General features: G+C 66.0%; 58 protein-coding genes, 1 tRNA gene and 1 other annotated feature (1 of these 60 only partly in view). Of the genes, 32 read left to right on the top strand and 27 right to left on the bottom strand.

Features of this window, described 5'->3' with window-relative positions; genetic code table 11:
* Window positions 1-61: 61 nt before the first annotated feature.
* From AC3IPP_RS10985 to AC3IPP_RS10965, 5 genes are all read right to left on the bottom strand, one after another.
* Window positions 62-1,290, bottom strand: a protein-coding gene (locus tag AC3IPP_RS10985) for an IS3 family transposase (protein WP_128114971.1) whose coding sequence is annotated in 2 segments (ribosomal slippage) — window positions 62-1,002 and window positions 1,002-1,290 — 1,230 coding nt in all. Because the reading frame shifts where the segments join, the coding sequence is not laid out codon by codon here.
* Window positions 893-1,009: a sequence feature (AL1L pseudoknot), on the bottom strand. (Overlaps the previous gene by 117 nt.)
* Before the next feature lie 376 nt (window positions 1,291-1,666).
* Window positions 1,667-2,062: a hypothetical protein gene (locus tag AC3IPP_RS10980; protein WP_489149026.1), complete on the bottom strand. Its 396-nt coding sequence runs from the start codon at window positions 2,060-2,062 to the stop codon at window positions 1,667-1,669.
* On the bottom strand, window positions 2,043-2,468 hold the full coding sequence (locus AC3IPP_RS10975; RefSeq protein ID WP_489177463.1) for a helix-turn-helix domain-containing protein: 426 nt from the start codon (window positions 2,466-2,468) through the stop codon (window positions 2,043-2,045). The genes AC3IPP_RS10980 and AC3IPP_RS10975 overlap by 20 nt, the downstream gene beginning before the upstream one ends.
* A gap of 285 nt (window positions 2,469-2,753) precedes the next feature.
* The gene (locus AC3IPP_RS10970) at window positions 2,754-2,984 is read right to left on the bottom strand and encodes a hypothetical protein (protein ID WP_489149024.1); all 231 of its coding nucleotides are present in this window, start codon (window positions 2,982-2,984) and stop codon (window positions 2,754-2,756) included.
* A gap of 345 nt (window positions 2,985-3,329) precedes the next feature.
* A tRNA-Thr gene (locus AC3IPP_RS10965) sits at window positions 3,330-3,405 on the bottom strand.
* 51 nt (window positions 3,406-3,456) lie between these two features.
* On the opposite strand from AC3IPP_RS10965, the gene AC3IPP_RS10960 reads away from it, so the two are divergent.
* Complete coding sequence (locus AC3IPP_RS10960) at window positions 3,457-3,807, top strand: DMT family protein (protein WP_046653721.1); 351 nt, start codon at window positions 3,457-3,459, stop codon at window positions 3,805-3,807.
* A gap of 4 nt (window positions 3,808-3,811) precedes the next feature.
* On the opposite strand, the gene AC3IPP_RS10955 is transcribed toward AC3IPP_RS10960, so the two are convergent.
* The gene (locus AC3IPP_RS10955; protein WP_489149023.1) at window positions 3,812-4,249 is read right to left on the bottom strand and encodes an HIT family protein; all 438 of its coding nucleotides are present in this window, start codon (window positions 4,247-4,249) and stop codon (window positions 3,812-3,814) included.
* Between the two features lie 113 nt (window positions 4,250-4,362).
* Between AC3IPP_RS10955 and AC3IPP_RS10950 the strand changes: the two genes are divergently transcribed.
* The gene (locus tag AC3IPP_RS10950) at window positions 4,363-4,719 is read left to right on the top strand and encodes a phage holin family protein (RefSeq protein WP_489149022.1); all 357 of its coding nucleotides are present in this window, start codon (window positions 4,363-4,365) and stop codon (window positions 4,717-4,719) included.
* A 72-nt stretch (window positions 4,720-4,791) separates the two neighbouring features.
* On the top strand, window positions 4,792-5,364 hold the full coding sequence (locus AC3IPP_RS10945; protein WP_489151060.1) for a DUF2239 family protein: 573 nt from the start codon (window positions 4,792-4,794) through the stop codon (window positions 5,362-5,364).
* Between the two features lie 19 nt (window positions 5,365-5,383).
* Here AC3IPP_RS10945 and AC3IPP_RS10940 read toward each other — a convergent pair whose 3' ends face one another.
* A complete protein-coding gene (locus tag AC3IPP_RS10940; RefSeq protein WP_489149021.1) occupies window positions 5,384-6,787 on the bottom strand; it encodes a D-alanyl-D-alanine carboxypeptidase in 1,404 nt (467 codons plus the stop codon).
* Between the two features lie 268 nt (window positions 6,788-7,055).
* Here AC3IPP_RS10940 and AC3IPP_RS10935 point away from each other — a divergent pair, with 268 nt between their 5' ends.
* Window positions 7,056-7,526 (top strand): phasin family protein, encoded by a 471-nt coding sequence (locus AC3IPP_RS10935; RefSeq protein ID WP_087141342.1) that lies wholly within the window; start codon window positions 7,056-7,058, stop codon window positions 7,524-7,526.
* A gap of 56 nt (window positions 7,527-7,582) precedes the next feature.
* Here AC3IPP_RS10935 and AC3IPP_RS10930 read toward each other — a convergent pair whose 3' ends face one another.
* Window positions 7,583-8,122 carry a nuclear transport factor 2 family protein gene (locus tag AC3IPP_RS10930; RefSeq protein ID WP_489149020.1) on the bottom strand — a complete coding sequence of 180 codons (540 nt, stop codon included), beginning with the start codon at window positions 8,120-8,122 and terminating at the stop codon, window positions 7,583-7,585.
* Window positions 8,123-8,262: 140 nt separating this feature from the next.
* On the opposite strand from AC3IPP_RS10930, the gene clpS reads away from it, so the two are divergent.
* Together clpS and clpA are read left to right on the top strand one after the other, a co-directional pair.
* Window positions 8,263-8,592: an ATP-dependent Clp protease adapter ClpS gene (gene clpS, locus AC3IPP_RS10925; RefSeq protein WP_003164443.1), complete on the top strand. Its 330-nt coding sequence runs from the start codon at window positions 8,263-8,265 to the stop codon at window positions 8,590-8,592.
* Between the two features lie 12 nt (window positions 8,593-8,604).
* Window positions 8,605-10,911: an ATP-dependent Clp protease ATP-binding subunit ClpA gene (gene clpA / locus AC3IPP_RS10920; protein WP_489149019.1), complete on the top strand. Its 2,307-nt coding sequence runs from the start codon at window positions 8,605-8,607 to the stop codon at window positions 10,909-10,911.
* A gap of 71 nt (window positions 10,912-10,982) precedes the next feature.
* Here the strand turns inward: clpA and AC3IPP_RS10915 are convergent, their stop codons facing one another.
* The 4 genes from AC3IPP_RS10915 to AC3IPP_RS10900 form a co-directional block, all read right to left on the bottom strand.
* A complete protein-coding gene (locus tag AC3IPP_RS10915; RefSeq protein ID WP_489149018.1) occupies window positions 10,983-11,288 on the bottom strand; it encodes a CsbD family protein in 306 nt (101 codons plus the stop codon).
* 89 nt (window positions 11,289-11,377) lie between these two features.
* Window positions 11,378-12,622, bottom strand: coding sequence for a GNAT family N-acetyltransferase (locus AC3IPP_RS10910; RefSeq protein WP_489149017.1), 1,245 nt, complete (start codon window positions 12,620-12,622; stop codon window positions 11,378-11,380).
* A gap of 172 nt (window positions 12,623-12,794) precedes the next feature.
* On the bottom strand, window positions 12,795-13,253 hold the full coding sequence (locus AC3IPP_RS10905) for a RidA family protein (RefSeq protein ID WP_200166643.1): 459 nt from the start codon (window positions 13,251-13,253) through the stop codon (window positions 12,795-12,797).
* Window positions 13,254-13,310: 57 nt separating this feature from the next.
* Entirely contained in the window at window positions 13,311-14,585 is a 1,275-nt protein-coding gene (locus AC3IPP_RS10900; protein WP_489149016.1) for a DNA polymerase IV, read from the bottom strand.
* 124 nt (window positions 14,586-14,709) lie between these two features.
* Between AC3IPP_RS10900 and AC3IPP_RS10895 the strand changes: the two genes are divergently transcribed.
* Both AC3IPP_RS10895 and AC3IPP_RS10890 read left to right on the top strand, forming a co-directional pair.
* Complete coding sequence (locus AC3IPP_RS10895) at window positions 14,710-15,087, top strand: response regulator (RefSeq protein WP_003164449.1); 378 nt, start codon at window positions 14,710-14,712, stop codon at window positions 15,085-15,087.
* Window positions 15,084-16,445 (top strand): PleD family two-component system response regulator, encoded by a 1,362-nt coding sequence (locus tag AC3IPP_RS10890; RefSeq protein ID WP_087141349.1) that lies wholly within the window; start codon window positions 15,084-15,086, stop codon window positions 16,443-16,445. The genes AC3IPP_RS10895 and AC3IPP_RS10890 overlap by 4 nt, the downstream gene beginning before the upstream one ends.
* A 91-nt stretch (window positions 16,446-16,536) precedes the next feature.
* On the opposite strand, the gene rpmG is transcribed toward AC3IPP_RS10890, so the two are convergent.
* Complete coding sequence (gene rpmG, locus AC3IPP_RS10885) at window positions 16,537-16,704, bottom strand: 50S ribosomal protein L33 (RefSeq protein ID WP_003164451.1); 168 nt, start codon at window positions 16,702-16,704, stop codon at window positions 16,537-16,539.
* A 126-nt stretch (window positions 16,705-16,830) separates the two neighbouring features.
* On the opposite strand from rpmG, the gene AC3IPP_RS10880 reads away from it, so the two are divergent.
* On the top strand, window positions 16,831-17,445 hold the full coding sequence (locus tag AC3IPP_RS10880; protein WP_489149015.1) for a hypothetical protein: 615 nt from the start codon (window positions 16,831-16,833) through the stop codon (window positions 17,443-17,445).
* A gap of 4 nt (window positions 17,446-17,449) precedes the next feature.
* Here AC3IPP_RS10880 and AC3IPP_RS10875 read toward each other — a convergent pair whose 3' ends face one another.
* The 3 genes from AC3IPP_RS10875 to rnr all read right to left on the bottom strand — a co-directional run bounded on the left by AC3IPP_RS10875 (window position 17,450) and on the right by rnr (window position 21,066).
* Window positions 17,450-17,860 (bottom strand): DUF5990 family protein, encoded by a 411-nt coding sequence (locus AC3IPP_RS10875; protein WP_489149014.1) that lies wholly within the window; start codon window positions 17,858-17,860, stop codon window positions 17,450-17,452.
* Between the two features lie 4 nt (window positions 17,861-17,864).
* A complete protein-coding gene (locus AC3IPP_RS10870; RefSeq protein WP_489149013.1) occupies window positions 17,865-18,572 on the bottom strand; it encodes an NUDIX hydrolase in 708 nt (235 codons plus the stop codon).
* Between the two features lie 178 nt (window positions 18,573-18,750).
* The gene (rnr, locus tag AC3IPP_RS10865) at window positions 18,751-21,066 is read right to left on the bottom strand and encodes a ribonuclease R (RefSeq protein WP_489149012.1); all 2,316 of its coding nucleotides are present in this window, start codon (window positions 21,064-21,066) and stop codon (window positions 18,751-18,753) included.
* 111 nt (window positions 21,067-21,177) lie between these two features.
* Here rnr and AC3IPP_RS10860 point away from each other — a divergent pair, with 111 nt between their 5' ends.
* Genes AC3IPP_RS10860 through AC3IPP_RS10850 form a run of 3 tightly spaced genes read left to right on the top strand, consistent with a single transcriptional unit; the run spans window position 21,178 to window position 25,043 of the window.
* On the top strand, window positions 21,178-22,581 hold the full coding sequence (locus AC3IPP_RS10860; protein WP_087141354.1) for a pyridoxal-phosphate dependent enzyme: 1,404 nt from the start codon (window positions 21,178-21,180) through the stop codon (window positions 22,579-22,581).
* A 4-nt stretch (window positions 22,582-22,585) separates the two neighbouring features.
* Window positions 22,586-23,749, top strand: a complete 1,164-nt coding sequence (locus AC3IPP_RS10855) for a cystathionine gamma-synthase (protein ID WP_489149011.1) — start codon at window positions 22,586-22,588, stop codon at window positions 23,747-23,749.
* Window positions 23,750-23,804: 55 nt separating this feature from the next.
* The gene (locus AC3IPP_RS10850; RefSeq protein ID WP_489149010.1) at window positions 23,805-25,043 is read left to right on the top strand and encodes a mechanosensitive ion channel family protein; all 1,239 of its coding nucleotides are present in this window, start codon (window positions 23,805-23,807) and stop codon (window positions 25,041-25,043) included.
* 98 nt (window positions 25,044-25,141) lie between these two features.
* Here the strand turns inward: AC3IPP_RS10850 and AC3IPP_RS10845 are convergent, their stop codons facing one another.
* The 4 genes from AC3IPP_RS10845 to AC3IPP_RS10830 all read right to left on the bottom strand — a co-directional run bounded on the left by AC3IPP_RS10845 (window position 25,142) and on the right by AC3IPP_RS10830 (window position 27,461).
* Window positions 25,142-25,354 carry a cold-shock protein gene (locus AC3IPP_RS10845; protein ID WP_003164457.1) on the bottom strand — a complete coding sequence of 71 codons (213 nt, stop codon included), beginning with the start codon at window positions 25,352-25,354 and terminating at the stop codon, window positions 25,142-25,144.
* Between the two features lie 169 nt (window positions 25,355-25,523).
* Entirely contained in the window at window positions 25,524-25,730 is a 207-nt protein-coding gene (locus AC3IPP_RS10840) for a hypothetical protein (RefSeq protein ID WP_087141357.1), read from the bottom strand.
* A 64-nt stretch (window positions 25,731-25,794) separates the two neighbouring features.
* Window positions 25,795-26,499, bottom strand: a complete 705-nt coding sequence (locus AC3IPP_RS10835) for a TorF family putative porin (RefSeq protein WP_087141358.1) — start codon at window positions 26,497-26,499, stop codon at window positions 25,795-25,797.
* 35 nt (window positions 26,500-26,534) lie between these two features.
* Window positions 26,535-27,461, bottom strand: coding sequence for an NAD(P)H-dependent flavin oxidoreductase (locus AC3IPP_RS10830; RefSeq protein WP_087141359.1), 927 nt, complete (start codon window positions 27,459-27,461; stop codon window positions 26,535-26,537).
* A gap of 259 nt (window positions 27,462-27,720) precedes the next feature.
* Between AC3IPP_RS10830 and queF the strand changes: the two genes are divergently transcribed.
* From queF to AC3IPP_RS10815, 3 genes are all read left to right on the top strand, one after another.
* Window positions 27,721-28,182 (top strand): preQ(1) synthase, encoded by a 462-nt coding sequence (queF, locus tag AC3IPP_RS10825; RefSeq protein WP_489151059.1) that lies wholly within the window; start codon window positions 27,721-27,723, stop codon window positions 28,180-28,182.
* A gap of 100 nt (window positions 28,183-28,282) precedes the next feature.
* Window positions 28,283-30,040, top strand: coding sequence for an AIPR family protein (locus AC3IPP_RS10820; protein ID WP_489149009.1), 1,758 nt, complete (start codon window positions 28,283-28,285; stop codon window positions 30,038-30,040).
* Window positions 30,041-30,135: 95 nt separating this feature from the next.
* Complete coding sequence (locus AC3IPP_RS10815; protein WP_489149008.1) at window positions 30,136-30,993, top strand: DUF817 domain-containing protein; 858 nt, start codon at window positions 30,136-30,138, stop codon at window positions 30,991-30,993.
* Window positions 30,994-31,129: 136 nt separating this feature from the next.
* On the opposite strand, the gene AC3IPP_RS10810 is transcribed toward AC3IPP_RS10815, so the two are convergent.
* Entirely contained in the window at window positions 31,130-31,732 is a 603-nt protein-coding gene (locus tag AC3IPP_RS10810; protein ID WP_489149007.1) for a nitroreductase family protein, read from the bottom strand.
* A 45-nt stretch (window positions 31,733-31,777) separates the two neighbouring features.
* Here AC3IPP_RS10810 and AC3IPP_RS10805 point away from each other — a divergent pair, with 45 nt between their 5' ends.
* The 3 genes from AC3IPP_RS10805 to AC3IPP_RS10795 all read left to right on the top strand — a co-directional run bounded on the left by AC3IPP_RS10805 (window position 31,778) and on the right by AC3IPP_RS10795 (window position 33,554).
* Entirely contained in the window at window positions 31,778-32,407 is a 630-nt protein-coding gene (locus AC3IPP_RS10805; protein WP_489149006.1) for an NUDIX domain-containing protein, read from the top strand.
* Window positions 32,408-32,436: 29 nt separating this feature from the next.
* Complete coding sequence (cysE, locus tag AC3IPP_RS10800) at window positions 32,437-33,258, top strand: serine O-acetyltransferase (RefSeq protein ID WP_087140084.1); 822 nt, start codon at window positions 32,437-32,439, stop codon at window positions 33,256-33,258.
* An 89-nt stretch (window positions 33,259-33,347) separates the two neighbouring features.
* Window positions 33,348-33,554 carry a DUF3126 family protein gene (locus AC3IPP_RS10795; RefSeq protein ID WP_003164469.1) on the top strand — a complete coding sequence of 69 codons (207 nt, stop codon included), beginning with the start codon at window positions 33,348-33,350 and terminating at the stop codon, window positions 33,552-33,554.
* A gap of 80 nt (window positions 33,555-33,634) precedes the next feature.
* Here the strand turns inward: AC3IPP_RS10795 and AC3IPP_RS10790 are convergent, their stop codons facing one another.
* Complete coding sequence (locus AC3IPP_RS10790) at window positions 33,635-34,231, bottom strand: hypothetical protein (protein WP_489149005.1); 597 nt, start codon at window positions 34,229-34,231, stop codon at window positions 33,635-33,637.
* An 81-nt stretch (window positions 34,232-34,312) separates the two neighbouring features.
* Here AC3IPP_RS10790 and AC3IPP_RS10785 point away from each other — a divergent pair, with 81 nt between their 5' ends.
* The 5 genes from AC3IPP_RS10785 (at window position 34,313) to AC3IPP_RS10765 (ending at window position 39,317) form a co-directional block, all read left to right on the top strand.
* Window positions 34,313-35,179, top strand: a complete 867-nt coding sequence (locus tag AC3IPP_RS10785; protein ID WP_489149004.1) for a 50S ribosomal protein L11 methyltransferase — start codon at window positions 34,313-34,315, stop codon at window positions 35,177-35,179.
* A 164-nt stretch (window positions 35,180-35,343) separates the two neighbouring features.
* Entirely contained in the window at window positions 35,344-37,167 is a 1,824-nt protein-coding gene (locus tag AC3IPP_RS10780) for an aminopeptidase P family protein (protein WP_489149003.1), read from the top strand.
* A 16-nt stretch (window positions 37,168-37,183) separates the two neighbouring features.
* Window positions 37,184-37,552, top strand: coding sequence for a CidA/LrgA family protein (locus AC3IPP_RS10775; RefSeq protein WP_489149002.1), 369 nt, complete (start codon window positions 37,184-37,186; stop codon window positions 37,550-37,552).
* Entirely contained in the window at window positions 37,549-38,241 is a 693-nt protein-coding gene (locus tag AC3IPP_RS10770) for an LrgB family protein (RefSeq protein ID WP_489149001.1), read from the top strand. Before AC3IPP_RS10775 ends, AC3IPP_RS10770 begins: the two co-directional genes overlap by 4 nt.
* 92 nt (window positions 38,242-38,333) lie before the next feature.
* A complete protein-coding gene (locus tag AC3IPP_RS10765) occupies window positions 38,334-39,317 on the top strand; it encodes an aldo/keto reductase (protein WP_489149000.1) in 984 nt (327 codons plus the stop codon).
* A gap of 63 nt (window positions 39,318-39,380) precedes the next feature.
* On the opposite strand, the gene AC3IPP_RS10760 is transcribed toward AC3IPP_RS10765, so the two are convergent.
* From AC3IPP_RS10760 to ligA, 3 genes are all read right to left on the bottom strand, one after another.
* A complete protein-coding gene (locus tag AC3IPP_RS10760) occupies window positions 39,381-39,803 on the bottom strand; it encodes a DUF2147 domain-containing protein (protein WP_489148999.1) in 423 nt (140 codons plus the stop codon).
* A gap of 199 nt (window positions 39,804-40,002) precedes the next feature.
* Window positions 40,003-40,617, bottom strand: a complete 615-nt coding sequence (locus AC3IPP_RS10755) for a 3'-5' exonuclease (RefSeq protein ID WP_489148998.1) — start codon at window positions 40,615-40,617, stop codon at window positions 40,003-40,005.
* Between the two features lie 14 nt (window positions 40,618-40,631).
* On the bottom strand, window positions 40,632-42,956 hold the full coding sequence (ligA, locus tag AC3IPP_RS10750; RefSeq protein WP_489148997.1) for an NAD-dependent DNA ligase LigA: 2,325 nt from the start codon (window positions 42,954-42,956) through the stop codon (window positions 40,632-40,634).
* Between the two features lie 147 nt (window positions 42,957-43,103).
* On the opposite strand from ligA, the gene AC3IPP_RS10745 reads away from it, so the two are divergent.
* Both AC3IPP_RS10745 and AC3IPP_RS10740 read left to right on the top strand, forming a co-directional pair.
* On the top strand, window positions 43,104-44,072 hold the full coding sequence (locus AC3IPP_RS10745; protein ID WP_489148996.1) for a M20/M25/M40 family metallo-hydrolase: 969 nt from the start codon (window positions 43,104-43,106) through the stop codon (window positions 44,070-44,072).
* Window positions 44,073-44,083: 11 nt separating this feature from the next.
* Window positions 44,084-44,602 carry a hypothetical protein gene (locus tag AC3IPP_RS10740; protein ID WP_489148995.1) on the top strand — a complete coding sequence of 173 codons (519 nt, stop codon included), beginning with the start codon at window positions 44,084-44,086 and terminating at the stop codon, window positions 44,600-44,602.
* A 24-nt stretch (window positions 44,603-44,626) separates the two neighbouring features.
* On the opposite strand, the gene AC3IPP_RS10735 is transcribed toward AC3IPP_RS10740, so the two are convergent.
* Window positions 44,627-45,091, bottom strand: a complete 465-nt coding sequence (locus AC3IPP_RS10735) for a peptidylprolyl isomerase (protein WP_087140057.1) — start codon at window positions 45,089-45,091, stop codon at window positions 44,627-44,629.
* A gap of 80 nt (window positions 45,092-45,171) precedes the next feature.
* Here AC3IPP_RS10735 and AC3IPP_RS10730 point away from each other — a divergent pair, with 80 nt between their 5' ends.
* On the top strand, window positions 45,172-45,894 hold the full coding sequence (locus tag AC3IPP_RS10730) for an RlmE family RNA methyltransferase (RefSeq protein WP_087140054.1): 723 nt from the start codon (window positions 45,172-45,174) through the stop codon (window positions 45,892-45,894).
* Here the strand turns inward: AC3IPP_RS10730 and AC3IPP_RS10725 are convergent.
* The gene (locus tag AC3IPP_RS10725) at window positions 45,891-46,460 is read right to left on the bottom strand and encodes a DUF2061 domain-containing protein (protein ID WP_489148994.1); all 570 of its coding nucleotides are present in this window, start codon (window positions 46,458-46,460) and stop codon (window positions 45,891-45,893) included. The genes AC3IPP_RS10730 and AC3IPP_RS10725 overlap by 4 nt on opposite strands.
* Before the next feature lie 128 nt (window positions 46,461-46,588).
* On the opposite strand from AC3IPP_RS10725, the gene guaB reads away from it, so the two are divergent.
* The 6 genes from guaB to AC3IPP_RS10695 all read left to right on the top strand — a co-directional run.
* Window positions 46,589-48,049 (top strand): IMP dehydrogenase, encoded by a 1,461-nt coding sequence (gene guaB / locus AC3IPP_RS10720; RefSeq protein ID WP_489148993.1) that lies wholly within the window; start codon window positions 46,589-46,591, stop codon window positions 48,047-48,049.
* 65 nt (window positions 48,050-48,114) lie between these two features.
* Entirely contained in the window at window positions 48,115-48,513 is a 399-nt protein-coding gene (locus AC3IPP_RS10715) for an MAPEG family protein (RefSeq protein ID WP_489148992.1), read from the top strand.
* A 1-nt stretch (window position 48,514) separates the two neighbouring features.
* The gene (locus AC3IPP_RS10710; RefSeq protein WP_489148991.1) at window positions 48,515-49,810 is read left to right on the top strand and encodes an RsmB/NOP family class I SAM-dependent RNA methyltransferase; all 1,296 of its coding nucleotides are present in this window, start codon (window positions 48,515-48,517) and stop codon (window positions 49,808-49,810) included.
* The gene (locus AC3IPP_RS10705; RefSeq protein ID WP_489148990.1) at window positions 49,807-50,517 is read left to right on the top strand and encodes a 5'-methylthioadenosine/S-adenosylhomocysteine nucleosidase; all 711 of its coding nucleotides are present in this window, start codon (window positions 49,807-49,809) and stop codon (window positions 50,515-50,517) included. Before AC3IPP_RS10710 ends, AC3IPP_RS10705 begins: the two co-directional genes overlap by 4 nt.
* Window positions 50,514-52,076 (top strand): glutamine-hydrolyzing GMP synthase, encoded by a 1,563-nt coding sequence (gene guaA, locus AC3IPP_RS10700; protein ID WP_489177399.1) that lies wholly within the window; start codon window positions 50,514-50,516, stop codon window positions 52,074-52,076. Before AC3IPP_RS10705 ends, guaA begins: the two co-directional genes overlap by 4 nt.
* Before the next feature lie 649 nt (window positions 52,077-52,725).
* On the top strand, window positions 52,726-53,115 hold the 5' portion of the coding sequence (locus tag AC3IPP_RS10695) for a hypothetical protein (RefSeq protein WP_489148988.1). The gene runs 381 nt beyond the window's last position; the window shows 390 of its 771 coding nt (coding positions 1-390); its start codon is at window positions 52,726-52,728; its stop codon lies beyond the right edge, outside the window.

Raw genomic sequence — 53,115 nt, 5'->3', positions numbered from 1 at the left:
GCTGCTAATCTGATGGAGACATTGAACCGCTCCGGGTTTCCCGGAGGCTATTTGGTTTAAGTTATGCGGCGATGGGGACGTGGTCCATCGCCGCGTAGTAACGCTGCTCTGCCTCGGCGGGCGGGATGTTGCCGATGGGTTCGAGCAGGCGTCGGTTGTTGAACCAGTCGACCCATTCGAGCGTGGCGTACTCGACGGCTTCGAAGGTGCGCCACGGCCCGCGTCGATGGATGACCTCGGCTTTGTAGAGACCGTTGATGGTCTCGGCGAGGGCGTTGTCATAGCTGTCGCCTACGCTGCCCACCGAAGGCTCGATGCCGGCCTCCGCCAGGCGCTCGGTGTACTTGATCGAAAGATACTGACTGCCGCGATCGCTGTGATGGATCAGGCCGCCGCCGTGGACGGGGCGACGGTCATGGATCGCCTGCTCCAGGGCGTCGAGGACGAAGGCGGCATGGGCCGTCCGGCTGACGCGCCAGCCCACGATGTAGCGGGCGTAGACGTCGATTACGAAGGCCACATAGACGAAGCCCGCCCAGGTCGCGACGTAGGTGAAGTCGGAGACCCAGAGCCGGTTGGGCGCGGGCGCTTGGAACTGTCGGTTCACCTGATCCAGCGGACACGGCGTCGCCTTGTCGCTGAACGTCGTGCGCACAGGCTTGCCGCGGATCACGCCCTGAAGGCCCAGGTCCCGCATCAGCCGCTGGACCGTGCAACGGGCGACGGGGAGCCTCTCACGCCGCATCTGCCGCCAGACCTTGCGCACGCCGTAAACACCGAAGTTCTCGGTGAAGACGCGCAGCACCTCGGGCCGGAGCGCTTCGTCACGCTGGAGCCGGGCCGGACGCCGGGCCGGATCGCGGCGCCGGGCGAGATGCTCATGGTAGGTCGACGGGGCGATCGGCAGGACCCTGCAGATCGGCTCGACCCCGTGGGCCTGTCGGTGATCGTCGATGAAGGCGATCATCGCTTGAACGGGCGGTCGAGCTCCGCCTGCGCAAAATAGGCCGACGCCTTGCGGAGAATCTCGTTGGCCTGACGGAGTTCGCGGTTCTCCCGCTCCAGCGCCTTGAGCTTCTCGGCCAGGTCGGTCGGGACGCCGGCGCGCCGGCCTGCGTCCACCTCCGCCTTCTTGACCCACTCGTTCAGCGTATGCGCCGAGCAGCCGATCTTGCTCGCCACCGAAACTATCGCCGCCCAGCGCGACGGATGCTCCACGCCATGATCCAGCACCATCCGAACCGCTCGATCGCGGACCTCCGGCGCAAATTTGTTCGTCGTCTTGCTCATCGGGCTCCATCCTACTCAGGAGTTGGAGCCTCCGGGAAACCCGGGGCGGTTCAACATCGGTCCACACATAGAGCCCGCTCACTAAGAGGGGGACGGTGTGAGAGAACGCGACGATGAGCTGGGTTCCTGCGGCTAGAATGAGCCACCAGCGGTCGACTTTTTCAGCGCACCACCACAGGGCACAGAATAGAACGAGCTCTGTTAGGAAGGTGCCGAGCCGAAAAGTTCCGCCGATGGTCCAAGTGTAAACGAGCGGGTTTGCGACGATGTAGGCAGCGACTACCGCCACGGAAAATCTTTCGCTCCACGTGCCGAACCGGAGCAACAGCGCGCCGGCGAGCGCATTGATGAGCAGGAGCGTGGCGGCAAGCATAGATCAGCTTGTCAGCATTTCGGCAGTCTTCACGCCATGTTTGGTGCCGTCATCAGGCTTCGGCTCGAGCGGACCGCCAAGCGACCAGTCTGCGCCGATTTTGTTGCCGGCGACTTCGAGGGAGCGGTGGAGCGAGACGAGTGACGAGCGGTACTCGATGCCGTTCGATATAGCTTCGCCGAGCTTGGCGAGGGCAGCTTGGCCGAACTGGGCGGGCAGGCCCACTTCATTGCGACCGGATGTCATGCTGGTGAGGAGCACGCCCGCTTGAGCCAGGGACATATCGACCCGAAGCTCCGTTTCGCGAAGATCTGCAGCGATCACACCGGCAAACTGGTTCAGTTTCTTAGCATCCATCTTATCCGCGCCCCTTGAGAGGTCAGTGTTGACTTGGGTCAACAGCCCATCGGTTTGCGACTTCGGAAATGAAGCCAAGGAGGCCGAGAAAGGCGGCGCCGAATATGAGGACAAGGAGGCCGGCTAGCAGGATCAGCCAAATCCTTGAACCCCATAATCGTGGCGGCGCCGGCAAGTAGGCTGGCGCCAGAGCCAACGCTGAAAAGCCGCTGGCTCTTTCCCCCTCGCTCAGCTGACCGACGCAATCCGTTGGGCTGCTGATAGGGGGATGAGGGGACGACTCGGGCCCCGAGGGGATACTGAGAGCACCGTATAGCGGTTTTCCCGCTAGCTTCCGGTAGGCTGATTTTCGAGAGGGGGCGTCAAGTCGCGCCATGGCCTGGCGGATGTGCAGGCTGACTGTGTGAGGCGACAAACCCAGCTCTCGCGCGATCTCCTTGTCCGTCATGGTGGCGGACAAGATCAGGCATTCTCTTTGGCGTGGCGTAAGTTCGCTGCCGATCATGGACAACCCCTGATCCACTAGACCCTCGTGGAACTACGAGGGTCTATCGGGGGGCGGTGTCCGTCCAGAAATTGTAACGCGCTGATAAAAAAGGGTGTGGATCGTTAATGCTGGAGACGCAGGTCCAGCCGATGAATCTTCGGTTGAACCCAATGGTGGCGCTTTCTCAACAAGCGCGCAGCCCGCACACACAGCGCCAAGGCTTGCTCGGCATTCCTTTGTGGCTGCTCATGGACGAACTTCCGCTGCTGTGCTCAAGGAGATGCCTCTAGCCTTCATGTCCTCGAAGGCGGCGAGCACCTTTTCAGCGGCGCCTGGGGCGATCTTATTGAGCGTAGCCGCATGGCGAACGAGCATGTTGACCAACACTGGGTCATGCTTGGCGGCCTCGCCCTGGCGCCAGACGGCGACCATCTGCGCCAGCTGAAGCTCGGTAGGGGTTGGGACGAAATCGCTCATTGCGGCCGCCCCACAAGTCGCATTCCCGCGACCAGCCCTGCGATCAGATCGACCGTTGGAGTGGGAATGTCCGCGCAGTCGCGCTGGTCAAGCTCTCGGTCTAGCTGCTCCAGGTCGCGAGCGAAGGCCTCGTCTGGGCCAAGGGGTTTCGTTTCCATCTTCGTTCTCCTCAGGCACCGACCCGAGGCGGATTCCTACACGGGAACGAAATGAGAACAAGGACCGAATCTAGTTCGGGACTATTCCGGGACTGTTCCCGCAATCCCGGGGGTATGGACGCTGTTTGTTCTACTTTTCGACCCGCCCCATGACTGGCACATTGTGTTGTGAAGTCATGGGGTTAGGTGGTGCCGGTTGCAGGAATCGAACCCGCGACCTTCGGTTTACAAAACCGCTGCTCTACCAGCTGAGCTAAACCGGCGTGGCCCGCCTTATGCTGGCGGAATCTGTTTGACGCAAGCACACTGATCGAATGCCTTCGCTGCCCTATCTCGCGCCCATCGTCATGCTGGCGCTGTCCAACGTCTTCATGACCTTCGCCTGGTATGGGCACCTGAAATTCGGGGCCAAGCCGCTGTGGATCGTGGTCCTGATCAGTTGGGGAATCGCCTTCTTTGAATACTGGCTGGCGGTGCCCGCCAACCGCATCGGCCATCAGGTCTATTCGGCGGCCGAGCTGAAGACCATGCAGGAGGTGATCACCCTGCTGGTCTTCGCGATCTTCTCGGTGATGTATCTGGGCGAGAAGCTGACGGTGAACCATCTGATCGGCTTCGCGCTGATCGCCGGCGGCGCCTTTTTCATCTTCAAGGGGCCGCTGTAGGCCGTCAGTCCAGTGCGGCGGCGATCTTTTCCGCTAGCATTTTCAGCTGCTCGGCGTCGGCCATGGGGGCGTGGCCGTGGCCCTTCATCGGGCGGTCGGCCCAACGCGGCACGATGTGGAAATGCAGGTGGAAGACCGTCTGGCCGCCGACGTCGCCGTTGAACTGCATCAGGCTGAGACCTTCGGGCTTCAGCGCCGTTTCGACCGCGCGGGCGGTGCGCTGGACGGCGGCGGTCAGGGTGACCAGGGCCTGCGGCTCGATCTCCAGGATATTGCGGGCGGTCGAGGTCTTGGACACGACCAGGACGTGGCCCTCGGACTGCGGAAACACGTCCATGAAGGCCAGGACGTCGTCGTCCTCCCACACCTTCACGCTGGGCATGTCGCCGCGCAGGATCTTGGCGAAGATGTTGTCCGGATCATAGGCGCCGTGAAGGCTCATGGGGGTCTCCTTCGGGGTAGAGCCCTCAGCCTAGCAGGCGATCTTGCCGGACGCACGGAGCGGAACGCCGCGATATGCGCTTATATGGTCAAGGTTCTACTGTTGGAGGCGTCATGCTGGGTTTCATCGTTCAGGCCGTGGTCACGGCGATCGGCCTGTGGGCCTCGGCCAAGCTGGTGCCGGGAGTGGAGTTCACCTCGACCGGGTCGCTGATCGCGGCGGCGGTCATCCTGGGCGTGGTCAACGCCTTCGTGCGGCCGCTGATGGTGATCCTGACCCTGCCGCTGACCATCGTCACCTTTGGCCTGTTCCTGCTGGTGGTGAACGCCGCCATGATCGGGCTGACGGCCATGTTCCTGGGCGGCTTCGTCGTCGACGGTCTGTGGGCCGGGATCGGCGCGGCCATCGTCACCGGCGTGGTCAGCTGGATCGCGGGCGCCCTGTTCGGCGGGATGGACGAGCGAGGCTAATAAATTACCCGGATAATATTGACGCGATAATATCGTCCGGGTAATTCCTTCCTCTACAAGTGAGGATGGATGATGTCTCTATGCACGGCCTTCAGCGGCCACACGATGATCGCGACCGGGTCTCTGGCCCAGGTAGCTGGTGCGGTGAAGAGCGCGCACGACGCCGGGCAGGCGGTCCTGGTCTTTCGGGACGAGGATGCGCGGCCGGTGGACCTGGATCTGCGCGGCGATCTTGCAGCGGTGCTGGCGCGGCTGCCGCTCGACCCGCCGCAGCCGGAGCCGGAGAAGCGCGGGCCGGGGCGGCCCAAGCTGGGCGTGACGCCGCGTGAAGTCACCTTGCTGCCGCGCCACTGGGGCTGGCTGGCGTCACAGCCGGGCGGGGCGTCGGTGGCCCTGCGCAAGCTGGTCGAGGCCGCCCTGCGCGAGGCGGAGGGGCCGGACCGGATGCGTCGCAGCCGCGAGGCGGCCTATCGCTTCATGACGGCCGTGGCGGGCGACCTGCCGGATTATGAAGAGGCCGTGCGGATGCTGTTCGCGGGCGACTGGACGGCGTTCGACGCGCGGACGAACGCCTGGCCCGCCGATGTGCGCGATTACGCCCGGCGTCTGGCCGAGCCGGGATGGCGCAACGGCCAGGGACGCTGAGAAACCAGGGACGCTGAGGTCAGCTGGGGCGGATCACCATGCAGGTGACGCGGCGCTCCGACAGAGCCTCGCACGCCGCCTCGGCCGATTGCTGGGTCATGCCGGTGAAGCGCGACCGATACCAGCCGTTCGCCGTCTGCACGTCGCGCTGGGCGCTTGAAAACTGGGTGCGGAAGCGGCGGCTGACGTCGTTCAGCCAGTCGCGGGCGACGGTTTCTTCGCGGAAGGCGCCGACCTGGACGGTCCAGCGACCAGCCGGGGCAGGGGCGGCGGCGCGTGCAGGCGGGGTGCGGGTCGCGCGGGCCGGCGCCGCCGGTGCGGCGGCCGAACCGCCGTTCAGGGCGGCGGTCAGATTCTCGGGCGGGCGGTTCTCGGCGCGGCGCGCCGACGGCGGCGGCGTCACCTCAGTCGGCAGGTTGCGCGGCGGCGGACCAGCGACATAGGCCACCTCGGTCGAGGAGCCGACGCCTTCGCCATCTTCGTCGGACAGGGAGGCGTAGGCGATGGGCGGCGAGGGATCGGCGCTGACGCCATAGCCGCGTTGCTCGAAGAAGGCCTGAGCCAGTTGGATGCGCTCGCCCTGACCGCGGCGACGCTGCACCTCGAAGCCGGTGTCCATCAGTTCGGCGACATGGTCGTTGCGGCTCTTGGTCGAGCGGCCGCCCATGACGATGGTGATGATCCGCTTGCCGTCGCGCACCGAAGAAGCCGCCAGATTGTAGCCCGAGGCGTTGGTGAAGCCGGTTTTGATGCCGTCATAACCGCGCCCGGTGGCCAGCAGGCCGTTGGTGTTGCGGTAGTCCCGGCCCTTGTAGAACCAGTCGTGCAGGCCGAGGTAGCGGTAGTATTGCGGATAATCGCGCATGACCGCCCGGCTCAGGACCGACAGGTCGCGCGCCGTGGTCGCCTGGCGCGTGTCGGGCAGGCCGTTGGCGGTGGTGAAGCGGGTCTGCTCCATTCCCAGCTCGCGCGCCTTTTCCGTCATCATCTGGGTGAAGCGGCCTTCGGATCCGCCGATGTGCTCGGCGATGACCACGGCCATGTCGTTGGCGCTGCGGACGGCCGTGGCGCGCATGGCGTCATCCAGGCTGATCGTCTGACCGGCGGCCAGGCCCAGCTTGGACGGCGGCTGCGAGGCCGCGCGCGGCGATACGGTCAGATTGTCGTTCAGGTTGACCTTACCGGACTCCAGCGCCTCGAACGCCAGATACAGGGTCATGACCTTGGTGATGGAGGCCGGATAGCGTCGCGCGTCGGCGAAGCGCGAGAACAGGACTTCGCCCGAGGCGGCGTCCACCACGATGGCGGCGTACCGGCTGTCGGACGACTGCGCCTCTGGCGGCGCGACGCCGATCGTCGGCGTCAGGACGATTCCCCCCAGGACCAGGGCGGCCAGGAAACGACGGCGGAAGATGGCGTTCATGGGCAAGCTACTAGCCTCGTCACTGTGGCGCGAAGACGGCTGCGATCACGCACGTTACAAAGGCTAACATCCGCTCCCTCGGTTTCGAGAGGGTTAACAGCGCGTCAACAGACTTGTGATCACGCCCCGTCGCAGCGGGAAGGTTATCGATGATCATATTGTGCGTCGCACAAATTTCACTTGAAGTCTTTTCGCAGGTGCACCATATCGCCGTTGTCGCGATGGGTTCGCCTGTCGCAAGAACCCTTTTTGCTTCAGGAGACTCCCCATGGCTGACGCCGCTGAGACCGTGAAGAAGACCGTCGAACAAACCACCGCCAAGGCCAAGGCCCAGGCTGAATCCATCCAGGCCGCCGGCGCCAAGGCGTTCCGCGAAGGCGTCGACAAGTCGGTCGCCTCGCTGAGCGAGATCAACGCGCACGGCAAGAAGAACCTGGAAGCCGTGGTCGAATCCGCCGCCGCCGCCCAGAAGGGCGCCGAGGCCCTGTCGCAACAGGCCGTGGCCTACAGCAAGAAGTCCTGGGAAGACGGCGTCGCCGCCGCTCAGTCCTTCTCGCAGGCCCGCTCGGTGCAGGAACTGTTCGAACTGCAGACCAACTGGGCCAAGTCGGCTGCTGAGGCCTATCTGGCCGAGTTCGGCAAGGCGACCGAGACCATGACCGCCTCGGTCAAGGACAGCTTCAAGCCGATCAACGAGCGCGTTTCGGCCGCTGTTGAGCAGTTCCAGGCCGCCCGCTAAGGCGCAACTGCACGCTTAATGCGAACGAGGTCCCGGCGGAGACGCCGGGGCCTTTTTCATGGTTTCTGTTCGGCGCTCATGGGAGCGTGGTCGATGCTGAAGGCGCGGGCCAGCCGCCAGCGCCCGTCCGGCTCCAGCCGCCACAGGACGGAGAAGCGGGCGCGTCCGACCAGGGTTTCAGGCCCGTCGCCCTGCCGTTCGTAGAACAGGTGGCTGCCTTCCTCGACAGCGCCGACGCCGGGGATGGCGTAGACCCGCATCGTGCCAGGCACGAGTTCGCGCCGTGAGCGCCAGGCGTCGGGGGCGGCCCGCGCCGTACAGCCCTTGCGATAGTCGTCGATGAAGCGCGCCCGCGTCGCCGTCAGGCCGCCCCGGTCGTGGTAGAATTCCAGGTCGTCAGTCACAAGATCGGCCAGGGTTCCGGGATCGCACTGGTCGAACATGGTCGAAAACAGGGCCGCGTCCCGTTCGGCGATGATGGGAGCGAGGGCGACGTCATCGGGATGGGCGGCGGGCGCCTGGCCCAGCATCAGGGCGGCGAACAGTCCGGCGATCAGGGGCATGGAGACGATCCGGGGCAGGGAACAGAAGCGCATTGATGCGGTTCCAGAGCTGAGATGTCCCGTGAATCTTTGGTCAGGCGATCGGGGTCACGCAGGCTGTGACTGGACGCATCTACAAATCAGGCCATCATTCCCTATCTGATCTTTTGACACTCCCCGATTACGGACCACGAATGCCTAACAGACGGCCAGGTGAACAAGGCGGAGGCGCAGGCGCCGCCGTCGTCACCGAGACAAAGCCGAAACTTCAGCGGCCCTCGCTTTATCGGGTGCTGATCCTGAATGACGACTACACCCCCATGGAGTTCGTCATCTACGTGCTGGAGCGGTTCTTCCAGAAGAGCCGCGAGGACGCGACCCGCATCATGCTGCACGTGCACCAGCATGGCGTCGGGGTCTGCGGTGTCTTTACCTACGAAGTGGCCGAAACCAAGGTCGCCCAGGTGGTCGAGACGGCGCGACGCCACCAGCATCCCCTGCAATGCACGATGGAAAAGGACTGAGAGGAACCTGCCATGCCTTCGTTTTCCCGTCCTCTCGAAGAGACCCTGCACCGCGCGGTCCACTACGCCAACGAGCGCCGGCATGAATACGCCACGCTCGAACACCTGCTGCTGGCCCTGATCGACGATCCGGACGCCTCGGCCGTGATGACGGCCTGCAACGTCGATCTGGGCGCGCTGAAGGCGGCGCTCGGCTCCTATGTCGACACCGACCTGGCCGCCCTGGCCACGGCCGATGGCGACGACGCCAAGCCCACCGCAGGTTTCCAGCGCGTGATCCAGCGCGCGGTCATCCACGTCCAGTCGTCCGGCCGCGAGGAAGTGACCGGCGCCAACGTCCTGGTCGCCATCTTCTCCGAACGCGAAAGCCACGCCGCCTATTTCCTGCAGGAGCAGGACATGACGCGTTACGACGCGGTCAACTTCATCGCTCACGGCATCGCCAAGAAGGCCGGGGCCAATGAAGCCCGCTCGGTGCGCGGCGGCTCCAGCCCTGAAGAGGCCGAGGACGGCTCGGTCGTCAAGCAAGGCGGCGAGGCGCTGGAAGCCTATTGCATCGACCTGAACGAGAAGGCCCGCAACGGCAAGATCGATCCCCTGATCGGTCGTCAGGCCGAGGTCGAGCGCTCGATCCAGATCCTGTGCCGCCGCACCAAGAACAACCCGCTTCTGGTCGGCGACCCCGGCGTCGGCAAAACCGCCATCGCCGAAGGTCTGGCGCGCAAGATCGTCAACGGCGAGGTGCCGGAGGTTCTCAAGGGCGCAACCATCTACAGCCTCGACATGGGTTCGTTGCTGGCGGGCACCCGCTATCGCGGCGACTTCGAGGAGCGGCTGAAGCAGGTCGTCAAGGAGTTGGAGAACCACGAGAACGCGGTCCTGTTCATCGACGAAATCCACACGGTGATCGGCGCCGGCGCGACGTCGGGCGGAGCCATGGACGCCTCCAACCTGCTGAAGCCGGCCCTGGCGTCCGGCAGCCTGCGCTGCATGGGCTCGACCACCTACAAGGAGTATCGCCAGCACTTCGAGAAGGACCGCGCCCTGGTGCGCCGCTTCCAGAAGATCGACGTCAATGAGCCGACGATTGAGGACACGGTGAAGATCCTCAAGGGTCTGAAGACGACCTATGAGACGCACCACAAGCTGCGCTACACGGACTCGGCCATCCGCACGGCGGTCGATCTGTCGGCGCGCTACATCACTGACCGCAAGCTGCCGGACAAGGCCATCGACGTGATCGACGAGGCGGGAGCGTCGCAGATGCTGCTGCCGGAATCGAAGCGCAAGAAGGTCATCGGCCAGAAGGAGGTCGAGGCCGTCATCGCCAAGATGGCCCGCATCCCGCCGAAGTCGGTCAGCAAGTCGGACACGGAATCCCTGCGCGAGCTGGAATCCGATCTGAAGCGCGTCGTCTATGGTCAGGAGCAGGCCATCGATCAGGTCTCGGCGGCGATGAAGCTGGCGCGGGCGGGTCTGCGTGATCCGAACAAGCCGATCGGCGCCTTCCTGTTCAGCGGTCCCACCGGCGTCGGCAAGACGGAAGTCGCCAAGCAACTCGCGGCCACTCTGGGCATCGAGATGCAGCGCTTCGACATGTCGGAATACATGGAGCGCCACACGGTCAGTCGTCTGATCGGCGCGCCTCCGGGCTATGTCGGCCATGACCAGGGCGGCCTGCTGACCGACGCCGTCGACCAGCATCCGCACTCGGTGGTGCTGCTGGATGAGATCGAGAAGGCGCACCCTGACGTCTACAACATCCTGCTGCAGGTGATGGACAACGGGACGCTGACCGACGCCATCGGCAAGAAGGTCGATTTCAGGAACGTCATCCTGATCATGACCACCAACGCCGGGGCCGCCGACAACGCACGCGCCTCCATCGGCTTCGGCCGGGGCAAGGTCGAGGGCGAGGACGACAAGGCCATCCAGCGCCTGTTCGCGCCGGAGTTCCGGAACCGTCTGGACGCCATCGTGGCCTTCAAGCCGCTGGGCGCCGAGACGATCCGCTCGGTGGTGACCAAGTTCGTGATGCAGTTGGAGGCCCAGCTGGCGGACCGCAACATCACCATCGAACTGACCGACGAGGCGACCGACTGGCTGGCCAAGAACGGCTTCGATGAACTGTATGGCGCACGGCCCCTGGCCCGCGTCATTCAGGAACACATCAAGAAGCCGCTGGCCGACGACATCCTGTTCGGCCGCCTGACCCGCGGCGGTCATGTGAAGGTCGAGCTGAAGGACGGCAAGATCGCCTTCGACATCACCCCGACCAAGGGCGCGGCGGTGAAGGAAGAGGAAGAAGAGACGGCCTGATCTCCCACCAGGCTCAAAGAGAAAGGCCCGGACGTCGCCGTCCGGGCCTTTTTTGTCGACCGAGGCGTCGCTTAGCGCTTGCGGCCCAGGGCGCCGAGCAGAACCGCCGCGCCGGCGATGATGCCGGTCGTCAGAAGGGGCTTGCGGCGGGCGAAATCCAGACCCTTGCGCGCCGGATCGCGCAGATCGGCGGGGGCCTTGTCCACCATGCCGTCCAAGCCGTCGATGACGCGGCCATAGGCGTTCTTGGCGCGGCCCGAGACTTCCTTGATGGCGCCGTCGACCTGAAGCTTGCTGTCGCCGACCATGCGGCCCATGCCGCGCTGGGCCTTGCCTTCAAATTCTTCGATCGCGCCTTCGATGCGTTGATTTGCCATGACTATTTACCTGTTGGGGAGTGAAACTCTCCAAGGAAGCGCGCAGGAACGGTCACGGTTCCGGTGTTCGTCCAAGGTGCGACGGGATGTCAGCCCTGGCGATAGGGCGACAGTTCCGTGGCCATCGCCTGCATCTCCGCCTCCACCGCCGGACGCTCCTGCTCAAGATAGCGGGCGACCGGATCGCGCAGCGCCGGATCGGCGATGAAATGGGCCGAATAGACGGGGGAGGGCAGGTAGCCGCGCGCGATCTTGTGATCCCCCTGGGCGCCCGCCTCGACCCGCGACAGGCCGCGCGAGATGGCGAAGTCGATGGCCTGATAATAGCACAGCTCGAAATGCAGGAAGGGGCGATCGACCAGCGTCCCCCACTGTCGGCCATATAGCGCCTCACGGCCGATGAAGTTCAGCGCCCCGGCGACCGGCGTCTCGTTCTCGAACGCCATGACCAGGGCGATGCGGTCGGCCATGCTTGCGCCGATGCGGGCGAAGAAGTCCCGCGTCAGATAGGGCCGTCCCCATTTGCGGTCGCCGGTGTCCATGTAGAAGGCGAAGAAGGCGTCCCAGTGCGCCGGCGTGATCTCCGCCCCGGTCAGGACGCGGATGTCGAGACCCGCCTGCGCCACGCGCCGCTCGCGCCGGATGGTCTTGCGGCGATTGGACGACAGGGCGGCCAGAAAGTCGTCGAAGGTCCGATAGCCCTCGTTGCGCCAGATGAACTGGATATCGCGGCGCGGCAGCAGGCCTGCCTCGGTCATGGCGCGCCATTCCGCCTCGGTCGGGAAGTTGACGTGCAGGGACGAGACGCCCAGTCGCTGCGTCAACGTCAGCGCGCTTTGCAGCAGGGCTGATCTGATCGCGTCATCCCGGCCGGAGCGCAGCGTAGAGCCGGGACCGCCAAGGGCGTTGTCGTCGACGTCTTGAGCGGCCTCGGATAAGCCCTGCGGGCTTTCCGGGGTGACGACGGAAGAGGGGCGGACCAGGAAGCGCGGCCCCGTCGCGGGGGTGAAGGGCACGGCGCCCAGCAGCTTGGGATAATAACGCCCGCCCGCGCGCTCATAGGCGTCGGCCCAGCTGTGGTCGAAGACATATTCGCCCTGGCTGTGGCCCTTCAGATAGAAGGGCATGACGCCGATCACGGCGCCGTCTTCATCATGCAGGGACAGATGGCGCGCCGCCCAGCCTTCAGCCGGGACGGCGCTGCCGGACGCTTCGCAGGCGTCGAGGAAGTCGTAGGAAACGAAAGGATCGCCGCTCGGGGCCGCACAGGCGTCCCATGCGTCCCGGCCTATGGCGGCGATGTTGTCGTGCACCTGTAGCGTGAAACCCGACACCTCTATCCTTCTCCCCTCGGGGGAGAAGGTGGGCGCTGAAAGCGCTCGGATGAGGGGGCTGTGTCCGCGTGCGAATGGGTCAAGGATGAGGGCGCAACACACCGCCCCCTCATCCGTCTCGCTACGCGAGCCACCTTCTCCCCCGAGGGAAGAAGGCAGGTGTTCACAGGTGTCACTTCACCTCGATGATGGCGTCCACTTCGACGGCGAAGCCGAGCGGCAGCTTGTAGACGCCGACGGCCGAACGCGAGTGCTTGCCCGCGTCGCCGAAGACCTGGACCATCAGGTCCGAGCAGCCGTTGATGACGCCGGGGATGGCTTCGAAATCCGGTCCGGCCTGTACGAAGCCGCCCAGCTTGACGATGCGGACCACGCGATCCAGGTCGCCGTCGACCGCGGCGTTGATCTGGGCCAGCAGGTTGATGCCGCACAGGCGGGCGGCCTCGGCGGCTTGCTCCGGGGTCACGTCCACGCCGACGGTGCCCTTGATGCCGCCGCTGGCGTCGTTCGATAGCTGGCCCGAGATGAAGATCTGCTCGCCCGAGCGGACGTAGGAGACGTAGCTGGCGACCGGCTTGGCGGGTTCCGGCAGGGTGATGCCCAGTTCGGCGATGCGGGCGTGGATGCTCATGTGACGACTCCGTTCAAAGGGGGTTCGGGCGGGGTTTAGCGCGGCGCGGCCGCCGCGTCATCCAGCGCGTTTGCCTGGCCGTTTCAAAGCGCGTCCGGCCACCACGGCGGCGACCCCGAACTTGTCGCGCAGGGCGTCGATGGCGGTCTCGGTTTTCAGGGCGCGGGTCTCGGCCGTGGCGAACAGGCCGGCGGGGGCGTCCTGGGCGTCGGCGATGTCGGCCATGCCGATGCCGATCAGCCGATAGGGCACGCCCAGTTCCGGCTTCAGCAACTCGCGTCCGGCGGCGAACAGGGCGCGCGCCGTCTGCACCGGATCGGCCAGGGTGACGCGGCGGGTCACGATCTTGAAGTCCGTCTTGCGCAGTTTCAGCACCACGACGCGGCTGGCTACGCCGTCGCGCCGCGCCTTGGAGGCCAGCTTCTCGCACAGGGGCCACAGCTCGGCCTCCAGCGCCTCGGCGGTGGTCAGGTCGTCGTTGAAGGTGGTCTCGGCGCTCATTCCGCGCCGGTCGTGGTCGGGGTTCACCGGGCGGCTGTCGCGGGCGTGGCTGAGGTCGTGCAGGCGCAGGCCCGTCTCGCCATAGCGCCGGATCAGATCCTTAACGTCGGCAGAGGCCAGATCGCCGATCACAGCGAAGCCGTCGGAGCGCAGGGTGCGGCCGAACACCGGCCCGACGCCGGGCAGGGTGGTCACGGGACGCGGCGCCAGCAGGCCTTGCGCCTCAGCGACGCCGATCACTGAAAAGCCGCGCGGCTTGTCCAGTTCGGACGCGATCTTGGCCAGGAAGCGGTTGGGCGCCAGGCCGATGGAGACGCTGAGCCCCGTCTCGTCCTCAATCCATTTCTGCAGGCGCGCCAGCTGGAAGGCGGGCGGGCCGCCATTCAGCCGCTCGGTGCCCTTCAGGTCGATCCAGGCTTCGTCCAGCGACAGGGTCTGGACCAGCGGCGTCAGGCGATGGACGGCGCCGAAGATGCGCTCGCTCTCGGCCACATATTTTCGAAAGTCCGGCTTGATCACCACGGCGTCGGGACAGGCCTTCAACGCCTTGAACATCGGCATGGCCGAGCCGACGCCATACAGCCGCGCTACATAGCAGGCGGTGGAGACGACGCCCCGCTTGCCGCCCCCGACGATCACCGGCTTGTCGCGCAGCTCCGGCCGATCGCGCTTCTCGACCGAGGCGTAGAAGGCGTCGCAGTCCATGTGGGCGATGTGCAGATCGCTCAGCTCGTCATGGGCGATCACCCGGCGCGAGGCGCACGACGGACACCGCGCGACCTTGCGGTCGCCGGTCCACAGACAGTCGCGGCAGAGGGCCGTGATGGCCACGCATGAACTCCGTTTGTCTCAGCTTCACGCCAACTTAAGACTGGCGCCGCCACAGTGCACTCAAGAAGGCGTAACAGCCCGCCGCGAAAGCGGATGAACAAGAGGCGCAACAGCCGGGTGGCGGATGTCCAAGAAGGTCCTCATCGTCGAGGATAATGAGCTGAACATGAAGCTTTTTCATGATCTGCTCGATTCTCAGGGGTATGAAGTGCTGCAGACTCGCGAAGGGCTGCAGGCGCTGGCGATTGCGCGCGAGCACCGCCCCGATCTGATCCTGATGGATATCCAATTGCCGGAGATCTCGGGCCTTGAAGTCACCAAATGGCTCAAGGACGACGAAGAGCTGAACCATATCCCCGTCATCGCCGTTACAGCCTTTGCCATGAAGGGTGATGAGGAACGGATACGGCAGGGGGGCTGCGAAGCTTACATCTCCAAGCCCATTTCAGTCATTTCCTTCCTGGAGACGGTGCGCAGGCACCTGGGTCAGGGGGCGGCATGAGCGCGCGAATCCTGGTGGTCGACGACGTCGAGGCGAACGTCCGGCTGCTCGAAGCCAAACTGACCCTCGAATACTACGACGTGCTCACCTGCCATGACGGCGCGACCGCCATCGCCCTGGCCGGCGCCGAGCAGCCGGATCTGATTCTGCTCGACGTGATGATGCCGGGAATGGACGGCTTCGAGACCTGCCGTCGGATCAAGGCGGCGGCGGAGACGCGCCATATCCCGGTGGTGCTGGTGACGGCGCTGGACGGGCGGCACGATCGGATCAAGGGCCTGGAGGCTGGGGCCGACGACTTCCTGTCCAAGCCGCTGGACGACGTGATCCTGATGGCGCGGGTCCGCAGCCTGACCCGGCTGAAAATGGTCATGGACGAACTGCGCGAGCGCGAGGAGAGCGGGCGTCGGGTCGGCGTCGACACCGGCGGCGTGGCGCGGCTCAAGGGCTCGGGCGGACGCGTTCTGATCGTCGATGACAATACGCTTCAGGCTCAGGTGATCGCGCAGGAGCTGTCGCGGGAGCACCGCCCCATGATCGAGCCCTCGGCCGAGGCAGGGCTTGAGACGGCGCGCGGTCCGGTCGATCTGGTGATCGTCAACATCACGTCCGAACGGTTCGACGGCTTGCGCCTGATCGCCCAGCTTCGTTCCAAGGAGCCGACGCGGCGCCTGCCGGTATTGGCCGTGGTGGACACCCAGGATCGGCCGCGCCTGCTCAAGGCGCTGGAACTGGGCGCGCACGACCTGCTGATCCGTCCCATCGATCCCGAGGAACTGGCGGCGCGGGTGCGGACCCAGGTGCGGCGCAAGCGCTATGGCGACTTCCTGCGCGAGAAGCTGGACCACAATCTGGAGATGGCGGTCACGGACCCCCTGACCGGCCTGCATAATCGTCGCTACATGAACGGCCAACTGGACGCCCTGGTGGCGCGCGCCAATCGCGGCGGCGACCCGGTGGCGGTGCTGGTGCTGGACATCGACCACTTCAAGGCGGTTAACGACAGCCTGGGCCACGACGCGGGCGACGAGGTTCTGCGCGAGTTCTCCGTGCGGCTGGCGACCAATGTACGGGCCGTGGACCTGCCGTGTCGGTTCGGCGGCGAAGAGTTCGTGGTGGTCATGCCCGGCACGACGCTGGAGGACGCCCATCGCATCGCCGAGCGAATTCGTCGGGACGTCGGCGCCTCGGCCTTCCGCATCCTGGGCGGCGAGCCGTTGAGCATCACCGTCTCGGTCGGCGTGGCGGCGACGAGGGGAGCGGACGACACGCCGGCCTCCCTGCTGAAGCGCGCCGACGAAGGCGTCTATGAGGCGAAGAAGGCCGGCCGCAATCGGGTGGTGGCGCGCGCCGCCTGACGCATCTGTCGTCGTATCACGGACAACGAAAAACGCCCGGTCCTGCGACCGGGCGTTTCGATTCTTGCAGGTTCAAGCGGGGGTTAAACCCTTACTTGATCTTGCCTTCCTTGAACTCGACGTGCTTGCGGACGACCGGGTCGTACTTCTTGACGACCATTTTCTCGGTCATCGTACGGGCGTTCTTCTTGGTGACGTAGAAGAAGCCGGTGTCGGCGGTGGAGTTCAGGCGGATCTTGATGGAAGCCGGTTTGGCCATCGGAAGTACCTTTGCGACGGCGAAAGCCGCATGAAACGAGAGGCGCGGAACATACTCAGGACGGGCTCAAAGTCAACGGTTTCGATGTCGCGTTGAGCGGGGCCGCAGAAGCGCTAGTGTTTCGCCATGAAAACGCCTGACTTCAAGCCCGCCCACGCCCTGTCCGTCGCCGTCATCGCGGCCGGATTGACCCTGTCCGCCTGCTCGTCCGAGCCTGCGGCGCCCGCCGCTACGCCCGATGCGGCTGCGGCCACGGCGCAGGACGCCTTCTTCGCGAATCTGACCGAACTGTGCGGCCAGCGATTTGAGGGCAAGGTCGTCACGACCGAGGCCGCCGACTCGGACTTCGTCGGCAAGCGCCTGCTGATGCACGTGCGCGACTGCTCGAAGGATGAGATTCGCATTCCCTTCTGGGTCGGCGAAGACCGCTCGCGCACTTGGGTCGTGACCCGCACAGAATCGGGCCTGCGCCTGAAGCACGATCACCGCCAGCCGGACGGCAAGACCGATCCGCTGCACTGGTACGGCGGCGACACCGTGAACGAAGGCACGGCCGAGCGGCAGGAATTCCCGGTCGATCAGGAATCCATCGACCTGTTTAACGCCCAGGACGCCTCGGTCTCGACGACCAACGTCTGGGCGATGGAGGTCCATCCCAAGCAGACCTTCGCCTATGAACTGCGTCGTCCGAACCGCCACTTCCGCGTCGATTTCGACCTGACCAAGCCGGTCGCCGAATAGGCCGTTAGAGCGCAGTCCACGCGGCCAGTGGTCTGACGGTGGCGCAAGCCGGTCCGCCGTCACGCCCTCGGCCGGGAAGGCGGGCCTCCAGCACCTGCCCGGCGCGCGCCAGAGCCAGCAGTTCGGCGGGAATGTCGTGTACGTCGATCTTGGCGCGTCGATCCCAGGCGCTGTCGACGTCGCCAGCGTGTTTGCCGATGCCGATGTAGACGAAGCGCCGTTCGGCGCCTTCGCGACGGACGAACGGACCCGCCAGTCGATCGTCGTCATCGAGCAGGACGGTCACATCCAAAGACAGCGGCGCGTCGCAGGCCGTAACGGCGTCGACAGGCCCGTCCTTGTCCTGAAGGCTGTAGCGAATGCCCGGCACGGGGTCGGCGATGGTCAGGCGCAGGGTGATCGGCTGCTTTCCCATCGGCTCAGTCCTGATGGTCGATGACGTGGCGGCCGTGCACCATGTGCACGAAGGGCAGGGGACGCTGTGGGGTCTTCAGCCGCTCGGCGACTTCGCCCAGCACGAAGCGGGTGATGGCGGGCAGGTCCAGTCCTCGCGCCTCGTCCAACGGAATCCAGGCGATTTCGTCCAGTTCGCCTGAGCCCTCGATGCGGTCGGGATCGCGCAGGGCCTCGACCGGGGCCATGAAGAAGCGGGCGTCGAAGCGGCGCGTGCGGCCTGGCGGGGTGATGGCGCGCGCCACATAGGACAGGACTGACAGATCAGGCAGAGCGCCTGCCTGACGATACTCCCGCCACGGCCCGGCGACTGAAGCGGTAGGCGCTGCGCGGCCCAGGATCAGGCCGGTTTCCTCAAACGTTTCGCGCACGGCGGCCAGGGCCAGCGCGCGGGCGCGACGGGCGGGCATCTCCGCCTGCAATCGTCGTGCGGCGTCGTTCGACAGGGCTCCGTCGTCGGCGGCGTTGAAATCCGCCCGTTCGATGCGTCCGCCCGGAAACACCCACTTCGACGCCATGAAGACGTGCCCCGGCGCCCGGCGGCCCATCAGCACCTCGGGGCGCCTGGCGTCGCGGGTCAGGATCAGCGTGGCCGCGTCCTTGGGACGTTGCGCGCCGCCGACACGCGGGGCGTCGGCGAGGTCTTGGGCTGCGTCGAAGGGGAGGGGGGTCATAGATGAATCTCCTTCCTTCTCCCCGTCGGGGGAGAAGGTGGATCGCGTAGCGAGACGGATGAGGGGGACGCTTGCTGCGTCCTGAACATCAGCCGTTCTGCCTGCTGACACAGCCCCCTCATCCGACCTGCTCCGCAGGCCACCTTCTCCCTCGAGGGGAGAAGGGAAACAGCATCGTTCACCGCCGCTTACCCTTTCGGACGCCCTTCAGGCCGCCGGAGGGCTTGGCGCCGTTGCGGGGCTTGGGGCCGCCGGGGCGGCCTTTTCCACGCTTGGGCGGGCCGTCTCCACCGCGTCCGCGCATGCCGTAGCGCGGGGCCGGGGCGTTCGGATCGCGCGGATCGGGTTCGGACAGCATTTCCAGCACCAGACCGCCGGTGACGGGCGTGGCCTCCATCAGCCGCACCTCGACGCGGCGGCCCAGCGGGAACCGCTTGCCGGTGCGTTCGCCGACCAGGGCGTGGGTGCGGTCGTCGTGGGTGAAATATTCGTCGCCCAGCGTCGAGACGGGCACCAGGCCGTCGGCCCCCGTCTCGTCCAGCCGTACGAACAGGCCGAAGCGGGTGACGCCGGTGATCCGGCCGCTGAAGGTCGCGCCGACGTGCTCTTCTAGGAAGGCGGCGATGTAGCGATCCATGGCGTCGCGCTCGGCGGCCATGGAACGGCGCTCCGTTTCTGTGACGTGATCGGCGATGCCGCCCAGTTCGGCGATCTCACGGTCGGTCAGGCCGTCCGAGCCCAGGTTCAGCCCCCGGATCAGTCCGCGATGGACGATCAGGTCCGAATAGCGCCGGATTGGCGAGGTGAAGTGGGCATAGCGGTCCAGGTGCAGACCGAAGTGGCCGACGTTCTCGGGGCTGTAGATGGCCTGCATCTGGGTGCGCAGGACGACTTCGTTGACGACCTCGGCGTGCGGGGTGTCGCGGGTCTCTTCCAGCAGCTTGTTGAAGCGTTTGGTGTTCGGCGCCTCGCCCTTGTTCCAGGGTTTACCAATGGTGTGCAGGAAGTCGGCCAGGTTGAAGATCTTCTCCTGGCTGGGCGTGTCGTGGACACGATAGATCAGCGGCGTGCGCGTCTTCTCCAGCGTTTCCGCGGCGCAGACGTTGGCCTGGATCATCATCTCTTCGATCAGGCGGTGAGCTTCCAGCGACTTGCGCGGCTCGATGGCGGCGATGCCGCCGTCGGGGGCCATGATGATCCGGCGCTCGGGGCTTTCGATGGCCAGGGGGCTGCGGCGCTCGCGGCCCTTCAGCATGGTGCGATAGGCGTTCCACAGCGGATAGAGGATCGCCTCCATGATCGGCCCGGTCGCGTCGTCCAGAAGGCCGTCGATGGCCGATTGCGCCTGTTCGTAGGACAGCTTGGCGTGCGAGCGCATCAGGCCGCGCGTGAACTTGTGCCCTGTCTTCCGACCGTCCTTGTCGAAGACCATGCGCACGGCCATGCAGGCGCGGTTCTCGCCCTGCTTCAGGCTGCACAGGCCGTTGGACAGCACTTCAGGCAGCATCGGCTCGACCCGGTCGGGGAAGTAGGTCGAGTTGCCCTTGGCCCGCGCCTCGCGATCCAGCGCCGTGTTCGGGCGCACATAGGCGGCGACGTCGGCGATGGCGACCCAGACGATCCAGCCGCCTGCATTGGCCGGGTCTTCGTCACGCTCGGCATAGACGGCGTCGTCGTGGTCGCGCGCGTCGGCGGGGTCGATGGTGATGAAGGGGACGTGGCGCAGGTCTTCGCGCCCCTTCAGCGTCGGGACAGCCTGTTCCTCGGCCTCGCGCTCGACGGCTTCAGAGAAGCCGGTCGGCACGCCGTGGGCGTGGATGGCGATGATGGAGGCGGCGCGCGGGTCGTCTTCGCGGCCGATGTTCTCGAGGATCTTGCCGCGCTTGGGACCATAGCGATGCTCGCCCTTCTCGATGGCGGCCAGCACCAGATCGCCGTCGCGCAGGTCCGTCGCCTGTGCGGCGGGGACCAGAAGGACGTCCTTGGAACGCTTGTCGACCGGCTCGACCCGGGTTTCGCGCGCTGATTTTCGGATGACGCCCAGAACGCGGTTGGTCCCGGCGTCCAGCCGCTTGACCAGGCGCGCCTCCCAGCCTTCGACGCCCCGGCTGAACTTGACCAGCAGGCGGTCGCCCATGCCGGGCGCCGGGCCGCGACCTTCGCGGTCAGGCATCAGGACGGCGCGCGGCGCGTCATCGCTGCTCTTGACCAGTTCGACGTACAGCTCGCCGTCGGCGTCGCGATCCACCACGTCGACCACGCCGACCGGGGGCAGGGCACCGGCTTCGGAAAAGCCCTTGCGGCCGCGCTTGCCCAGGCGGCCCTCGGCCTCCAGCTCCTTCAGCATTTCGCGCAGGGCGCGGCGCTCGGCGCCCTTCAGGCCGAAGGCGCGGGCGATGTCGGCCTTTTCGGCTTCTCCGGCCTCGCGCAGGAAGGCGACGAGGGATTCTTTGTCGGGTAGGCCCGCGACGGGGCGTTTCGGTGTCTTGACCATTGCGCCCTTTCTAACGCGCTTCGCGGCGAAAGGGTGAAAACTTGCATGAGTTGACCGCGAGGGGCGCGACGCCCAGCTTCACTCGAAACCCGTGCAACGGAGCCTGCCTTCATGTCGATGTCCGACGCCCCTGTCCTGTCCCGCCCTGTGGGGTCGCTGCTGGACCTGATCGGCAAGACGCCGATGGTCGAGGTGACGCGGATCGACACCGGCCGCTGCCGTCTGTTCCTGAAGCTGGAGAGCCAGAACCCCGGCGGCTCCATCAAGGACCGCATCGCCCTGTCGATGATCGAGGCGGCCGAGAAACAGGGCTGGCTGAAGCCCGGCGGGACGATCGTCGAGGCGACCGCAGGCAACACCGGCCTGGCCCTGACCCTGGTCGGCAAGCAGAAGGGCTACAACGTCCTGCTGGTCATTCCCGACAAGATGTCGAAGGAGAAGATCCAGCACCTGCGCGCCATGGGCGCCGACGTGCGCCTGACCCGTTCGGACGTGCCGCACGGCCACCCCGAATACTACACCGACATGGCCGAGCGTCTGGCTCAGCAGATTCCGGGCGGCTATTTCGTCAACCAGTTTGCCAACGACGCCAACTCCGAGGCCCACTTCAAGACGACCGGACCCGAAATCTTCGAGCAGATGGACGGGGACATCGACGCCTTCGTCGCCGGCATCGGTTCGGGCGGAACGATCACGGGCAACGCTCAGTATTTCAAATCGCAGGGGTCCAAGGCGAAGATCATCCTGGCCGACCCGGTCGGTTCGGCCCTGGCGGGCCTGATCAATGAGGGCGTGGCCGGGCCGGACGGCAGCTATACCGTCGAAGGCATCGGCCAGAACTTCATGCCGGACACCGCCGACGCCGACCTGATCGACGTCGCCTATTCCATCCCCGACGCCGAGGCGATCGCCACGGTGCGCGAGCTGCTGCTGAAGGAAGGCATCCTGGCGGGCTCGTCGTCGGGCACCCTGATCGCCACGGCCCTGCGCTGGTGCCGCGAGCAGACGGAACCGAAGCGGGTCGTGACCTTCGTCTGCGACACCGGCGCCAAATACCTGTCCAAGGTCTACAACGACGCCTGGCTGGCCGATCAGGGCCTGACCCAGCGCGAACTGCACGGCGACCTGTCGGATCTGATCAACCGCAAATACGCCGCCGGCGACGTGGTGGTGATCGGGCCGGAAGACACGCTGGACACCGCCTTCAAGCGGATGCGCGGCGACGGCCTGTCGCAACTGCCGGTCATCCAGGACGGGCGTCTGGTAGGGATTCTGGACGAGAGCGACATCGTTCACATCATGAACACCGACGACATCACGCGTCAGGAACGTTTCGCCAAGCCCGTGTCCTCGGCCATGACGCGCGACCTGGACACGCTTCAGGTTACGGAGTCCCTGGACGCCCTGATCCCGGTCTTCGACCGCGACCGCGTCGCCATCGTGCTGGACGGCGAGACCTTCGTCGGCCTGATCACCCGCACCGACCTGATCAACCACCTCAGCCTGAACCGGTAAGCCCATGTCTGAACTGAAGAACCGCCAGGGCTTCTCGACCCGCGCCATCCACGCCGGCCAGAAGCCCGACCCGACCACGGGCGCGGTGATGACGCCGATCTACGCCACCTCGACCTACGCTCAGGAAAGCCCGGGCGTGAATAAGGGCTATGAATACGCCCGCGGCAAGAACCCGACGCGCGAGGCCTTCGAGGCCTGCATCGCCGATCTGGAAGGCGGGGTTCAGGCCTTCGGCTTCGGCTCGGGCATGGCGGCGACCTCGACGGCGCTGGAGCTGCTGGACGCCGGGTCGCACATCGTCACCGGCGACGACCTGTACGGCGGCTCGTGGCGGCTGTTCGAGCGGGTGCGGCGCCGGTCGATGGGGCTGGACTTCAGCTACATCGACCTGACCGATCTGGCGACGGTCGAGGCGTCGATCACCGATAAGACGCGGATGCTGTGGGTCGAGACGCCCACCAACCCGCTGATGAAGCTGGCCGACATCGAGGCCCTGTCGAAGATCGCCAAGGCGCACAAGTTGATCCTGGTGGTCGACAACACCTTCGCCACGCCGTGGAGCCAGCAGCCGCTGGCGCTGGGCGCCGACGTGGTCATGCACTCGGCGACCAAATATCTGAACGGCCACTCCGACATCGTCGGCGGGGTCCTGGTGGCCAAGGACGCCGAGATGGCGGCCCAACTCAAGTTCCTTCAGAACTCCATCGGCGGCGTCATGGGGCCGTTCGACGCCTTCCTGGCCAACCGGGGGCTGAAGACTCTGGGCCTGCGCATGAAGGCGCACAACGAGAACGCCCTGGCCGTCGCCCGCTGGCTGGAAGAGCGGAAAGGCGTCGCCAAGGTCATCTATCCGGGACTGATCAGCCACCCGCAGCACGAACTGGCCGCGCGCCAGATGAACGGTCGCTTCGGCGGCATGGTCACGGTGCTGATCGACGGCGATCTGGAGCGCACCAAGCGCGTGCTGGAGCGGGTGCAGGTCTTCACCCTGGCCGAGTCGCTGGGCGGCGTGGAGAGCCTGGTGAACCACCCGGCCATCATGACCCATGCATCCGTGCCTAAGGAGGTGCGTGAGGCCGGCGGCGTCACTGACAACCTGATCCGCCTGTCGGTCGGGGTCGAGGACATCGACGATCTGATCGCCGACCTGGATCAGGCCATCGGCTGACGCTGATTGACGCGCCGGGGTTCAAATCCCCGGCGGCCCTGCCTAGGCTGGGGCCATGTTTGATTTCGACGCCATGCGTGATCGCCTGGCGGAGTTTCCGATCGCGGAGATGCTGATCGGGCTCTGTCTTCTCGCCCTTGTCGCCTTTATCGCGGACTTTGTGGTCCGCCGCATCCTGACCCGGCTGATCCTGAGAGTGGTCGGCCGGGCGGTGCACGATCTCGACATCCTGCTTCGGCCGGTGGTGCGCAGCTTCACTCGTGTTGTGCCCGCCATCATCATCCATCAGGGGGTCAGCGGCGTGCCGCATCTGGCGCCTGGCGCCGTCACCCTGGTCCAGAATGTGGCCGGGGCCTTCATGATTGTGGCTGTGGCCATCGGCATTGGCGCCGGTCTGGACATGGCCAACGCCATCTACGCCCGCTCGCCGCGCGCCCATCGCCGCAGCATCAAGGGCTATCTGCAGGTCCTGAAGATCGTCATCTACGCCGTCGCCACCATTCTGGTGATCGCGGCCCTGATCGACCGCTCGCCGCTGCTGTTGCTGTCGGGCCTCGGGGCGCTCGCGGCGGTGCTGATGCTGGTGTTCAAGGACACCATCTTGTCGCTGGTGGCCTCGGTTCAGCTGAATTCCAACGACATGCTGCGCGTCGGCGACTGGATCGAGATGCCCCAGGTCAACGCCGACGGCGACGTCATCGACATCGCCCTGCACACGGTGAAGGTCCAGAACTGGGACAAGACCATCACCACCATCCCGACCTGGCGATTGATCAGCGAGTCCTATCGCAACTGGCGCGGGATGCAGGACAGCGGCGGACGGCGCATCAAGCGGTCGCTGCTGATCGACCAGACCAGCGCGCGCTTCCTGACCGAGGCTGAGCGCGAGCGGATGCGGCGTTTCCTGCTGATCGACGACTACCTGGCCGACAAGAGCGCCGAGATGGCCGACTGGAACGCCAAGCTGGCCGCCGCCGGGCGCGACCCGGTCAATATGCGGCGCTCGACCAATATCGGCGCCTTCCGCGCCTATGTGCAGAACTATCTGGAGAACCACCCCGGCATTCGCCAGGACATGACGCTGCTGGTGCGTCAGTTGCAGCCGACCGAGACGGGGCTGCCGCTGGAAATTTACGCCTTCACCGCCACCGTGGCCTGGGCTGAGTATGAGGCGATCCAGGGCGATATCTTCGATCACCTGCTGGCGATCCTGCCTGAGTTCGGCCTGCGCCTGTTCCAGTCGCCCAGCGGCGCGGACTTCGGCCCGTTGCGGCCCCTGGCGATCGCAGCCTAGGGCGCAAAAGAAAAGCGCGCAGAGGGCGGACCCTCTGCGCGCTTCAATCCTATCATCGTCGGCCCGTCATTGCTGACGTGGCCGGCGATGGAGCCGGATCAGCCTTCGGTCTTCAGTTGACCAGCCGATTCCTTGCCCGAGCGACGGTCGCGCTCGATTTCGTAGGAAACCTTTTGGTTTTCGTCCAGGCCGCGCAGGCCGGCTTGTTCAACAGCCGAGATGTGGACGAAGACGTCCTTGCCGCCGTCGTCCGGCTGGATGAAGCCGTAGCCCTTGGTGGAGTTGAACCATTTAACAGTGCCGGTAGCCATTTTCAGGACCTCCGCTAGAAGTTGGCCTCAGAGAACGTCCCTGAAGACCTGTCGGGTCTGTATGGATCGGCTTAGACCTCGGTGCGCGGGGCAGAAGGCAGAGCGTTACGCAGAGAGATCGACCCCTCTAGGGTGGACCCTCTGGTGTTCTAATGCAAGAGCTGGGGCGTCAGGGCTCGGCCGTTTCCGGCGGCGACACCCAGTTCTCCTGACACAGCTTACGCAAGGCCGAGGTGATGGTCGAGCCGTAGAGCGCATCCTGAATCCGCTCATAGCCCTCCAGCTTCAGGGCCTGTTTGACATCCCCCACTGTCCGGCAGGAGCCGCTTTCGGCCAGTTGGTACGCACGTTCCAAAGTCGTCGGTCGAAAAGTCATGACCGCAGCCTAGGCCCTTTCGGGCCAAAGGTGAAACCGGGCGCCTGAAACGCGGCGTGGCGGATCAGAAGTAGACGCTGATCCCGGCGACCAGGGCGTCGGCGTATTGTTCGCCCGGAACCTTGGCGTTGGTGCCGTGCCAGCGCAGTTCGGCCTCCAGCTTGGGCGTCAGGGCGTAGGTCGCGCCGATGTTGTAGCCGGTGTAGTCGACGCTGTTGTCCTGCTCGCGGCGACCGATCTCGGCCGAGACGTTCAGCTTGTCTGTGAAGTCCCAGCCGCCGCGCATCGCCACCCAGGTCCAGGCCTCGACCGAACCGGCGCCGTCGGGCGAGTGCTGCAGCCGCAGGCGTGCGCTGGCCGGGCCGATCGAGCGCTTCATGTCGGCCGTGAACTCCCAGGCGTTGGCATCATAGCCGGGGTTGGCGTCCACCCGCCACTTGTGCGCGACGTTCAGGTCGAAGTCGAAGCCGGCCCACTGGGGCTTCACCCCGCCGGTCAGCTCCAGCTCCAGCTCCGAGCCGCCGCTCTTGATCGTTTCGGCGGCGGGGCTGACGTAGAAGAGGCCGCTTTCGCTTTCCCATTCCGCCGCGCCCCACACGAAGGCGTCGCCGTCCGACTTGGAGGCGTCCTTGGAGCGGTTGTCGCTGGCGGCGCCGGCGCTGAAGCTCCAGCGGCCGGGCATCTCTTGCGCCTGGGCCGTCGAGGCCAGGATCAGGAGCGGGGCGGTCGCCAGGACGGTCGTCTTCAGGGCGGTCGTCAGGATGCGCATGGTCGGCCTCGATAGGGGAGTGTCGAGGCCGCTTCCTAGAGGCGCTTCTTGTCGAATTTATCACAGGCTTGCGAAAACTCGTCCGTCAGCCGAGCGACAAGCTGAGCCGTCGTCGGCACGTCGTGGATGGCGCCCGAACCCTGGCCCGCCGACCAGATGGTCTTCCAGGCCTTGGCCTCTTCGCCCATGTCCAGCTTGTGCTCGGGCAGGGATTTGGGATCGATCTTGTTCTCGACCAGGGAGGGGGTCAGGAAGTTGGCCGGAATGCCCGAGACGGCGGGCGTATAGGTGATGTCCGCCGAGCCCGACTGGACGATCAGATCCTTGTAGTGCGGCTGGGCCGCGCTCTCGGTCGTGGCGATGAAACGGGTGCCCATATAGGCGAAGTCGGCCCCCATCATCAGCGCCGCCGCCACGTCCTGGCCGGTCGACAGGGCGCCCGCCAGGATGATGGTCCCGTCATAGAAGCTGCGGACCTCATTGATCAGGGCGAAGGGGTTCACCACGCCCGCGTGCCCGCCCGCGCCGTTGGCGACCAGGATCAGCCCGTCGACGCCCGCCTCGGCCGCCTTGCGCGCATGACGCACATTGGCGATGTCGTGGAAGACCACGCCGCCGTAGCCGTGCACCGCATCCACCACGTCGCGCACGGCGCCCAGAGAGGTGATGATCAGCGGCACCTTCTCCTCGACCGAGACCATCATGTCGGCCATCAGGCGCGAGTTGGTCGGGTGGATGATGTGGTTGACGCCGAAGGGGGCGGCGTCGGGCGCCAGGCGCGACTTGATCTCTTGCAGCCACTCCCGATAGCCCTCGGTCGTGCGCTGGTTCAGCGAGGGGAAGGTGCCGATCACGCCCGCGTTGCAGGCCTCGACCACCAGATCCGGCCCGGACACCAGAAACATCGGCGAGGCGATCACCGGCAGCTTCAGGCCGGACTGGAGGGAAGCAGGAATGGCCACGGGTCGTCTCTCCTGAGTTGCTTTTGACTACGCTAACCAGCTGTCGCCGGGGAAGGCAATGCGTTCCAGCGTCCTTCTGCCCTTGAGGGAGAGGGAAAAAAGAGAGTCCAATTCGTCTGAATCGTCTGAAATCCGCCTCGTCGCCGCACGGCCGTTCTCCCCTTGGCGGGGGCCCAGTCTAGCACGGGTGGAGCGGGGGGAAGGCCGATTGCGGCGGGGCGGCGTTTTCTTTGGCGGGGGGAAGGCCTAAATGGCGAGCATGACGCACTATACCGACAGCCTCAGCCAGCTCGGCGCCCAGACCGCCGCCCCGACCAACCCGCAGGAAGCGGTGCTGGAGCGCGTGCCTAATCCGCACCTCGACACGCTTTATGTGGCGCGCTTCACCGCGCCGGAGTTCACCAGCCTGTGCCCGGTGACGAACCAGCCCGACTTCGCTCACATCGTCATCGACTATGTGCCGGGCGACTGGCTGGTCGAGAGCAAGAGCCTGAAGCTGTACCTGACCAGCTTCCGCAACCACGGCGCCTTCCACGAGGATTGCACCGTCGCCATCGGCAAGCGCCTGGCCGACCTGCTGCAACCGAAATGGCTGCGCATCGGCGGCTATTGGTATCCGCGCGGCGGCATCCCCATCGACGTCTTCTGGCAGACGGGCGCGCCGCTGGAGGGCGTGTGGCTGCCGGATCAGGGCGTGGCGGGGTATCGCGGGCGGGGGTGAGGGGTGATTGTGGAGAGGGATTAATCCGTCCCAGAAAACAGCGCTCGATCTTGCGGCAAAGCTTTGCCATACTGTTTCTTAGCAGCTTTGGTGATTCCTAATGAATGCAACGACTCCAATCTCTTGGGCCCACGCCTATAAAGATCGAGAAGATTTGGCGCAGTTCGGTAGCGCTGGCCTTGCTCTATTCGCGATGGCGCTAAAATTTGGCTATGATGATCTGGAGACAATCGGAGCCGACGCAGTCGTGGACGGTCCCGACGATCGAAGCTGCGATGTAGTTTACATTGATCCTGATCAAAGATTGGCAGTCGTTGCACAGTCCTATCGGGCTGACGCTCCGAAGCAGTCCGCTAACGCGGGCAAAGCGGCGACGCTTCGGCAGGCGCTTTCATATTTGGTTGAGGTGGACCTGGCATCTGTTCCTGAACGGATCAGACCAAGCGCTTCCGCTCTCCGTTCAGCTCTCGCAGATGGCGATATAGATCAAATATACGTTTGGTTTGTTCATAATTGCCCAGGTTCAGAAAATGTTCGCTCGGAATTGAGTGCCGTTGAGCAGACCACGCATTCTATCATTAAATCACGCTTTAATGCGGCTAGCGTAGCCGTATTTGCGGAGGAAATTGCGTCAGAAAATCTTGAAAAACTGTATACAGACACGAATACGCCTATTCTTGTTAATGATGTAGTTGAGTTTGATGCTCGTGCTGGCCTTGAATTCGATGAAGGAGATTGGAAATGTTTTGTTGTTCCTCTCAGGCTTCGTTTATTGCGCTCTCTTTATAAGCAGCACAACACTAGATTGTTTTCCGCGAATGTCCGCGATTTTCTAGGAATGAAATCGGGCGATTCAAACATTAATTATCAAATGCAGCGATCTTTGCAGGAAAAGGCTGTAAATTTCTTTGTATATAATAATGGATTGACAATTCTTACTCATAAAATTGACGCGTCCCGACAGGGCGACGGAACGATGAAGGTCACGGTTCACGGCCTTTCAATTGTTAATGGCGCTCAAACCACGGGTACAATTGGTACGGCTCAAGAGGATCCTCCTGAAGAAGCGTATGTTTTAGCCCGATTTATTTCTACGGCGAGCGAAGACCTCGTCGGAGAGGTGGTTCGCTACAATAATAGTCAGAATGCGGTGACCGCGTCTGATTTTCGGAGCACGGACCCCACGCAGCGCCGCTTGGTGCTCGAGATGGCGGCTATACCAGAAGCTGAATACGATGGGGGACGACGTGGTGGTGTTTCGGCGGCTATCAAGCGTCGTCCTAAACTGTTGCCGTCATATTCCGTAGGTCAAGCTATTGCAGCTGTTCATGGTGATCCGACGGTCGCTTATAATGAGAAATCTGCGATTTGGTCCAGGGATGCTCTGTACAGTCGTTATTTCAACGACAACTTGACTGCGTCCCATATTGTTTTTTGTTATGGTCTGCTGAAAGCGGTCGAGAATGAAAAGAATGCACTTCGATCTAAGGAAAAGGCGGGGGCAGCCTTAACAAATGCAGAAATAGATAAGCTTGAATTTTATCGAAAGCGAGGCGCCGTGTTTTTGCTGTGCGGTGCGGTCGGTGAGTGTCTAGAGACGATCACAAATAGGGTGGTAGCAAACCGGTTTCAGCTTGATTTTTCCCAAAAAATTTCGCCCGAGGAGGCCGCTAAGATATGGGCTCCAACTGTCGGGGCGCTTTCAGGCCTTCACACACACCTAGAAAAGGCGTTCAGCGACGGACTGAAAAATCAAGAGAAGGTGCGCGAAACGCTCCGCGCATTTTCTCAGCTTGTGGCAAGCTTGAGGACCCCATATGCATCCTTCTTTGAGGACGTTGAGCGTAGGCTTTCCTAGTCTTCCTTGTGCATTTGGAGTGACGAGGATGAAGCTGTCATCGAGGAAGGTTGCCATACTAGCGCCTACTCACCCAGATTCAGCATCGCTCACCCATGACCCCATCCTCCCGCCTCCCGCTCGAAGCTTGGGGCCGTCGTCTGATGGCCCGCGCGGAGGCGTGGGCGGACCGCTCGCGCCCGCGCCGTTACGCCTATGAGTTCCTGTGGTTCGGGCTGAAGCAGGGGTGGGCGTGTCTGTTCGGCGGGGCGATGCTGGCGCTGATCCTGGGGACGTTTCTGTTCTGGCCGGATCAGGCGCCGCTGGCGCGCTATGACTTTCTGGTGCTGGGGGCGCTGGGGATACAGGCGGCGATGCTGGCCCTGAAGCTGGAGAGCTGGGAGGAGGCGCGGGTCATCTTCCTGTTCCATGTCGCCGGGACGATCATGGAGCTGTTCAAGACCTATCACGGGTCGTGGATCTATCCGGAAGAGTCGGTGCTGAGGATCGGCGCCGTGCCGCTGTTCTCGGGCTTCATGTATGCGGCGGTGGGCAGCTACATCGCGCGGGTGCAGCGCATCTTCCATATCCGGGTGCGGAACTATCCGCCGCTGTGGACGACGTGGGTGCTGGCGGCGGCGATCTACGTCAACTTCTTTGCGCACCACTGGCTGCCGGACATTCGGCTGGCGCTGTTCGCGGCGACGGGGCTGCTGTTTATGCGGGGGTGGTTCTACTTCACCGCCGACCGGACGCGGCGGTCGATGCCGCTGCTGCTGGGCTATGGGCTGGTGGCGCTGTTCATCTGGTTTGCGGAGAACCTGGGGACGTTCGCGCGGGCCTGGGTCTATCCGGGGCAGGAGGCCGGATGGGAGATGGTCAGCCTGAACAAGCTGGGGGCGTGGTTCCTGCTGATGATCATCTCGGTGGTGCTGGTGTCGATCGTGCACCGGCCGGAGGAGGAGGGGCGCTGATGCGTCCTTCTCCCCTTGCGGGAGAAGGTGGCGGCCGAAGGCTGACGGATGAGGGGTTTTGCAACGGCGGAGAGACCCCTCATCCGACCTCGCTGCGCTCGGCCACCTTCTCCCTCAAGGGGAGAAGGGTGAGGCGTTAGGGCCGGGCCGTCACCTTGTGCTCCAGGTCGGGGCGGGGGCGTTCAAGCGGGGGCTCGGACAGGGAGCCGACGTGGATGAAGCCGGCGATGCTCTCGCCGTCCTCGACGCCGAACAGGGCGACGGCGGCGGGGTCGTAGGAATACCAGTCCGTGATCCAACTGGCCGAATAGCCCAGCGCATTGGCCGCGTGTTCAAGGTTCATGCAGACGGCGCCGGCGGACAGTTGCTGCTCCCACACCGGGACCTTGTGGCCCTGGATCGGGGTGGAGACGACCATGATGGCCAGCGGCGGATTGGCCAGCTTGGCCAGGGCGGCGATCTCCTTGCCGGTGCGGTTCTGGGTTTCGCCCAGCGCGGTCAGGGCCTGCGACAGCTCGGCGCGGCTGCGCGGGCCGAGGATGACGAAGCGCCAGGGGAACAGCTTGCCGTGGTCCGGCGTGCGGGCGCCCAGCAGCAGCATCTGCTCGATCTCGGCGTCCGAGGGGCCGGGCAGGCTCAGCGACTGGGCCGGGGCCGAGCGGCGCACGGCCAGGCGCGACAGCAGTTCTTCCGAACGGACGGGCAGGGGCAGGGCGGAAGCGAGGTCTGACTGGCTCATGGACGATAGCTAGGCTTTCGCGGCGCGCGGCGCCATAGCAGGGGCATGACCGAAATCCGCGACATCAAGCCCCGCTGGGCCGAGAGCCTGCCCGACACGCCGCCGTGGCGCAGCCTGGGCGACAGCGTCCTGGTCGACACGCCCTGGATGCGGGTGACGCGCCACCCGGCCGTCGCGCCGACGGGGGCCGAGGCGGATTATGTGGTCGTGCGGCCGAAGAATGTGGGCACGGGCGTGCTGCCGCTGCATGACGACGGGACGGTCAGTCTGGTCGGGCAGCACCGCTTCGCCCTGATGCGCTATTCGTGGGAGATGCCCGAGGGCGGGGCGCCGCAGGGCGAAGACCCGTTCGGGGCCGTGAAGCGCGAACTGGCCGAGGAGGCGGGGCTGACGGCGGCGCACTGGCGCGCGGCGCTGGACCTGGACCTGTCCAACTCCATCACGGACGAGCGGGCGATGGCCTGGGTGGCGTGGGGTTTGAACGAGACCGAGACGGCGCCGGACGAGACGGAGGTCTTCCTGTCGGCGCGCGTGCCGTTCCGTGATCTGATGGCCGAGATCGCGCGCGGCGCCGTGCGCGACGGGCTGACGGTGGCGACGGCGTACCGCGCCTACCATATGGCGCGGGAGGGCGAACTGCCGGCCGCGCTGGCGCGCGCCATGCTGGGCGCGTAGGGTCGCCGCCTGAAGTCGAAGGAAGCCTGATGGCCAAGCTGGAAGTCGTGCCGAAGCAGCCGGACCTGTGGGCGCAGTTGCGCGTCGCAGCCGAGGACGCTGCGCGCGAGGAGCCGCGCCTGGCGTCGCAGCTGAACGCCGTCGTCCTAGCGCACGAGGATTTCGCCGGGGCGCTGAGTTTCCAGATCGCGCGAAAGCTGGGCGATGCGGAACTGGGGGCCATGACGGTGCGTGAGGTGGCCCTGTCGGCCTTCGCCGCCGATCCGGGCATCGTGGCCGCCGCCGAGGCGGACCTGAAGGCCGTGCAGGAGCGCGATCCGGCGATCCGCTCGCTGTTGCAGCCCTTCATGTATTTCAAGGGGTTCCAGGCGCTGCAGGCGTGGCGCGTGGCGCACTGGCTGTGGGAGCAGGACCGCGACACCCTGGCCTTCCACTTCCAGAGCCGGATTTCGGAGCTGTTCCAACTGGACATCCACCCGGCGGCGCGGATCGGATCGGGCGTCTTTCTGGACCATGGCACGGGCATCGTCATCGGCGAGACGGCGGTGATCGGGGACGAGGTGTCCATGCTGCACGCCGTGACCCTGGGCGGGACGGGGGCCGAGCGCGGCGACCGACACCCGAAGATCGGGCGCGGCGTCCTGCTGGGCGCCGGGGCCAAGGTGCTGGGCAACATCACGGTCGGCGACTACGCCAAGGTAGCGTCCGGCTCGGTGGTGCTGAAGCCGGTGCCGGCGGGCTGTACCGTGGCGGGGGTGCCTGCAAGGCTGGTCAACTGCCCGACCGACGCTACGCCCGCGCGGACCATGGACCATACGCTGTCCGACATCGTCTATGACTTCGTGATCTGAGACGCGGCTGTGGGCTGATGCCGTGCGGGCTTCCAATCGGCAGAGGGCTTCTCTAGGGTCCGCCGCCAACGAGATGAACGAGGCTACCCGTGACCGAGAATGATCTGAAGCGCGTCGAGACGCACCTGAAGCGCACCTTCAACCACGGCGGCATCAAGGTGAAGGCCCGTAAGGTCGCCGATTCCGCCGAAGTCTATGTCGATGACGAGTTCATCGGCGTGGTGTTCGAAGATGAGGACGAAGCCGGCTCCTTCATGTTCGAAATGGCCATCCTGGCGGAAGACCTGCCGGAATAAGCCGACACGGCTATGAGAATTGAAGAAGGCCGGAGAGGGCGTCCTCTCCGGCCTTCTTTGCGTTTGGGATCAGCGCCCGATCACCAGCCGAACAGGCGGGCGAAGAAGCCTTTCTTCTGCGGGGCGGGGGCCTCGACCGGCTTGACCGGCTCGGCGGCGGGCTTGGGCGCGGTCGCCTGAACGGGCGGTTCGACCGGAGCGGGGGCCGCCGCGACGACAGGCTCGGGCTTCGGCGCGGGCTTGGTCTCGGCGATGGGCGCGGGGGCCAGAGAGGCGGCGATCGGCGTTTCGACCGGGGCCGGAGCAGCGGTCTTGGGCGCCGCGGGTTTCTTGGGCGCAGCGGCCTTCTTCGGCGCAGCAGCCTTGACCGTGGTCGCCTTGGCGGCGCTCGGAGCCTTTGGCGTTGCGGGTTTCTTGGCGGCGGGCGCCTTCGCGGCGGCCTTGGGCGCGACGGCGGTCTTGGCCGCAGCAGGCTTGGCCGCCTTGGGAGCGGCCTTGGGCGCAGCCGCCTTGGCCGGGGCCTTGGCGGCGGTCTTCGCCGCGGCGGGGGCCTTTACGGCCTTGGGCTTGGCTTCAGCTTTTGTCGCTGTCGCGCTCGACTTTGCCGCCGGTTTCGGCTTGGAAGCGGCGGAGGCCGCTTTCGCGGCAGGTTTCGTTTCAGACGGTGCTTTGGCCATAAACTCCCCGACCCCTCGTTGGACACGGGCGTAAGAACCAAGCCCGCACTGGCGATTCGTCATTATAACGGTGTTTGAGAAATGTCCGAATCCGCAGTTCAGGTGATCGCGCGCGGCGATCGCGCCCCGGCCGAAGCCGCCGCCGCCGCCATCGACGCCAATCCCCTGTTGGAGAACGCGACCTATTCCATTCTGGAAGAAGACGAGGACAAGGAAATCTGGCGCATCGACGCCTTTCCCACCACCGATGAAGAGGCCGAGGGCATCGCCGAAATCCTGCGCGCCACGCCGGGGCTGGAAGTGGTGGTCGAGAAGCTGGCCGACGCTGATTGGCTGGCCATGAGCCTGTCGGGGCTGCCGCCGGTCGAGGCGGGGCGCTTCTTCGTCTACGGCGCACACGATCAGGGCAAGATCCCCGAAGGCCGGGTCAATCTGAAGATCGACGCGGGCGCCGCCTTCGGCACCGGCCACCACGGCACGACGGTCGGCTGCCTGGAGGCGTTCGATAATCTGCTGAAGACCGAGACGTTCGAGAAGGTTCTGGACGTGGGCTGCGGCACGGGCGTTCTGGCCATTGCGGCGGCGAAGACCGGCTCGCCCATCGCTGTCGGCACCGACATCGACGAGCCTTCGGCCCGCATCGCCAATGAGAATGCGGTGATCAACGACGCCAAGTGCGACTTCTATTTCGCCGATGGGCTGAGCGATGCGCGCATCGCCCAGCACGCGCCCTATGATCTGGTGTTCGCCAACATCCTGGCCGCGCCGCTGGTGTTTTTGGCGCCCGAGATCGGCACCGCGTTGAAGTCGGGCGGGGTGGCCATCCTGTCGGGCCTGCTGCGGACGCAGGAAGAGCGGATTCTGGAAGCCTATCTGCCGCTGGGCTTCGTGGTGGAGCAGACGATCCATCATGATGCGTGGAGCGCGCTGCAGTTGCGTAAATCCTGAGCCTTCTCCCCTGGAGGGAGAAGGTGTCATGCGGAGCATGACGGATGAGGGGGAGGGCGGCATCGCGCACGTCCTTTCCGTCTTGCCTGCTGACACAGCCCCCTCATCCGAGCGCCTCCGGCGCCCACCTTCTCCCTCGAGGGGAGAAGGGATAAGGAACAATCATGCGCCAGACATTCGACGAAACCACCGATCCGTCCTTCGGGGCCAAGCACCTGCCTCTGCTCCGCGCCGAGATGGCCAAGCAGGGTCTCGACGGCCTGCTGGTCCCGCACGAGGACGAGCATCAGAACGAATACCTGCCCGACGCCAATGAGCGGCTGGCCTGGGTCAGCGGTTTCACCGGCTCGGCCGGGGCGGGCGTGGTGCTGAAGGACCGCGCGGCGGTCTTCGTCGACGGTCGCTATACGGTTCAGGCCAAGGCCCAGACGGACGAGGCCCTGTTCGAGCGTCAACCGCTGAACAAGCTGGCTGACTGGCTGGCGGCCGTGCCGTCGGGTTCGGTGATTGGCTATGATCCGCGCCTGCACAGCCCCGATGCGCTGACGAGCCTGCGCGCCGCCGTCGAGAAGGCCGGGGCGAGGCTGAAGGCGGTCGAGGCCAATCCGATCGACCTGGCCTGGGGCGACGCCCGCCCGGCCCAGCCGCAGGCGCCGGTGGTCCCGCACGAAGACCGCTATTCCGGCGAGGACGCCGCATCCAAGCGCGCCCGCATCGGCAAGGCCATCGCCGACGCCGGAGCCGAGGCCGCCGTGCTGACGGCGCCGTCGTCGCTGGCCTGGCTGTTCAACATTCGCGGCGGCGACGTGATCCGCACGCCGCTGCCGCTGGGACAGGCGGTGGTGAAGGCGGACGGGACGGCCAAGGTCTTCCTCGATCCGGCCAAGGTGACGAATGAACTGCCCGGCTGGCTGGGCGACGCCGTGACGCTGGAGGCGCCCGAGGCGCTGCCGGGCGCGCTGGACGCCCTGTCGGGCCGCAAGGTGATGATCGATCCGGCCGTGTCCTCGGCCTGGTATTTCGACCGGCTGGAAGCGGCGGGCGCCGACATCGTGCGCGGCATGGACCCCTGCGCCCTGCCGCGCGCGCAGAAGAACGACGTCGAGATCGAGGGCAGCCGCCGGGCGCACATCCGCGACGGGGCGGCCCTGACGCGCTTCCTGCACTGGGTCGATACGGTCGCCCAGAAGGCGCTGCCGGACGAGCGGGCGGTAGTCGAGGCGCTGGAAGGCTTCCGCGAGGCGACGGGGATGCTGAAGGATCTGTCCTTCGACACCATCGCCGGGGTCGGGCCGAACGGCGCCCTGCCGCACTACAAGCCGGTCGGGGCCAAGATCCGGCCGATGGAGGCGGGTTCGTTGTTGCTGGTGGACGGCGGCGGTCAGTATCTGGACGGGACCACGGACGTGACCCGCACCATGGCCATCGGCGAGGGCACGGCCGATCAGCGTCGGATGTTCACGCTTGTGCTGAAAGGCCATATCGCCATGGCCGTGATCCGCTTCCCCGCTGGGACGAGCGGCCGCCAGCTGGACGCCATCGCGCGCCAGCCTCTGTGGAACGCGGGCTTCGACTTTGATCACGGCACGGGCCACGGCGTCGGGTCGTATCTGGGCGTGCATGAGGGGCCGCAGCGCATCGCCGGATGGGGCACGGACCAGCCATTGCTGACCGGCATGATCCTGTCGAACGAGCCGGGCTATTACCGCGAAGGCGAGTGGGGCATCCGCATCGAGACGCTGCAGGTCGTCACGGCCCCGGCGCAGGTTCCGGGCGGCGAGCGGCCGATGCACGGATTCGAGCAACTGACGCTGGCGCCGCTGGATCGTCGTCTGATCGACACGGCGCTGCTGACGGCGGACGAGCGGGCCTATGTCGACGCCTATCACGCCGAGGTTCTGGTCAAGGTCGGGCCGCTGCTGGCCGACGGCGTTCAGAAGGACGAGGCGGCGCTGGACTGGCTGAAGGCCCAGACGGCGCCGCTCTAAAGGAGAAGCCCAACCGATGATCGGCGCCATCGCCCTGCTGCTCGTCTGCCAACTGGCGGGCGAGGTGATCCACCGGCTGACGGGCCTGCCCCTGCCGGGGTCGGTGATCGGCATGGTGCTGTTGCTGGCGTGGCTGGCCTTTGTGCCGAGGGAGCGGTTGACGCTGACCCAGGTGACGGGCTGGCTGACGGCGCACCTGTCGATCATGTTCGTGCCCGCCGCCGTGGGCGTGATGGAGGAGGGGGCGATCCTGTCGCGCCATGGCCTCGGCATTGTCGTGGCGGTGGCGGTCTCGACGCTGCTCACGCTGGCGGTGACGGCCCTGGTGTTCCGCGCCGTGGCCGGACGCGACGAGCCGGACGGCGAAGAGGAGGGCGCGTCGTGAGCGATCTGATCGCGACGCCCCTGCTGTGGCTGGCGGTGACGCTGGCGGTGTTCGAGGCGGCCGACATGCTGTCGCGACGCAGCGGGCGTCATCCTCTGTGCCATCCGGTGCTGCTGGCGACGCCGGTGCTGATCGGAGTGCTGCTGGCGACGAAGACGCCTTACGCCACATACGCCGAAGTGACGCAGGTGCTGGGCTTCCTGCTGGGACCGGCGGTGGTGGGGCTGGCCGTGCCGATCTGGGCGCAGCGGGCGACGATCCGGCGGCTGGCGAAACCTTTGGCCTGCGCCCTGCTGGCGGGGGCTGCGACGGCCATTGTCAGCGCCGTGGGCATTGTCTGGCTGTTCGGGGCGCCGGCTGAGATCATGGCCTCCATAGCACCGCGCGCGACGACCACGCCGGTCGGGATGGCGGTGGCCTCGCAGTTGGGCGGCATACCGGCGCTGGCGGCGGTGATCGTGCTGATGTCGGGGGTGTTCGGGGCGATGACGGCGACGCCGCTGCTGAACCTGCTGAAGATCAGGGATTATCGGGCGCGGGGCTTTGCGGTCGGGGTGTCGGCGCACGGCTTCGGCGCGGCGCGGGCGTTTCAGGTGGACCAGACGGCGGGCGCCTTCGCCAGTCTGGGCATGGCGCTGAATGCGGTGGCGACGGCGACGATCCTGTCGATCGTGGCCAGCCTGATCTGAGGCGCGCCCCTTGAAATAAGGCCATACGGCGCCCATCTGAAGCGCGTCGGCGGATGCGTCGTCGACCCCCTCACATCAGAAGGAATGCGCGGATGAAGATGCGCAAGCTGGGCCGGAACGGCCCTGAGGTCTCGGCCGTCGGTCTGGGCTGTATGGGTATGAGCGCCTTTTATGGCGGCTCCGACGAGGCCCAATCCATCGCGGTGATCCACCGCGCGCTCGACCTGGGCGTCACCCTGTTCGACACGGCCGAAATGTACGGCCCCCACACCAATGAAGTCCTGGTGGGCAAGGCGTTGAAAGACCGGCGCGACAAGGCCTTCATCGCCACCAAGTTCGGCATCAACCGCCAGCCGGACGGCTCGGCGATCACGGACGGTTCGCCCGCCAATGTGCGCCGTGCGGTCGAGGGCAGCCTGAGCCGCCTCGGCGTTGATCATATCGACCTCTATTACCAGCACCGCATCGACCCTAATACGCCGATCGAGGAGACGGTCGGGGCGATGGCCGAACTGGTGAAGGAGGGCAAGGTGCGATTCCTGGGCCTGTCGGAGGCGGCGCCCGCCACCCTGCGCCGCGCCCACGCTGAGCATCCGATCACGGCGCTTCAGACCGAGTATTCGCTGTGGAGCCGTGATCCGGAGGGCGAACTGCTGGGCGTCGTGCGCGAACTGGGCATCGGCTTCGTGCCCTACAGTCCTCTGGGTCGGGGCTTCCTGTCGGGGGACATCAAGTCGATCGACGATCTGGCGCCCGACGACTTCCGCCGGACGAACCCGCGCTTTGCGGGCGACAACTTCCAGAAGAACCTCGATCTGGTCGACGCGGTCGGCGCCATCGCGGCGGACAAGGGCGTGACGGCGGCGCAACTGGCGCTGGCCTGGGTGCTGGCTCAGGGGGATGATCTGGTTCCCATCCCCGGCACGCGCCGTATCGCCACGCTGGAGCAGAATGCGGCGGCGGCGGATATCGTGCTGACGCCAGATGATCTGGCGCGGATCGAGGCCGTCTTCCCGCGCGGGGCGGCGGCGGGCGAACGCTATGCGCCGGGCGGCATGACGTCGCTGAACCGCTGATGTGAAAACGCCTCCCTCGCGATCGCGAGGGAGGCGTCTTTCATTCGGACCTGTGAGGCAGGCTTATTGGATGCGAGTCCAGGTCTGGGTCTTGCACAGGGGGGCGACGATGCAGCCGCGCAGGCGCAGGGTGTTGTCGTTCGTCAGGGTGATGGTCCCACGATAGGTGCCGCCGTCCTCGGGGTTGTAGACCGAGCCGCCGCGCCATTCGCTCGGGCCGCCGGTGAAGCCCGACAGCATCCGCAGGCCGCGCAACGGGCGGTCGCGCAGGGACTGATCCTTGTTGCGCTGATCCTTCACCTCGGGGTTGGCGCGGATGTGGCTGGAGGTGACGAGCGTGCCGCACAGGGCCTGGCCGCAGCGTTCGATGCGGACCTGGCCGCCGTTGGTCGGGGTCTGCCACAGGCCGGTCGGGTCGCTGGCGAGGGCCGGAGAAGCGAGGGCGGCAGCTGCGACGGCGAGCGCCGCCAGGACGGAGGTCTTCATCGGCGTGTTCCTTCTGATGGATCGATGGAACGATCCTGCCAGAAGGTTGATCCGGGTTTCGGCCTGAAACAAGGCTGAAATTGTGAACTTCACTCAATGATTACATGACGTTAGGTAAAGTTGAGCGCGCCCGAAACGTCTAAGGCGATGGATTTGGGCGGGTTTCTCCTCCCTATGCCATGGGGAGGAAAGCGCCGGGTCAGCCGCCGCGAGGGCGGCGGAGGCGGGTTCCGGCGTTGGAGCAGGGCGTATAACCGTCGCGCCAGATGCGGCCCAGGGTCAGGCGGCTGGCGTCGGCCAGGGCGCGGCAGTCGGCGGCCTGATGCACCTGAGCCGCAGCCAGAGCCACGGAGGCGCAGGCGAAGGCGTCTTCGGCCGCGTCGTGGTGACGGAAGGCGACGCCCAGTTCGGCGCAGACGTTGTTCAGCTTGTGCGACGCGAAGTCGGGCCAACTGATCTGGGCCAGCTTGACGGTGCAGAGATAGTCGAACTCGGGATAGGTCAGGCCGTAGTGGTCGCAGGTGTTGCGGATGACGCTGACGTCGAAGGCGGCGTTGTGGGCCAGCACCGTGCGGCCTTCGAGGCGCGGGGCGATGGCGGCCAGAACCGAGGGGAATTCCTCGGCGTCCTCGACCTGTTCGGGGCCGATGCCGTGGAAGGCGATGTTGAAGCTGGCGAACCGCATCCCCGGCGGGCGGATGTAGTGATGCTCGACGGATTCGATGACGCCGTCGTTGATCCAGGCCAGGCCGATGGAGCAGGGGCTGGCGCGCTGCTCATTGGCGGTTTCGAAGTCGATGGCGACGGCGTGCATTACGAGATCATATTTCAGGCGATGAGGGCCAGCCACTCGTCCTCGGTCAGGACGGCGACGCCGTGCTTTTCGGCGTCCTTCAGCTTGGACCCGGCGCCGGGTCCGGCGACGACGTAGTCGGTTTTTTTGGAGACTGAGCCGCTGACCTTGGCGCCCAGGCTTTCGGCGCGGGCCTTGGCTTCGTCACGGGTGAAGCGTTCCAGCGAGCCTGTGAAGACGACGGTCTTGCCCGCCACCGGGCTGTCGGTCGTGGGGGCGGCCACGTCCTCGACGCGCTCAAGCTCGGCCAGCAGGGCGTCGACGACCTGAAGATTGTGCGGCTCGTGGAAGAAGTGGGCCAGGGCCTCGGCGGCGACCGGGCCGACGCCGGAGACGCCCGCGATCTGGTTCAGGATGTCGGAGGGGCCTTCGTTGCGCGCGACGGCGGCCCAGCGGGTCAGGTCGGACCAGCCGCCCGAGATTTCCGCCAGCGAACGGCGGGCAGGCGCGGCCATGCCGGGGAAGGCGAGGGCGATCTTCTGATCCATGGGCGCTTCCGGCCACGGATCGTCGGCGGGCGGACGAGCCTCGGCCATCAGGCCCAGCACGCGGGTGGAGATGGCGTGGGTCGCGGCCAGCAGCTTCCAGTCGTCGCTGGCGAGGCCGTTCGCGGCGGCCATGCAGGCGTCGCGGAAGGCGGTCCAACTGCCGAAGGCGCGCGACAGGACCAGCGAGGTCTGTTCGCCGATCTCGCGCACGCCCAGACCGAAGATCAGGCGGTCGAGGCTGATGACGCGGCGCGCGTCGATCCCGGCGATCAGGTTGCGGACGCTGGTCTCGCCATAGCCGTCCTCGGCGCGCAGCAGGGCCAGCTTCTCCTCGTCGCGGGCGAGGCGGAAGATGTCGGCCGGCTCCTTGATCCAGCCGCGCGCATGGAAGGCGATCAGCTGCTTTTCGCCAAGCCCTTCAATGTCGAAGGCGCGGCGGCTGACGAAGTGCTTGAGGCGCTCGACGATCTGGGCGTCGCAGATCAGGCCGCCGGTGCAGCGGCGCTTGACCTCGTCCCCCTCGCGCACGGCTTCGGAGCCGCAGACGGGGCAGGTGGTGGGGAAGACGTAGGGTTGGGCGCCGTCGGGGCGCAGGGTTTCGACCACGCCGACAATCTGGGGGATGACGTCGCCGGCGCGTTGCAGGACGACGGTGTCGCCGATGCGGACGTCCTTGCGGGCGATCTCGTCCTCGTTGTGCAGGGTGGCGTTGCGGACCACGACGCCGCCGACGGTGACGGGGTGCAGGCGGGCCACGGGGGTCAGGGAGCCGGTGCGGCCGACCTGAATGTCGATGCCTTCCAGCACGGTCGTCGCCTGCTGCGCCGGAAATTTGTGGGCGATGGCCCATCTGGGGCTGCGGGCGATGAAGCCGAGGCGCTGCTGCCAGTCCAGCCGGTCGACCTTATAGACCACGCCGTCGATGTCGTAGCCGAGGCGGCTGCGGTCGGCCTCCAGCGCCTGATAGACGCCGATCAGCCCTTCCGCGCCCTCGACGCGGGCGGAGCGGTCGTTGACCTGAAAGCCCCAGGCGCGGAAGGCCTCCAGCGCGCCGTGTTGCGTCTCGGCGAAGGGGGCGGAGGTCTCGCCCCAAGCGTAGGCGAAGAAGGTCAGGGGGCGCAGGGCCGTGATCTTCGGGTCTTTCTGGCGCAGCGACCCGGCGGCGAAGTTGCGCGGGTTGGCGTAGGTGCGGCGCCCTTCCGCCTCGGCGGCGGCGTTGAAGGCGTCGAAGGCGGCGTTGGGGGCATAGACCTCGCCCCGGATCTCGATGACGTCGGGCCAGCCGGAGCCCGCCAACGTCTGGGGGATGCTGTTCAGCGTGCGCAGGTTGGCGGTTACGTCCTCGCCGGTCTTGCCGTCGCCGCGTGTGGCGCCCTGGACCAGGACGCCCTTTTCATAGCGCAGGCTGGCGGACAGGCCGTCGATCTTGGGCTCGGCGACGAAGGCGATGGGCTCGTCGCCCGGCAACTTGAGGAAGCGAGCGATGCGGGCTGCGAAGTCGCGCACCTCGCCGTCGTCGAAGGCGTTGTCCAGCGACAGCATGGGCACGCCGTGGCGGACCTCGGCGAACTGGCTAGAGACCGGAGCGCCGACGCGCTGGGACGGAGAGACGGCGCTGCTCAGGGCCGGGAAGCGGGTCTCGATGTCGAGGGCGCGGCGCTTCAGGTCGTCATAGTCGGCGTCGGAAATCTCGGGCGCGGCGTCGGCGTAGTAGAGGGCGTCGTGGCGCGCCAGTTCGGCCGACAGGCGCTCCAGCTCTTCGCGCGCCTGGGCTTCGGTCAGGGTTTCGACGGACGTGAAGAGGTCGGACATGAGAATCGCAGGAAGTCGGCAAAGGCGGAACGGTTCCTTATCATTCCCCGACCTTGATGGCAGACGCGGCATGACAGAAACGTAATCTGACGCAGGGGGCGGGGGCCGCTAGCGTCGCGCCTCAAAGATTCCTGCCGGAGCCCTTCCATGCGTCCTGTCCTCGCCAGCCTGTCCGTGATCGCCGCCGCCCTGACGCTGGCCGCCTGTGAGACGCCCGTGACGCAAGCGGTGTCGGAGGCGACAGCCCCGGTCGTCGCCGGCTCGGCCGACTACGCCCAACTCATGGACGACCTGCGCATCCTCTCGGCCGACGACATGCAGGGGCGCGACACCGGCTCTGAGGGCGGGGCCAAGGCGCGCGAATACATCGTCAGCCGACTGGAGGCGCTGGGCGTCCAGCCGTCGCCGATGGGGCGTCTGCAGCCGTGGGAGATGTCGGGCCGCACGCGCGAAGGGACGAAGACCTACAGCGGAACCAACATCATCGGCGTGATCCCCGGTACGCGCGTGGCCGACAAATACATCGTGGTCACGGCCCACTATGACCACGTCGGCGTCAACGACGGCCAGATCTACAATGGGGCGGACGACAACGCCTCGGGCGTGGCGACCATGCTGGAGCTGGCCAAACGGTTGAAGGCCAATCCGCCCGAGCACAGCGTCCTGATCGTGGCGCTGGACGGAGAGGAGCGGGGCCTGCTGGGCGCCAAGCATTTCGTCGAGGCGCCGCCGGTGCCGCTGCACGCGATCTCGATGAACCTGAATTTCGACATGACGGCGCGGGCTGACAGCGACGGCAAGCTGTGGGTGACGGGCACCTATCAGCACCCCTATTTCCGCCCGGTGCTGGAGCGACTTCCGGCGCGTCAGACGGTCGCCCTGGCCTTCGGCAAGGACACGCCTGACGACAAGGGCGCCGACAACTGGGTCGAGGCGTCGGACCATGCCGCCTTCCACCGCGCGGGCCTGCCGTTCCTGTATTTCGGGGTGAATTATCACACGGACTATCACCGCCCGAGCGACGACTTCGAGAAGGTCAATCCGGCGGTGTTCCAAGACTCGACCGAACTGGCCATCGGCGGTTTCCGCGCGCTGGATCAGTGGCTGGATCAGTGAGGCCCAATCTCATGAAGCCGGGGCTGATCGCAGCGGTTCTGCTGGCTAGCGTCGTGAGCCTGGCCGCCTGCGAACGCGGCGCGGCGCCCGACAAGACGGCGCAGGCGACCGCCTTCAAGCACGACCTGCCTGAGGACGTGTCCGGCTACTACATCCCGGCGGCGGCGGTGCAGGTCGGCGATTGGCGGCTGCATCACCTGTTCATGGGCCAGGTTCCCGACTTCATGGCCTGGCGCGATGGCCAGCGGACGGCGGGATTCGCGCCGATCATGATGGAGTTCGAGGCGGGGGATAAGACGCGGCGCACGCGGCTGATTCCGACGGCCTATGACGTGACCGAGGACCGGGTGCGCTTCGAGGCGACGTCGCGGGAGCTGGGGGCGGTGTCGTTCGATGGAAGGCTCGACCAGGATGCGCTGGCGAAGGCGCGGCGCAATCTGGGAGATCAGGGCGTCGTCCTGAAGGGGACGCTGAAGGTCGGGGGGCGGACCTTCGACGGGGTGTCGATGCGATGGTGGGCGGGGGACTGAGCCCCCGCCGCTGAACCTTCGTCTTTAGGCGACGGTCGCCTTGACGATCTTGCCCGGAGCGCGGGGCGGTTCGCCCTTCGGCAGGGCGTCGACGTGATCCATGCCCTCGATCACTTCACCCCAGACGGTGTACTGGCCGTCCAGGAAGCGGGCGTCGTCGAAGCAGATGAAGAACTGCGAGTTGGCGCTGTCCGGGTTGGCGGTGCGGGCCATCGAGCAGACGCCGCGGACGTGCGGCTCCTTCGAGAATTCCTGCTTCAGGTTCGGCTTCTTCGAGCCCGAGGTGCCGGTGCCCGTCGGGTCGCCGCCCTGGGCCATGAAGCCCGGAATCACGCGGTGGAAGACCACGCCGTCGTAGAAGCCTTCCTTGGCCAGGTCGGTGATCTGCTTGACGTGGTTCGGGGCCAGGTCGTCGCGCAGCTTGATGACGACGTTGCGGTCTTCGCCGTCGCCGGTGTCCAGGGTGAAGGTCAGGGTTTGGTCGGCCATCGGGCGCTCCTTGAGGTTATGCGAGCCGGAATTGTGCGCGGGTCATAGCGGCTGAACGCCGTCAGGGCTATGTGGGAAGCATGAGTGAAGACGAAAAGCCCGCCGACAAGCCGCAGGAACGCCGCCGCATGGTGCGCCTGCCCACGGGCGGCACCGCAGCCGGGCGCAAGGTCGGCCAGAAGATCAAGACGGCCGACAAGAAGTCCCTGTCCAGTCAGGCCTGGATCAAGCGTCAGCTGTCGGACGAATGGTCCGACCGCGCGCGCGCCGAGGGCTGGCGCAGTCGCGCGGCCTTCAAGCTGATGGAGATCGACGACAAGTTCCGGCTGATCCGGCACGGCTCGCGGGTCATCGACCTGGGCGCGGCGCCGGGCGGCTGGGTGCAGGTGGCGCTGGATCGCGGCGCGGCGGCGGTGGCGGGCGTGGACCTGCTGATGATCGAGCCGATTCCGGGCGCGACGCTGGTTCAGGCCGATTTCACCGATCCGGGCGTGGATCAGCAGATGCTGGACGCCATCGGCGGGCCGCCGGACCTGGTGCTGTCGGATATGGCGCACAACACCATCGGCCACCGCCAGACCGACCACCTGAAGATCATCGCCCTGATCGAGATCGCGGCTGATTTCGCTATCCGCACTCTGCGGCCGGGCGGGAATTTCGTGTCGAAGAACTTCCAGGGCGGCGATGCAGGCGGGGTGCTGACGCGCCTGCGCGAAGAGTTCGAGACGGTGAAGTACGTGAAGCCCGAATCGAGCCGCAAGGGCAGCGCCGAGGTCTTCCTGGTGGCGCTGAACAAGCGCTAGGCGGAGGCGGCCTCGGTCGCCGCAGCGGCGCGGGCGGCCTTTCTGGCCTCGTGCCGCGTCCAGATGCGGTCGTGCAGGGTGAAGAAGACCGTCTGCACCAGAGGCTCGATCGTGCCGATGGCCAGGGCGATGCGGATGTCGCGCGTCAGGGCGTAGGCCACCAGAACCGCCACCGTGAAGTGCATGACGCCGTAGGTGACGGTCTTCAGCGCGATCTGCTTTAGATTGCGGGGCAGGGCGTGGCTGTGCCCGTGTCCATGGCCGTGGTGGTTGTGCGCGCGGTTCTGCTCATGCGCGTTCATCACCTCCAGACGGGCGGTGAAGGCCTCGGCCGTCTCCTCGACGCCGGACAGCATCTTGCGGCGCTCGACCCGGTGCCAGACGCGGTCGTGGACGGAATAGGCGATGGTCTGGAAGATCGGCTCGACCACCCCGACCGCCAGCGCCAGGCGCCAGTCGCGCGTCAGGGCGAAGGCCACAAGGATCGCTACGATCAGGTGCATGGCGCCGTAGCTCGCAATCTTGAGAGCGAGCTGCCGCGCCGTGTTGATCAAGATGCGAACCATTATCGAGAAATGCGGCCTCTCGCCGTCCGTTTCAAGGCAATTCCTCTTATATGCACGATAGCGCGGGCTTGGGGTTGCGGTTCCCTGCCAACGGGGGCTATACGCGGCCCGCAAAATGGAGGCTCCAAATGGAGATACGCGAAGGCCTAACCTTCGATGACGTTTTGCTCGAACCCGGTCCGTCCGAGGTCATGCCGGCTGATGTTGATGTCTCGACCCAGCTGACACGCGAAATTAAACTGAACATCCCGCTGCTGTCGTCCGCCATGGACACGGTGACGGAAAGCCGACTGGCCATCGCCATGGCGCAGGCCGGCGGCATGGGCGTGCTGCACCGGAACATGACCATCGACGAGCAGGCCGAAGAGGTCCGCGCCGTCAAACGCTATGAAAGCGGCATGGTGGTGAACCCGGTCACGGTCGCCCCCGACACGACGCTGGGTGAAGTCCTTCAGATCGTCGAACGCAAGAAGATCACCGGCTTCCCCGTGGTCGATCCCAAGAGCGGCAAGCTGGTCGGCATGCTGACCAACCGCGACATGCGTTTCGAGACGGACCTGAACCTCAAGGCCGCCGAACTGATGACGACCGGCGAGCTGATCACCCTGCGCGAAGGTTCGGCCGGGCGCGAGGCCGCGCGCGAGCTGCTGCGCACCCGCAAGATCGAGCGGGTCATCGTGGTGGACGACGCCTATCGCGCCGTCGGCCTGATCACCATGAAGGACATTCAGAAGGCCCAGGCCTTCCCCAACGCCTGCAAGGACGAGCAGGGCCGCCTGCGCGTCGGCGCCGCCTCGACCGTCGGCGACGCCGGTTATGAGCGTGGTCTGGCGTTGGCTGACGCGGGCGCGGACGTGGTGGTGATCGACACCGCCCACGGCCACTCCGCCTCGGTCGCCGAGGTGGTTCGCCGCATCAAGCGCGAGAACAACCGCATCCAGATCATCGCCGGCAACGTCGCCACCTATGACGCCACCCGCGCCCTGATCGACGCAGGAGCCGATGCGGTGAAGGTCGGCATCGGGCCGGGCAGCATCTGCACCACCCGCATCGTCGCGGGCGTGGGCGTGCCGCAACTGACGGCCATCGTCGACGCCGCCCGCGCGGCGGAAGGCACGGGCGCCTCGGTCATCGCCGACGGCGGCATCAAGTTCTCGGGCGATCTGGCCAAGGCCATCGCGGCGGGCGCCAATGTCGCCATGATGGGCTCGATGTTCGCAGGCACGGACGAAAGCCCCGGCGAGGTCTTCCTGTACCAGGGCCGGTCCTACAAGTCGTATCGCGGCATGGGCTCGGTGGGCGCCATGGCGCGCGGCTCGGCCGACCGCTACTTCCAGAAGGAAGTCTCGTCCGAGAAGCTGGTCCCCGAAGGCATCGAGGGCCAGACCGCCTACAAGGGGCCGATCGCCCCGGTGGTGCACCAACTGGTCGGGGGCCTGCGCGCCTCCATGGGCTATGTCGGCGGCGCCTCCATTCCGGACTTCCAGGAACGCGCGCGCTTCGTCCGCATCACCAATGCGGGCCTTCGTGAAAGCCACGTCCACGACGTGATGATCACGCGCGAGGCGCCCAACTATCGTCAGGGCTGACCTGATCCGCTCCCGGCCCCGGCCGGGAGCGGTTTTGTTTTGGGCTAGTAGAACAGGAGACCGGCGTGACGACTGAACTCACCTATCTGGCGGCGACGCTGGTGCTGGCTCTGGTGCAGGTCTTCCTGCCCGCCTTCGCCCGGACGCGCGAGTTCGGCCTGTCGTGGAACGCCGGAGCGCGGGACAAGACGCCCGAGGCGCACAGCCCTGTCGTCGGTCGTCTGGAGCGGGCGCAGGCCAATCTGTTCGAGACCCTGCCGCTGTTCATCGGCGCCGTGCTGATCGCCCAGGTCGCTGATCGGACCGGCGCGCTGACGGCGTGGGGCGCGGCCCTCTACTTCTGGGCGCGCGTCGCCTATATCCCGCTGTACGCCCTGGGCGTTCCCTATATCCGGTCGCTGGTTTGGCTGGTCTCGCTTGCGGGACTGGCGATGTGCCTTCTGGCCCTTTTCATCCGAGTCTGATTTGACCCCAGCCGCCCGCCTGGCCGCCGCCGCCGCCATCATTGACAGCATTTCGCAGGGCCGCCAGCCCGCTGACGCCGTGCTCAAGGCCTGGAGCCAGCAGAACCGCTATGCCGGTTCGGGCGACCGCCGCGCCATCGCCGAGCGCGTCTATCAGGTGCTGCGCGCGCGGGGCCGCCTGTCGGCCTTCATGGGCGGGCGTCAGGACGGACGCGCCCTGATCGTCGGCGCCCTGTCGCTGCTGGACGGCGCGACGCTGGAGGAGATCGAGGGCCTCTACAACGGTGAAGGCTATGGCCCGCGCCCTCTGTCCAAGCACGAGCGCGGCCGCGTCATGGCGGGCGAGGACGCGGTTGATCTGGCCGAGGTCGCCCTGCCGGACTTCGTGACGGCGGACCTGAAGGCGGTCCACGGCGACCGTTGGCGCGAAGAGGTCGAAGCCCTGAGCGGTCGCGCGCCGGTGGACCTGCGGGTCAACAGCTTGCGCGCCACGATGGAAGAGGTCGAGGCCGAGCTGCGCGACGCCGGTCTGTCGCCGAAGCGCACGGAGCTATCAGGCTGGGGCCTGCGTCTGGATGCGGAGCCTGCGCCGAATGTGCAGCCGCTGGACGGCTTCCAGAACGGTCATTTCGAGATTCAGGACGAGGCCAGCCAGGTCGTCGGCTGGCTGTCCGGCGCCTTCCCCGGCGCGACAGTGGTGGATTACTGCGCGGGCGGCGGCGGCAAGACGCTGGGGCTGGTGCAGGCGATGCAGGGGCAGGGGTCGCTGATCGCCTGCGATGTTTCGGCCAAGCGTCTGGACAATGTGAAGCCGCGACTGGCTCGTGCTGGCGTCGAGGCCGACCTGCGCCTGTTGGGCACGAACGGCGGCGGCGTTGAGGATCTGAACGGTCAGGCCGATGTGGTGCTGATTGACGCGCCGTGCTCGGGCTCGGGCGCCTGGCGGCGTCGGCCGGAGGACTGCTGGCGCCTGACGGCCGAAGAAGTCGCGCGCCTGCACGCGTTGCAACTGCGCATTCTGGGGCAGGCGGCCAAGCTGGTGCGGCCGGGCGGGCGTCTGGCCTATGTCACCTGCTCGGTGCTGGGCGCGGAGAACGAGGCCACGGCCGCCGCCTTCGAGGCCGCACACGCGGACTTCAAGCCCGTCGCCGTCGCCGATGCGGCTCATAGCGCGGACCTGACCGAGGCGGGGCGAGGGCGTCTGACCGCGCTGGCGCAAGGAAACCGCCTGCGTCTGTCGCCCGCCGCGACCGGAACGGACGGCTTCTTCATCGCCCTGTTCGAGCGCGCTTCATGAGGCTTGAGCGCTACGGCGCCGTCACGGTCCTGCCGGTGATGGCGGCCCCGGCTGAATACGGCGAACATCTGCGCGCCCGCATCGACCCCTTGATGACCGGCATCGGTCCGGTCGAGGGGGCGGTGTCGCTGACGGCGGCCCTGGCGCGGCTGGAGGCGAGGGGAGAGACGCCCGATCTGATCCTGTCGCTGGGTTCGTGCGGGTCGCGCGTGCTGGATCATGCGGCGGTCTATCAGGCGTCGTCCGTGGCCTATCGCGACATGGACGCCAGCGCTCTGGGGTTCGAGAAGGGCGTGACGCCGCTGCTGGACAGGCCCGCCGTCCTGCCGCTGCCGTGCCCCATCCCCGGCGTGCCGAGCGCGCGCCTGTCGACCGGCGGAAACGTCGTCTCGGGCGCCGCCTATGACGCCATCGACGCCGAGATGGTGGACATGGAGACGTGGGCGCTGGTCCGCGCGGCCCAGACCTTCGGCCTGCCTCTGGTCGCGCTGCGCGGCGTGTCGGACGGCAGGGCCGAGCTGACGGGCCTGCATGACTGGACCTCGACCCTGCATCTGGTGGACGAGAATCTGGCGCGTGCGGTCGACGGCTTGATTGCAGTGCTGACGGATCACGGCCTCTCTGCTCTTGAATTGGCCGCCCTTGAAATTCCGGCCCTTCAGGGCCAAACCCTCGCCCAATCGCTCGCCCCGGATTCGACCTCATGACCCAGCCGACCCAACACCAGAAGGTGCTCATCGTCGATTTCGGCAGTCAGGTGACGCAGCTGATCGCGCGCCGCCTGCGCGAGGCCGGCGTCTATTGCGAAATTCATCCGTACAACAAGGCGGGTGAAGCCCTGAAGGCGATGCAGCCGCAGGCCATCATCCTGTCGGGCGGCCCCAATTCGACGACCGACGCGGACAGCCCGCGCGTCGATCACGCCGTCTTCGACTACGGCGCGCCGATCCTGGGCATCTGCTACGGCGAGCAACTGATCTGCGCCGAGCTGGGCGGCAAGGTCGAGAGCGGCCACCACGCCGAGTTCGGCCGCGCCGAGATCGTCATCACCAAGGACAGCCCCCTGTTCGCGGGCATCGGCGCCCTGGATCACCGCGAGCCGGTGTGGATGAGCCACGGCGACCGCGTGACGGCCCTGCCGGAAGGCTTCCACGTCATCGCCACCTCGGAGGGCGCGCCCTTCGCCGCTATCGCCGATGAGACGCGCAAGATCTACGGCGTGCAGTTCCACCCCGAGGTGGTGCACACTCCGCGCGGCGCACAGCTGCTGAAGAACTTCACCCATGGCGTGGCGGGCCTGACCGGCGACTGGACCATGGCCGCCTATCGTGACGAGCAGATCGCCAAGATCCGCGAACAGGTCGGCGACGCCAAGGTCGTCTGCGGCCTGTCGGGCGGGGTCAACTCTTCGGTCGCCGCCGTGCTGATCCACGAAGCCATCGGCGACCAGCTGACGTGCGTCTTCGTCGACACCGGCCTGCTGCGCAAGGACGAGGCCAAGCAGGTCACGACCCTGTTCCGCGAGCACTACAACATCCCGCTGGTGCACGTTGATGCGTCAAAGGAATTCCTCGGCGAACTGGCCGGAATTTCGGACCCGGAGACCAAGCGCAAGACCATCGGCCGCGTCTTCATCGAGATCTTCGATCGCGAAGCCGCCAAGATCGAAGGCGCCGCCTTCCTGGCCCAGGGCACCCTCTATCCCGACGTGATCGAGAGCGTGTCTCCGACCGGCGGCCCCTCGCATGTCATCAAGAGCCACCACAACGTCGGCGGCCTGCCGGACTTCATGAAGCTGAAGCTGGTCGAACCTCTGCGCGAACTGTTCAAGGACGAGGTCCGCGCCCTGGGCCGCGAACTGGGCCTGACGGACGCCTTCGTCGGCCGCCATCCGTTCCCCGGACCGGGCCTGGCCATCCGCATCCCCGGCGAGATCACGCCGGAGGCGGTCGCCACGCTTCAGGACGCGGACGCCATCTATCTGGACGAGATCCGCAAGGCGGGCCTGTATGACGACATCTGGCAGGCCTTCGCCGTGCTGCTTCCGGTCAAGACGGTCGGCGTCCAGGGAGACGCCCGCACCTATGAAAAGGTGCTGGCCCTGCGCGCCGTCACCTCGACCGACGGCATGACGGCTGACTTCTACCAGTTCCCGTGGGATGTGCTGGCCAAGACCGCCACGCGCATCATCAACGAGGTCCGCGGCGTCAACCGCGTCGTCTACGACGTGACGTCGAAGCCGCCCGGCACCATCGAGTGGGAATAATTCAGGCCTTTCGGCGGCTTTCGGCATCGCTTCCGAAAGTGCCGATAAGTCACTGACATAAAAATAAATTCTGACGAGACCCTTCGAAGCCTTTCGGAGGGTCTCTCTTTTGTGATGACGGCTTCCATGTCGTCTGCGATTTCGTCCTGGAAACTGCGGATCCCCTCGTTGAGGTCGTCGAACGCGTATTCACGGATCGGCCGATTCCCGCCTGCCCCGGATCCAAGTCGTAGCGACGTCCAAAGGCGGCTACACGACGGCGGTGTTTGCGCCGCTTTAGAAAAGCTTGAGAACGACATTAAGATTTTACGGCTCAAGATTCCTATTCCGGTCCTTCTTTTTGGAGGGCCAGGCCATGCGCACAGTCGCAACCAGCAGACTGTTCAGAGTGCTCGTCGGAGGAGGCCGCACGTCGTTCCTGCGGTCTGCTGCGACGACTTTGCGCAACGCCCTGGTCCCCGGCCCGATCTGCCGGGTCGCCCTGCTGGGTATGGCTCTGTCAGGAGCAGCCTGCGGGGCGGAGTCCGTCGCTGACGATGAGGGAAGCGCCGCCGCGGCTGAAGCGAACCCCGCTTCCGTTTCTGCCGCAGCTTCGGCGCTCCAGGTCGCTTCGACCTCTGCTCTTTCCGCTCAGGAGCGTGCGGCCGTCATGCACGCCGCCGGATTCGTCAGTCCCCAGCCTGACAGCCATTGGACCTGGCGCGATCCCGAGGGCGCCGAGAACATCTGCGAAGGGGTTTGGGCTGAGATCGAAGAGGTCCGCGACCTGAACGGCGACGGTCGGCCCGAGGCCGTCGTTAAGGCCGATGGCGATCAGTGTTGGGGCATGAACCAGCATTTCGTTTCGGTTCTGCACCGCACCAGCGAGGGCTGGCGCTCCCTGATCGGGTTTCAGGCGCGGTTCGCGAACTACGGGTTCCATTCTCGGCGCGGCGTCGCCTGGCCCGATATCGAGATCGCCAACGGAGACGAAACCGGCTGCGTCGGCTTCCAGCGCTGGAACGGCCAGACGTATATCGATGGAGGCACGTCAGACGAG

Source organism: Brevundimonas sp. KH_060 (assembly GCF_057838275.1).
The sequence above is the reverse complement of the archived record's forward strand: the minus strand, read 5'-3'. Positions and strand labels throughout refer to the sequence as shown.

Excerpts from the sequence above, each read along its gene's own strand:
- AC3IPP_RS10805 (WP_489149006.1), top strand. The coding sequence starts at position 31,778 with ATGACCGAAATCCGCGACATCAAGCCCCGCTGGGCCGAGAGCCTGCCC.
- AC3IPP_RS10760 (WP_489148999.1), bottom strand. The coding sequence starts at position 39,803 with ATGAAGACCTCCGTCCTGGCGGCGCTCGCCGTCGCAGCTGCCGCCCTC.
- AC3IPP_RS10735 (WP_087140057.1), bottom strand. The coding sequence starts at position 45,091 with ATGGCCGACCAAACCCTGACCTTCACCCTGGACACCGGCGACGGCGAA.
- AC3IPP_RS10890 (WP_087141349.1), top strand. The coding sequence starts at position 15,084 with ATGAGCGCGCGAATCCTGGTGGTCGACGACGTCGAGGCGAACGTCCGG.
- AC3IPP_RS10895 (WP_003164449.1), top strand. The coding sequence starts at position 14,710 with ATGTCCAAGAAGGTCCTCATCGTCGAGGATAATGAGCTGAACATGAAG.
- guaA (WP_489177399.1), top strand. The coding sequence starts at position 50,514 with ATGACCCAGCCGACCCAACACCAGAAGGTGCTCATCGTCGATTTCGGC.
- rpmG (WP_003164451.1), bottom strand. The coding sequence starts at position 16,704 with ATGGCCAAACCGGCTTCCATCAAGATCCGCCTGAACTCCACCGCCGAC.
- AC3IPP_RS10775 (WP_489149002.1), top strand. The coding sequence starts at position 37,184 with ATGATCGGCGCCATCGCCCTGCTGCTCGTCTGCCAACTGGCGGGCGAG.
- AC3IPP_RS10780 (WP_489149003.1), top strand. The coding sequence starts at position 35,344 with ATGCGCCAGACATTCGACGAAACCACCGATCCGTCCTTCGGGGCCAAG.
- cysE (WP_087140084.1), top strand. The coding sequence starts at position 32,437 with ATGGCCAAGCTGGAAGTCGTGCCGAAGCAGCCGGACCTGTGGGCGCAG.
- AC3IPP_RS10930 (WP_489149020.1), bottom strand. The coding sequence starts at position 8,122 with ATGCGCTTCTGTTCCCTGCCCCGGATCGTCTCCATGCCCCTGATCGCC.
- AC3IPP_RS10790 (WP_489149005.1), bottom strand. The coding sequence starts at position 34,231 with ATGGCCAAAGCACCGTCTGAAACGAAACCTGCCGCGAAAGCGGCCTCC.
- guaB (WP_489148993.1), top strand. The coding sequence starts at position 46,589 with ATGGAGATACGCGAAGGCCTAACCTTCGATGACGTTTTGCTCGAACCC.
- AC3IPP_RS10875 (WP_489149014.1), bottom strand. The coding sequence starts at position 17,860 with ATGGGAAAGCAGCCGATCACCCTGCGCCTGACCATCGCCGACCCCGTG.
- AC3IPP_RS10850 (WP_489149010.1), top strand. The coding sequence starts at position 23,805 with ATGTTTGATTTCGACGCCATGCGTGATCGCCTGGCGGAGTTTCCGATC.
- AC3IPP_RS10970 (WP_489149024.1), bottom strand. The coding sequence starts at position 2,984 with ATGAGCGATTTCGTCCCAACCCCTACCGAGCTTCAGCTGGCGCAGATG.
- clpA (WP_489149019.1), top strand. The coding sequence starts at position 8,605 with ATGCCTTCGTTTTCCCGTCCTCTCGAAGAGACCCTGCACCGCGCGGTC.
- AC3IPP_RS10765 (WP_489149000.1), top strand. The coding sequence starts at position 38,334 with ATGAAGATGCGCAAGCTGGGCCGGAACGGCCCTGAGGTCTCGGCCGTC.
- AC3IPP_RS10745 (WP_489148996.1), top strand. The coding sequence starts at position 43,104 with ATGCGTCCTGTCCTCGCCAGCCTGTCCGTGATCGCCGCCGCCCTGACG.
- AC3IPP_RS10955 (WP_489149023.1), bottom strand. The coding sequence starts at position 4,249 with ATGAGCCTTCACGGCGCCTATGATCCGGACAACATCTTCGCCAAGATC.
- rnr (WP_489149012.1), bottom strand. The coding sequence starts at position 21,066 with ATGGTCAAGACACCGAAACGCCCCGTCGCGGGCCTACCCGACAAAGAA.
- AC3IPP_RS10855 (WP_489149011.1), top strand. The coding sequence starts at position 22,586 with ATGTCTGAACTGAAGAACCGCCAGGGCTTCTCGACCCGCGCCATCCAC.
- clpS (WP_003164443.1), top strand. The coding sequence starts at position 8,263 with ATGCCTAACAGACGGCCAGGTGAACAAGGCGGAGGCGCAGGCGCCGCC.
- AC3IPP_RS10880 (WP_489149015.1), top strand. The coding sequence starts at position 16,831 with ATGAAAACGCCTGACTTCAAGCCCGCCCACGCCCTGTCCGTCGCCGTC.
- AC3IPP_RS10945 (WP_489151060.1), top strand. The coding sequence starts at position 4,792 with ATGTCTCTATGCACGGCCTTCAGCGGCCACACGATGATCGCGACCGGG.
- AC3IPP_RS10870 (WP_489149013.1), bottom strand. The coding sequence starts at position 18,572 with ATGACCCCCCTCCCCTTCGACGCAGCCCAAGACCTCGCCGACGCCCCG.
- AC3IPP_RS10730 (WP_087140054.1), top strand. The coding sequence starts at position 45,172 with ATGAGTGAAGACGAAAAGCCCGCCGACAAGCCGCAGGAACGCCGCCGC.
- AC3IPP_RS10905 (WP_200166643.1), bottom strand. The coding sequence starts at position 13,253 with ATGAGCATCCACGCCCGCATCGCCGAACTGGGCATCACCCTGCCGGAA.
- ligA (WP_489148997.1), bottom strand. The coding sequence starts at position 42,956 with ATGTCCGACCTCTTCACGTCCGTCGAAACCCTGACCGAAGCCCAGGCG.
- AC3IPP_RS10820 (WP_489149009.1), top strand. The coding sequence starts at position 28,283 with ATGAATGCAACGACTCCAATCTCTTGGGCCCACGCCTATAAAGATCGA.
- AC3IPP_RS10740 (WP_489148995.1), top strand. The coding sequence starts at position 44,084 with ATGAAGCCGGGGCTGATCGCAGCGGTTCTGCTGGCTAGCGTCGTGAGC.
- AC3IPP_RS10975 (WP_489177463.1), bottom strand. The coding sequence starts at position 2,468 with ATGACGGACAAGGAGATCGCGCGAGAGCTGGGTTTGTCGCCTCACACA.
- AC3IPP_RS10705 (WP_489148990.1), top strand. The coding sequence starts at position 49,807 with ATGAGGCTTGAGCGCTACGGCGCCGTCACGGTCCTGCCGGTGATGGCG.
- AC3IPP_RS10915 (WP_489149018.1), bottom strand. The coding sequence starts at position 11,288 with ATGGCAAATCAACGCATCGAAGGCGCGATCGAAGAATTTGAAGGCAAG.
- AC3IPP_RS10725 (WP_489148994.1), bottom strand. The coding sequence starts at position 46,460 with ATGGTTCGCATCTTGATCAACACGGCGCGGCAGCTCGCTCTCAAGATT.
- AC3IPP_RS10810 (WP_489149007.1), bottom strand. The coding sequence starts at position 31,732 with ATGAGCCAGTCAGACCTCGCTTCCGCCCTGCCCCTGCCCGTCCGTTCG.
- AC3IPP_RS10950 (WP_489149022.1), top strand. The coding sequence starts at position 4,363 with ATGCTGGGTTTCATCGTTCAGGCCGTGGTCACGGCGATCGGCCTGTGG.
- AC3IPP_RS10835 (WP_087141358.1), bottom strand. The coding sequence starts at position 26,499 with ATGCGCATCCTGACGACCGCCCTGAAGACGACCGTCCTGGCGACCGCC.
- AC3IPP_RS10960 (WP_046653721.1), top strand. The coding sequence starts at position 3,457 with ATGCCTTCGCTGCCCTATCTCGCGCCCATCGTCATGCTGGCGCTGTCC.
- AC3IPP_RS10815 (WP_489149008.1), top strand. The coding sequence starts at position 30,136 with ATGACCCCATCCTCCCGCCTCCCGCTCGAAGCTTGGGGCCGTCGTCTG.
- AC3IPP_RS10755 (WP_489148998.1), bottom strand. The coding sequence starts at position 40,617 with ATGCACGCCGTCGCCATCGACTTCGAAACCGCCAATGAGCAGCGCGCC.
- AC3IPP_RS10940 (WP_489149021.1), bottom strand. The coding sequence starts at position 6,787 with ATGAACGCCATCTTCCGCCGTCGTTTCCTGGCCGCCCTGGTCCTGGGG.
- queF (WP_489151059.1), top strand. The coding sequence starts at position 27,721 with ATGACGCACTATACCGACAGCCTCAGCCAGCTCGGCGCCCAGACCGCC.
- AC3IPP_RS10840 (WP_087141357.1), bottom strand. The coding sequence starts at position 25,730 with ATGACTTTTCGACCGACGACTTTGGAACGTGCGTACCAACTGGCCGAA.
- AC3IPP_RS10860 (WP_087141354.1), top strand. The coding sequence starts at position 21,178 with ATGTCGATGTCCGACGCCCCTGTCCTGTCCCGCCCTGTGGGGTCGCTG.
- AC3IPP_RS10845 (WP_003164457.1), bottom strand. The coding sequence starts at position 25,354 with ATGGCTACCGGCACTGTTAAATGGTTCAACTCCACCAAGGGCTACGGC.
- AC3IPP_RS10935 (WP_087141342.1), top strand. The coding sequence starts at position 7,056 with ATGGCTGACGCCGCTGAGACCGTGAAGAAGACCGTCGAACAAACCACC.
- AC3IPP_RS10785 (WP_489149004.1), top strand. The coding sequence starts at position 34,313 with ATGTCCGAATCCGCAGTTCAGGTGATCGCGCGCGGCGATCGCGCCCCG.